Source organism: Planctomycetota bacterium, from assembly GCA_016872555.1.
Classification (GTDB): Bacteria; Planctomycetota; Planctomycetia; order Pirellulales; family UBA1268; genus F1-20-MAGs016.
In genome coordinates, this window is the sequence record VGZO01000004.1 from 1 (window position 1) to 57,671 (window position 57,671).

Annotated in this window: 37 protein-coding genes (1 of these 37 running past the window's edge); 15 read left to right on the top strand and 22 right to left on the bottom strand. The window is 72.5% G+C overall.

The window, feature by feature from the left end; genetic code table 11:
- Positions 1-223: 223 nt before the first annotated feature.
- Both FJ309_02140 and FJ309_02145 read right to left on the bottom strand, forming a co-directional pair.
- Positions 224-1,549, bottom strand: a complete 1,326-nt coding sequence (locus tag FJ309_02140; GenBank protein ID MBM3953416.1) for a thymidine phosphorylase — start codon at positions 1,547-1,549, stop codon at positions 224-226.
- A gap of 30 nt (positions 1,550-1,579) precedes the next feature.
- The gene (locus tag FJ309_02145) at positions 1,580-2,218 is read right to left on the bottom strand and encodes a uracil phosphoribosyltransferase (GenBank protein ID MBM3953417.1); all 639 of its coding nucleotides are present in this window, start codon (positions 2,216-2,218) and stop codon (positions 1,580-1,582) included.
- A 169-nt stretch (positions 2,219-2,387) separates the two neighbouring features.
- Here FJ309_02145 and FJ309_02150 point away from each other — a divergent pair, with 169 nt between their 5' ends.
- From FJ309_02150 to FJ309_02165, 4 genes are read left to right on the top strand one after another with little or no spacing between them, the layout of a single operon-like run.
- Positions 2,388-2,798: a cytidine deaminase gene (locus FJ309_02150; GenBank protein ID MBM3953418.1), complete on the top strand. Its 411-nt coding sequence runs from the start codon at positions 2,388-2,390 to the stop codon at positions 2,796-2,798.
- Positions 2,770-4,542, top strand: coding sequence for a hypothetical protein (locus FJ309_02155; protein ID MBM3953419.1), 1,773 nt, complete (start codon positions 2,770-2,772; stop codon positions 4,540-4,542). The genes FJ309_02150 and FJ309_02155 overlap by 29 nt, the downstream gene beginning before the upstream one ends.
- Positions 4,543-4,600: 58 nt before the next feature.
- Positions 4,601-5,863, top strand: coding sequence for an MFS transporter (locus tag FJ309_02160; GenBank protein ID MBM3953420.1), 1,263 nt, complete (start codon positions 4,601-4,603; stop codon positions 5,861-5,863).
- A gap of 17 nt (positions 5,864-5,880) precedes the next feature.
- A complete protein-coding gene (locus FJ309_02165) occupies positions 5,881-7,116 on the top strand; it encodes a DUF2330 domain-containing protein (protein MBM3953421.1) in 1,236 nt (411 codons plus the stop codon).
- A gap of 22 nt (positions 7,117-7,138) precedes the next feature.
- On the opposite strand, the gene FJ309_02170 is transcribed toward FJ309_02165, so the two are convergent.
- The 3 genes from FJ309_02170 to FJ309_02180 all read right to left on the bottom strand — a co-directional run bounded on the left by FJ309_02170 (position 7,139) and on the right by FJ309_02180 (position 12,527).
- On the bottom strand, positions 7,139-8,611 hold the full coding sequence (locus FJ309_02170; protein ID MBM3953422.1) for an aldehyde dehydrogenase family protein: 1,473 nt from the start codon (positions 8,609-8,611) through the stop codon (positions 7,139-7,141).
- Between the two features lie 28 nt (positions 8,612-8,639).
- Complete coding sequence (locus tag FJ309_02175) at positions 8,640-9,800, bottom strand: iron-containing alcohol dehydrogenase (GenBank protein MBM3953423.1); 1,161 nt, start codon at positions 9,798-9,800, stop codon at positions 8,640-8,642.
- 72 nt (positions 9,801-9,872) lie between these two features.
- Positions 9,873-12,527, bottom strand: a complete 2,655-nt coding sequence (locus FJ309_02180; GenBank protein MBM3953424.1) for an AMP-binding protein — start codon at positions 12,525-12,527, stop codon at positions 9,873-9,875.
- A gap of 317 nt (positions 12,528-12,844) precedes the next feature.
- Here FJ309_02180 and FJ309_02185 point away from each other — a divergent pair, with 317 nt between their 5' ends.
- Both FJ309_02185 and FJ309_02190 read left to right on the top strand, forming a co-directional pair.
- Positions 12,845-13,810 carry an ABC transporter ATP-binding protein gene (locus FJ309_02185; protein MBM3953425.1) on the top strand — a complete coding sequence of 322 codons (966 nt, stop codon included), beginning with the start codon at positions 12,845-12,847 and terminating at the stop codon, positions 13,808-13,810.
- On the top strand, positions 13,807-17,481 hold the full coding sequence (locus FJ309_02190; protein ID MBM3953426.1) for a hypothetical protein: 3,675 nt from the start codon (positions 13,807-13,809) through the stop codon (positions 17,479-17,481). The genes FJ309_02185 and FJ309_02190 overlap by 4 nt, the downstream gene beginning before the upstream one ends.
- 12 nt (positions 17,482-17,493) lie before the next feature.
- Here FJ309_02190 and FJ309_02195 read toward each other — a convergent pair whose 3' ends face one another.
- The 6 genes from FJ309_02195 to FJ309_02220 form a co-directional block, all read right to left on the bottom strand.
- A complete protein-coding gene (locus FJ309_02195) occupies positions 17,494-20,757 on the bottom strand; it encodes a YncE family protein (GenBank protein MBM3953427.1) in 3,264 nt (1,087 codons plus the stop codon).
- 117 nt (positions 20,758-20,874) lie between these two features.
- Positions 20,875-22,599: an MBL fold metallo-hydrolase gene (locus FJ309_02200; protein ID MBM3953428.1), complete on the bottom strand. Its 1,725-nt coding sequence runs from the start codon at positions 22,597-22,599 to the stop codon at positions 20,875-20,877.
- A 134-nt stretch (positions 22,600-22,733) separates the two neighbouring features.
- Positions 22,734-24,233: a sulfatase gene (locus tag FJ309_02205; GenBank protein ID MBM3953429.1), complete on the bottom strand. Its 1,500-nt coding sequence runs from the start codon at positions 24,231-24,233 to the stop codon at positions 22,734-22,736.
- A gap of 2 nt (positions 24,234-24,235) precedes the next feature.
- On the bottom strand, positions 24,236-25,702 hold the full coding sequence (locus FJ309_02210; GenBank protein ID MBM3953430.1) for a sulfatase: 1,467 nt from the start codon (positions 25,700-25,702) through the stop codon (positions 24,236-24,238).
- Complete coding sequence (locus FJ309_02215; protein ID MBM3953431.1) at positions 25,699-27,747, bottom strand: sulfatase; 2,049 nt, start codon at positions 27,745-27,747, stop codon at positions 25,699-25,701. Before FJ309_02215 ends, FJ309_02210 begins: the two co-directional genes overlap by 4 nt.
- Positions 27,234-28,988 (bottom strand): sulfatase, encoded by a 1,755-nt coding sequence (locus FJ309_02220; GenBank protein ID MBM3953432.1) that lies wholly within the window; start codon positions 28,986-28,988, stop codon positions 27,234-27,236. The genes FJ309_02215 and FJ309_02220 overlap by 514 nt, the downstream gene beginning before the upstream one ends.
- 483 nt (positions 28,989-29,471) lie before the next feature.
- On the opposite strand from FJ309_02220, the gene FJ309_02225 reads away from it, so the two are divergent.
- Positions 29,472-30,608: a hypothetical protein gene (locus tag FJ309_02225; protein ID MBM3953433.1), complete on the top strand. Its 1,137-nt coding sequence runs from the start codon at positions 29,472-29,474 to the stop codon at positions 30,606-30,608.
- A 17-nt stretch (positions 30,609-30,625) separates the two neighbouring features.
- Positions 30,626-31,261: a hypothetical protein gene (locus tag FJ309_02230; GenBank protein MBM3953434.1), complete on the top strand. Its 636-nt coding sequence runs from the start codon at positions 30,626-30,628 to the stop codon at positions 31,259-31,261.
- Between the two features lie 36 nt (positions 31,262-31,297).
- Here the strand turns inward: FJ309_02230 and FJ309_02235 are convergent, their stop codons facing one another.
- Both FJ309_02235 and FJ309_02240 read right to left on the bottom strand, forming a co-directional pair.
- Positions 31,298-33,460 carry a trypsin-like serine protease gene (locus FJ309_02235; GenBank protein MBM3953435.1) on the bottom strand — a complete coding sequence of 721 codons (2,163 nt, stop codon included), beginning with the start codon at positions 33,458-33,460 and terminating at the stop codon, positions 31,298-31,300.
- A gap of 138 nt (positions 33,461-33,598) precedes the next feature.
- Complete coding sequence (locus FJ309_02240) at positions 33,599-34,954, bottom strand: DUF3472 domain-containing protein (GenBank protein ID MBM3953436.1); 1,356 nt, start codon at positions 34,952-34,954, stop codon at positions 33,599-33,601.
- Between the two features lie 82 nt (positions 34,955-35,036).
- Between FJ309_02240 and FJ309_02245 the strand changes: the two genes are divergently transcribed.
- The 3 genes from FJ309_02245 (at position 35,037) to FJ309_02255 (ending at position 40,127) form a co-directional block, all read left to right on the top strand.
- A complete protein-coding gene (locus tag FJ309_02245; protein ID MBM3953437.1) occupies positions 35,037-35,993 on the top strand; it encodes a TIM barrel protein in 957 nt (318 codons plus the stop codon).
- 332 nt (positions 35,994-36,325) lie between these two features.
- The gene (locus tag FJ309_02250) at positions 36,326-38,278 is read left to right on the top strand and encodes a redoxin domain-containing protein (GenBank protein ID MBM3953438.1); all 1,953 of its coding nucleotides are present in this window, start codon (positions 36,326-36,328) and stop codon (positions 38,276-38,278) included.
- Between the two features lie 91 nt (positions 38,279-38,369).
- A complete protein-coding gene (locus FJ309_02255) occupies positions 38,370-40,127 on the top strand; it encodes an ATP-binding cassette domain-containing protein (GenBank protein ID MBM3953439.1) in 1,758 nt (585 codons plus the stop codon).
- Between the two features lie 93 nt (positions 40,128-40,220).
- Here FJ309_02255 and FJ309_02260 read toward each other — a convergent pair whose 3' ends face one another.
- The 8 genes from FJ309_02260 to FJ309_02295 form a co-directional block, all read right to left on the bottom strand.
- A complete protein-coding gene (locus tag FJ309_02260) occupies positions 40,221-40,898 on the bottom strand; it encodes a nucleotidyl transferase AbiEii/AbiGii toxin family protein (GenBank protein MBM3953440.1) in 678 nt (225 codons plus the stop codon).
- The gene (locus FJ309_02265) at positions 40,850-41,173 is read right to left on the bottom strand and encodes a hypothetical protein (protein MBM3953441.1); all 324 of its coding nucleotides are present in this window, start codon (positions 41,171-41,173) and stop codon (positions 40,850-40,852) included. The genes FJ309_02260 and FJ309_02265 overlap by 49 nt, the downstream gene beginning before the upstream one ends.
- An 87-nt stretch (positions 41,174-41,260) precedes the next feature.
- Positions 41,261-42,238 carry a chitin deacetylase gene (locus FJ309_02270; GenBank protein ID MBM3953442.1) on the bottom strand — a complete coding sequence of 326 codons (978 nt, stop codon included), beginning with the start codon at positions 42,236-42,238 and terminating at the stop codon, positions 41,261-41,263.
- The gene (locus FJ309_02275) at positions 42,235-43,296 is read right to left on the bottom strand and encodes an isochorismatase family protein (GenBank protein ID MBM3953443.1); all 1,062 of its coding nucleotides are present in this window, start codon (positions 43,294-43,296) and stop codon (positions 42,235-42,237) included. Before FJ309_02275 ends, FJ309_02270 begins: the two co-directional genes overlap by 4 nt.
- A 4-nt stretch (positions 43,297-43,300) precedes the next feature.
- Positions 43,301-46,330: a c-type cytochrome gene (locus FJ309_02280; GenBank protein ID MBM3953444.1), complete on the bottom strand. Its 3,030-nt coding sequence runs from the start codon at positions 46,328-46,330 to the stop codon at positions 43,301-43,303.
- Positions 46,327-47,232: an N-formylglutamate amidohydrolase gene (locus FJ309_02285; GenBank protein ID MBM3953445.1), complete on the bottom strand. Its 906-nt coding sequence runs from the start codon at positions 47,230-47,232 to the stop codon at positions 46,327-46,329. The genes FJ309_02280 and FJ309_02285 overlap by 4 nt, the downstream gene beginning before the upstream one ends.
- Complete coding sequence (locus tag FJ309_02290; GenBank protein MBM3953446.1) at positions 47,211-48,365, bottom strand: cytochrome P450; 1,155 nt, start codon at positions 48,363-48,365, stop codon at positions 47,211-47,213. Before FJ309_02290 ends, FJ309_02285 begins: the two co-directional genes overlap by 22 nt.
- A gap of 85 nt (positions 48,366-48,450) precedes the next feature.
- Positions 48,451-49,929 carry a hypothetical protein gene (locus tag FJ309_02295; GenBank protein ID MBM3953447.1) on the bottom strand — a complete coding sequence of 493 codons (1,479 nt, stop codon included), beginning with the start codon at positions 49,927-49,929 and terminating at the stop codon, positions 48,451-48,453.
- A gap of 174 nt (positions 49,930-50,103) precedes the next feature.
- Here FJ309_02295 and FJ309_02300 point away from each other — a divergent pair, with 174 nt between their 5' ends.
- From FJ309_02300 to FJ309_02315, 4 genes are all read left to right on the top strand, one after another.
- Positions 50,104-51,180, top strand: coding sequence for a Gfo/Idh/MocA family oxidoreductase (locus FJ309_02300; protein ID MBM3953448.1), 1,077 nt, complete (start codon positions 50,104-50,106; stop codon positions 51,178-51,180).
- 36 nt (positions 51,181-51,216) lie between these two features.
- Entirely contained in the window at positions 51,217-53,445 is a 2,229-nt protein-coding gene (locus FJ309_02305; GenBank protein ID MBM3953449.1) for a DUF1553 domain-containing protein, read from the top strand.
- A gap of 96 nt (positions 53,446-53,541) precedes the next feature.
- Complete coding sequence (locus FJ309_02310; protein ID MBM3953450.1) at positions 53,542-55,599, top strand: serine protease; 2,058 nt, start codon at positions 53,542-53,544, stop codon at positions 55,597-55,599.
- Positions 55,596-57,011 carry a DUF1501 domain-containing protein gene (locus FJ309_02315; GenBank protein ID MBM3953451.1) on the top strand — a complete coding sequence of 472 codons (1,416 nt, stop codon included), beginning with the start codon at positions 55,596-55,598 and terminating at the stop codon, positions 57,009-57,011. The genes FJ309_02310 and FJ309_02315 overlap by 4 nt, the downstream gene beginning before the upstream one ends.
- Before the next feature lie 7 nt (positions 57,012-57,018).
- On the opposite strand, the gene FJ309_02320 is transcribed toward FJ309_02315, so the two are convergent.
- Positions 57,019-57,671, bottom strand: the 3' end of a protein-coding gene (locus FJ309_02320) for a hypothetical protein (GenBank protein ID MBM3953452.1). The gene runs 4,441 nt beyond the window's last position; the window shows 653 of its 5,094 coding nt (coding positions 4,442-5,094); its start codon lies beyond the right edge, outside the window; the stop codon is at positions 57,019-57,021.

Sequence of the window (57,671 nt, forward strand, 5' to 3'; positions counted from 1 at the left end):
ACATCCGAGCGAGCGGAGGCATGGCCGAGGGAGCCAGGCTTCGCCTGGCGACCGCAAGCCGGAGCCGACGCCGGGACGGCGGCGACGGCGCGAAAGCCTCGGGCCGACGCGAGCGTCCGGCGACGGGGCGTGGGCAGCCCCGACCTGCGGCCGGCACGCGTTGTATGACCCGGCGACCGTAAGCCGTCGCCGTCGCCGGGACGGCGGCGACGGCGCGAAAGCCTCAGCCAGCGCCGAAGCGGGCGAGGATCCGAGGGGTCGATTCGACCGGTTCGTCGGCGGCCCCGATCTCGATCGCCGCGGCGAGCTGGGCCACCGCCGCCGGCAGCGCTATGGCATGCTGCGGATTGACGTGCAGCCGCGCCAGCGGCTCACCCGCCTCGACGACATCACCCACGCGGCGCAGGACCTCGATGCCCGCCGCCGGGTCGATCGCCGACGCGGCGGTCGCCCGCCCCGCCCCGAGGAGCATCGACGCCTGACCGACCGGCCAGGCGGAAAACCGGCGCAGACGCCCCGACCGCGGAGCCGGAAACGTCTCCGTCCGCTCCGCGCGCGGGAGGGTCGCCGCAGGATCGTCGCAGACCCGCGGGTCGCCCCCCTGCCACGCCACCACACGGCGGAAGCGTTCGAGCGCCGAGCCATCGGCGATCGCCCCACGGCAGCGGGCCAGCGCCGTCGCGCGGTCGGTCTCCACGCCGCCGAGGAGCAGCATCTCGGCCGCCAACTCGAGCGACAGGTCGGCCATCGGATCGTGGCGTTCGCCGCGGAGGACCTCGACCGCAGCCCGGGCCTCGAGGGCGTTGCCGACGGCCCCGCACAGCGCCTCGTCCATCGTCGTCAGCAACACGCGCACCGGCTTGCCCAGCGCGCCGCCGATCTCCACCATGCTCCGCGCCAGCGCCTCGGCATCTTCGCGCCGGCGCATGAAGGCCCCGGCGCCGGTCTTGACGTCGAGGACGAGGCCGTCGATCCCCTCGGCGAGCTTCTTGGAGAGGATCGAGGCCGTGATCAACGGGATCGACTCGACCGTCGCGGTCGCGTCGCGGAGCGCGTAGAGGAAGCGGTCGGCCGGGGCGATCTCGTCGGTCTGACCCACGAGCACGAGCCCACACTCGGCCACCACGCGACGGTACTCGCCGAGCGACAGGTCGACGCGGAAGCCGGGAATGCTCTCGAGCTTGTCGAGCGTGCCGCCGGTGTGCCCCAGGCCGCGTCCCGAGACCATCGGCACGGTCACGCCACAGGCGGCGACGACCGGCGCCAGCACGAGACTCGTCGTGTCGCCGACGCCTCCGGTGGAGTGCTTGTCGATCTTCGGGCCAGGGATGTCGGACAGGTCGACGACGCTGCCGGAATTGAGCATCGACTCGACGAGGGCCCGCGTCTCGGCCGGGTCCATCCCGCGCCACACGATCGCCATCGCCAACGCCGCCCACTGGTAGTCGGTGACGGTGAAGTCGGCGATGCCGTCGATCAGAAACTCGATCTCCTCGGGCGTGAGCGTGCCGCCGTCACGCTTGCGGCGGATCAGGTCGACGGCGCGCATCGGTGGTTCCTCGGGGGCGGAGGGTGCCGGTCAGGCATGGCCCCCCTGGGTGCCGAACTGGCGGTCGCCGGCGTCGCCGAGGCCGGGAACGATGAAGCCGACGCCGTTGAGGCCGGCGTCGAGCGCGGCGACGTGGATCGCGACGTCGGGCATGCCGAGGTGGAGCCGCTCGATCCCCTCGGGCGCCGCGATCAGCGCGAGGTAGACGATCCGCGGGATGCCGGCGGCCCGGAGGATCTCGCAGGTGCGCACGGCCGATCCCCCGGTGGCGAGCATCGGATCGACGACGATCGCCAGCGTCGCCGCGCAGCGGTCGGGGAGGCGGTTGTAGTACTCGAGCGGTTCGAGCGTCGTCTCGTCGCGCGACAGCCCGATGTGCCAGACCTCGGCGTCGGGAATCAAGTCGAGGAGGCCGTCGGCCATCCCCAGGCCGGCGCGGAGGATCGGCACGATGGCGATCCGGTCGGCGAGCCGGCGGCCGGGCGCCGTCGCCAGCGGAGTCGTCACCTCGACGGCCCGTGTCGGCAGGGCGGCCGTGGCCTCGTGCGCGAGCAGCGCGGTCAGCTGTCGCACGAGGCGGCGGAACCCGTCGGGACGGGTCGCCGGATCGCGGAGCGCCGCGACATGGTGGGCGACGAGCGGGTGACTCGACACCGAAACTCCCTGCATGGCATGCTCCTCACGGTCGGGCGGGCCGGCGATCGCGGATGATACCCGGCGCCGGAAGCTGGCCTCCAACCACTTTTTGCCGGCAGCCCTGGTCACGGCTCGCGCTGGACACCGCGATCGACTTGCCAACCGGGCGCCGCGGCCCTGCTCACCGTCAGGAGGTCCCCCGATGGCCGCCGCCGATCTCCTCGCCATCGCCCGCCGGGCCGCGGACCATGCCCACTCCCCCTACTCCGGCTGGCGCGTCGGGGCGGCGGTCGAATTCGCCGACGGTGGAGTCTTTCCCGGGGCCAACGTCGAGAACGGTTCCTACGGTCTGACGATCTGTGCCGAGCGGGTCGCCGTCTGCACGGGGGTGGTGGCAGGCAAGCGCCGCGTGGCCCGGGTCGCTCTCACCTGCCGCGACCGAGAGGGAGCGCTCGTCGCCGGGATCGTGCCCTGCGGAGCGTGCCTGCAGGTGATCCAGGAGTTCGGCGGACCCGACACGGAGATCGTCATCGACGGCGCCGGGGCATTTCGCCTCGCCGACTTCCTTCCCCGCCCCTTCGGCCATGGCGTCGACGTGCCCCGGCAGGGCTGAGATGCAGGGCGGAAGGCCGGCGGAGATGGGCTGCTTTTGGGTAGCATTCCGCCAGGGGCCGGTCGGTAGCGCGAGCGATGGGGGCGAGGGGATGGGAGCGAGCGAACGACCGGTCCGACAGGTGTGGGCGGCGGCCGGTGCGATCGGGATGGCGCTGCTGCTTGGCAGCGTGGCTGCCACGGCTGACGACGGCCTGTTCGGCGACCGCGTGCCCGCGCTCCGCCTCCGGATCGAGCCGGAGGCGGAACAGCGCCTCCGCGACGAGCCCCGGCGCTACGCCCCCGCCGCGCTCGTCGAAGAAGGTGGACAAGCCGTCGATGACGTGGCCGTGAAGCTCAAGGGAGCCGTCGGCAGCTACCGCGACTACGACGACCGCCCTGGGCTGACCGTGCACGTCGCCCGGCGCGAACCCGACCGGCGCTTCCACGGCCTCGAGAAGTTCCACCTCAACAACGCGGTCCAGGACGAGTCGTTCGCCAACGAATGGCTGTTCGCCCAGCTGGCGGCCGCGGCCGGGCTGCCGGCGCCGCGCGTCGGGCATGTCCGCCTCTGGATCAACGAGCGCGACCTGGGGATCTACGTCCTCCGCGAGGGGTTCGACCGACCGTTCCTCGAGCGCCACTTCAGGTCCGCGGCCGGCAACCTCTACGACGGCGGCTTCTGCCAGGACGTCGATGCCGAGCTGGAGAAGGATTCGGGCGACGGTGTCGACGACCGCAGCGACATCGCGGCGCTGGTCGACGCCTGCCGGACCGAGGACAGCGCGGCGCGGCGCGACGCCCTGGCCGCGCGGCTCGACGTCGATCGGTTCTTGACGTTCGTGGCGCTCGAGGCGATGGCCGGCCACTGGGACGGCTATACCGCCAACGTCAACAACTACCGGCTGCTGTTTCCCGGCGACGACGGCCCGGCCGTGTTCCTCCCGCACGGCGCTGACCAACTGTTCGGCGATCCGGCGGCGCCGATCCTCGACCCGCCCAACGGCCTCGTGGCCCGGGCCGTGATGGCCGATCCGACGTGGCGGGAGGCGTGGCGCGAACGGGTTCGGGAGCTGCTGCCGCTGTTCGATCCGCCCGACGCGCTCGTCTCCCGCGTTGAGGATCTCCGCGGCCGGCTCGGTCCCGTGTTCACGAGCATCGATCCGGAGCTGGCGGCAACGCACGCGGAGCGCTGTGCGGACTTGATCGAGCGCCTCCAGGCCCGTGCCGAGTCGCTCCGCTCCCAGGCCGAGGCGCCCGAGCCGCAGCCGGTGGTATTCGACGAGACGGGTCGGACGCGCCCTGCCGGGTGGTATCCGGGCACGGTTTCCGATGGCGTGGAGCTGACGATGGCCGACGCCGACGGGGGGCCTCGGCTGACGATCCGCGCCGACACGGGCACGCCCTGCACCGCGTCATGGCGCTGCCGGATGCGGCTGCCACGCGGCACGTACCGGCTACGGATGCCGGCGGGCACCGCGGCGGTGGCGGCAGTGGCCGACGAAAAGGGGCGCGGTGCCGGGGTGCGGATCTCCGGCGAGCCGCGCGACCAAGGTCTCGACGGCGACTCCCGAGCGATCCTCGAGCACGAGTTCACGGTGGCGGCGGATTCGGCCGAGGTCGAGCTGGTCGCCGAGCTGCGGGCGACGGGTGGAACCGCGACGTTCGACGCCTTCGCCTGTGAGCTCGTCCGCCTCGGTGATCCGGAGGACCCACCCGCGGTCCCGGCCGACCAGCCTGGGGCCGATAGTCCTGAACCGAACTGAGCAGCCGCGCGTTCGTCCCTCCTGCCCTGACCATGATCCTGCCTTCGGGAGCTTCGCGATGACGGAACGGTCCACCCGTCGCTCGGCACTCGGCACCGCGTGGTTGGTCGTGGCCCTGCTGTGGCCGGTCGCGCTGCTCAACTACCTCGACCGGCAGTTGATGGCGAGCATGAAGACGTCGGTGATGGAATCGATCCCGTCGATCGGAACCGACGAGAACTGGGGCTACATGCTCGGCCAGTTCAAATGGGTGTACGCGGCGGTCAGCCCGCTCGGGGGCCTCCTCGCCGACCGCCTCGGACGCCGGTGGGTGATCTGCGGGAGCCTGTTCGTCTGGTCGGCGATCACGTGGTGGACCGGTCACGTGACCAGCTACCAGGAGTTGCTCTGGGCCCGGTCGGCGATGGGGATCAGCGAGGCCTGCTACATCCCCGCCGCGCTGGCACTGATCGCCGATCACCACACCGGCGCCACGCGTTCCCGCGCCGTCGGCCTCCACCAGATGGCGATCTACTGCGGCGTGATCCTCGGCGGCTTCGGCGGCTACGTCGCCGACGATCCCCGGCTCGGGTGGCGCAGTGCCTTCGACGCCTGCGGGATCGTCGGCATGGCCTACGCGCTGCCCCTGGCGCTGCTGCTGCGCGGCGGCGTGCGCACCAGCGCGGAGCGCGACGACAGCGGGACGGGAGTCTTCAGCACCCTCGCCGCGCTCCTCGCCAATCCATCGTTCATCCTCCTCGTCCTGTATTTCACGCTGCCGGCGCTGGCGGGCTGGGTCGTGCGCGACTGGATGCCGGCGATCCTCAAGGAGCGGTTCGCGATCGGCCAGGGCCAGGCGGGAGTGTCGGCGACCCTCTACTGGCAACTCGCCGCGATCGTCGGCGCCGCCGGCGGCGGCTGGCTCGCCGACCGCTGGATGGAGCGGAGCCAGCGCGGGCGGATCAACACTAGCGCCCTGGGAATGACGCTGATCGTCGTCGCGCTGTTCGGCACGGCGCTGGCGTTCGGCGACGGCGGTGGGGGAAGCCTCGGGGCGGCGATCGCGGCGCTGGTGGTGTTCGGTCTCGGCTGGGGGCTGTTCGACATCAACAACATGCCCATCCTCTGCCAGATCGCCCCGCCGCGGCAGCGCGCCACCGGCTACGGCCTGATGAACATGGTGAGTATCGCCTGTGGAGGGCTCGCCGATTGGGGGTTCGGCAGGCTGCGTGACCGCGGCGTGCCGCTGGCGGTGATCTTCTCGGGATTCGCGACCTGCGCGATCGTGTCGGTGATCCTCGTGCTGCTGATCCGCCCGCGGCACGCCGCCGCCGGTGACTGACGGCAAGCCCCGCCGGGATGACTGCACCGGAGAGCCCACCCGCCAGGAGGGATTCCGGGGCCTCCTGCCGGGATAGAATCGAGAGGTGGTCAATCCGGGGAGGTTGGCCCTTCACGACGAGGCAACGAGCGATGGGCCACGGGTTTCGGCAGACCGCCGCGACGGTGTCGCTGGCCTGGATCGTGGCGATCGGCGGGGTAGCCCAAGCCTGCTGCCCGGCGTGGAAGATCGGCAGCCCGATCAGGATCGCCGACCAAAAGATCCTCGTCATCTGGGATCCCGACACCAAGACCGAGCACTTCATCCGCGCGGCCGGGTTCCGCGGGTCGCCGCGGCGCGACGAAGGTCAGGCCAACGACGCCGCGGGGTTCGGCTTTCTCGTCCCCTCGCCGGCGCAGCCGGAGGTGGCGGCGGCCGACGCGGAGGTGTTCACCGCCCTCGACGACGCGATCCGGCCGAAGGTGGTCGTCGTCGACCGGTGGCGGGCCGACCCGATGCCGCTGCTGTTCAAGCCCTTCCTTCTCAGCCAGAAAGTCGCCTCGCGGGCCGCTCCCACCAACGCCGCGCCGATGAGCGAGGTTCGCGTCCTCGAGCGGAAGCAGGTAGGCCAGTACGACGTCGCCGTTCTCCAGGCCGACGACGCGCGTGCGCTGACCGAGTGGCTCGCGGCCAACGGCTTCGATTCGCGCCCCGCCCTCGAGGAGTGGGCCCGGCCCTATGTCGACAAGGGCTGGATCATCACCGCCTTCCGCTACGCCGAGCATGCGAGCCGGGTCGAGACCGGCGCGGTGCGGATGAGCTTCAAGACGGAAGTTCCGATGTTCGCCTACCGCGTCCCGACCGACAACATCGCCAACGCCGACGAGGGCCAGCCGCCGAGCCTGTTGCGCGCGTTCGTCGTCCTGCCCGGCCGAGCCAACGGCACGCTCGGCGAGGGGGAACAGGCGCGCGGCTGGGAGCAAGCGCTGTGCCGCTACTCGCGGCCGCTGGCCGACGAAGGGCTCCGCGGCCTGCTCGGTCGGACCGTCGGCCCCGACGCGACCGTCCCCGCCACGGCCTGGCTGACGGCGTTCGACGACCGCACCTGGCCGTCGGGAACCGAGGATCTGCGGTTCACCTACCAGCCCGACGGCTCGGAGTACCAGGAGGTGGACCGTCGGTTCCGCGACCGCTCGATCCCGCTCCCGCTGGATGTCATCGGCGTGGCGATCGCCGCGGCCGCGTGGGGCGTGAAGCGGCGGCTCGCCACCTGACCGACCGGCGACCCCTGCCCCGTCAGGCAGGCAGTGGCGGCCGCGGCATCGACACGACGCGCGTGTCGAGGAACTCGGCGATCCCCTCTTCGCCCCCCTCGGCGCCGATCCCGCTCTCCTTGACGCCGCCGAACGGAATCTCCGCCTTCAGCGGCCGCCACTCGTTGACGCCGACGATCCCCACCTCGAGCGCCGAGGCCACCGCGCGGCACGCCGCGAGGTCGGTGCCGTAGACGTAGCCGGCGAGTCCGGCGGGCGTGGCGTTGGCCCGGGCGACCGCATCGCCGACACGGTCGTAGCGCGACAGCGCGATCACCGGACCGAAGATCTCCTCGCGCGCCAGGCGCATCGAGTCGCCGACGCCGCGGACGAGCGAGGGGGGGAAGAAGCTGCCGCCGTGGAGCCGCCCGTCGGCCTCGTAGCCGCGGTTGGCACAGACGACTTCGGCCCCGTCGGCGACGGCGGAGGCAACGCGCGCGCCGACGTCGGCACAGGCGCGGGCGTGGATCAGCGGCCCGGCGTCGACGCCGTCGGCCATCCCGTCGCCGACCCGGGCCGCCATCAGCCGGTCGGCCAGTTCCGCCACGAGCCGTTCCTCGAGCGCCGCGGGGACGAACACCCGGTTGGCCGTCACGCACACCTGCCCCGAGACGAACAGCTTGAGGCGCACGAGCTGCTCGGCGACGAACGCGGTGTCGGCGTCGGGGAGGACGATGAACGGGGCGTTGCCGCCGAGCTCGAGCGACACGCGCTTGATCCCCGCCGCCGCCGCCGCCATCAGGCTCCGGCCTGTCTCCGTGGAGCCGGTGAGGCTGAGGACGCGCACTGCCGGGTGGGCGGCGAGCACCCCGCCGACCTCGCTGCCGCGGCCGGGCACGACCTGGAGGACGTCGCCGGGAAGCCCCGCCTCGAGGAGCAGCGGGACGAGGCCGAGGGCCACCAGCGGCGTCGCCTCGGCCGGCTTCCACACCGCCGTGCAGCCGGCGGCCAGCGCCGCGGCGATCTTCTTGGCGGCTTGGGCGAGCGGAAAGTTCCACGGCGTGACGAGCCCGGCCACGCCGGCCGGACGGCGCTCGACGAGAAACTCCCGGTCGGCCTGCGGGTGGGGCACGATCCGCCCCTTCACGCGCCGTGCCTCCTCGCCGAACCACTGGAAGAAGCTCGCCGCATAGTCGACCTCGGCGGCGGCGTGGGCATAGGGTTTGCCCTGCTCGGCGGTGATCAGCCGCGCGATTTCGTCGCGCCGCGCGGCGAGCAGCGCCGCGGTCCGGGTCAGCACCAGCCCGCGGTCGGCCGCGGAGGAGCGCGACCAGCCGTGGAACGCGGCCGCCGCGGAGTCGCACGCCGCGCCGGCGAGCGCGGCGTCGGCGCGCCCGACCGTCGCGATCGTGCGCCCGGTGGCCGGTTCGGTGACGTCGAAGGCATCGCTCGACGAGCGCCACTCCCCGCCGACCCAGGGCCGGGTCTCGAACCACAACGGCGGAATCGTCCGCATCGGGGGGCCTCCTCGGGAGCGACGGCGGTCAGGACCTGACCGCGAGGACCTCGCGGTAGATCGCGGCCGCGGCGTCGGCCGGCATCGGCCGCGGGTTGGGATCCATCAGCCGGCGATTGGCGGCGGCGGCGGCGGCCAGCGCCGGGATCGCGGCGGCCGGCACGGCGACCGACCGGAGCACCGTGGTGAGGCCGATCGAGCCGGCGAGGGCGTCGAGCCGGGCGGCGAACTCGGCCGGCTCGAGCGGTCCCCAGCCGATCGCCTCCGCCATCCGCCGGTAGCCGGCGGCGGCGACGGGGCCGTTGTAGCGGACGACGGCGCCGACGAACGTGCCGGTGATCACGCCGTGGGGGAGGTGGAACCGGCCGCCGAGCGGCAGCGCCAGCGCGTGCACGGCGCAGCACGAGGAATTGCTGAACGCCATCCCCGCCAGGTGCGCTCCCTCCGCCAGGCTGTCGCGCGCGGCGGCGTCGGTCGGATCGCGGCAGACGCGCTCGAGCGCCCCGCCGATCGCCCGGGCCGCCTCCAGCGCCAGGCCACGGGAAAACGGCGTCGCGACCCGCGCGCCGTGGGCCTCGATGGCGTGGACGAGGGCATCCATCCCGGCGGCCGCGGTGACCGCCGGCGGGAGTCGGTCGGTGAGCGCCGCGTCGACGACGGCGATGTCGGGGAGCAGCGCCGGATCGACGACGCCGACCTTGTCGCCGGTGCCGGGGTCGGTGAGGATCGCGACTCGCGTCGCCTCGGAGCCGGTGCCGGCGGTCGTCGGCACGAGCACGGTCGGCAGTCCCCGGCCCCCGACGCGGCCGATCCCGACCCGGTCGGCCGCCGTGCCCCCGTGGGCGGCGACCAGCGCCGCGACTTTCACGGCATCCATCACGCTCCCGCCGCCGAGACCGATCACCGCGTCGGCACCGGCGGCGACGATCGTGGCCGCGAGGGCGTCGACGGCCGCGAGCGGCGGCTCGGCCGGCACCGCCGTCGACGTCCCGGCGAGCATGCCGGCGGTGGCGAGCGGCTCGGCGACGCAAGCGACGAGGCCCCCCGCGGCGACGCCGTCGTCAGACACGAGAAACACGCGCCGCCAACCGGCCGCCCGGCACAGTGCCGGGAGCCCTGCGGCCGCGCCGCGGCCGATGACGACCCGGCGCGGCAGGTGGTATTCGACGACGGCACTCATCGGCGGCATCTCCCCCGGCCGCGTTCACGGCCGCGGAGGAGAGTCTGCCAGAACGCCCCGCGCACCGCGACCGTACGAGCGTCAGCCCGCCGCGAGGCTGTCGGTCACCAGGCGCCTCAGGGAGTTGTAGTCGGTCTTGCCGGTGCCGAGGACGGGGATCCGCTCGATCCGCCGCACCTCGTCGAGGCGCATCACGCCGCGGAACCCGTCCTCGAGGAGCATCGCCGCCGCGTCGCGGAGCGACAGGTCGAACGTCGTAAACAGCACGACGTGCCGGCCGTCGTGGGTCTCGATCCCCTCGACGGCGACGCGCGGGCCGGCGTCATCGGGGGGAAAGCGCTTCTGGAACGGCTCCTCGAGCGCCGGCAGTGAAATCATCTCGCCCCCCGCCTTGAGGAAGCGCTTGAGGCGCCCCCGGAAAAACAGGTAGCCGTCGGGATCGGCGGCGACGAGGTCGCCGGTCCGGTACCAGGTCCGCCCCTGCGACTCGACGAACGGCGACGGACCGTCGTGGCGATGGTAGCCGGGAAACACCGACGGGCCGCGCACCAGCAGCATCCCGCCAGCGGCCGCGTCGACCGGCTCGTGGGTCTCCGGATCGACGATCGTCACCTCGACGTTCCGCACCGGGCGGCCGATGCTCCCCGGCTTGGTGAGATCGAGGCGGTTGGCGGCGACGACCGGCGCACACTCGGTGATCCCGTAACCCTCGAGGATCACCGCCTCCGGGGCCCGCGTGCGGCAGGCGGCAAACGTGGCCTCAGGGCATTTCTCGGCGCCGGTGATGATCCGCCGCAGGCTCGTCATCTCGTCGCCACGGCAGGCGGCGAGCATGTAGCCGAGGAACGTGGGCGTCGTGAACAGCAGCGACGGCTTCCAGGCGTCGATCAGGCGGACCAGGGCGTGGGCGTCGGTCGGGTCGGCGTGGCGGACGCTGCGGATGCCTGTCAGGTGCGGCATGACGACGTTGCCGGTGAGGCCAAACGAGTGGAACGGCGGCAGGAAGCCGAGCAGCGAATCGTCGGGTGTCGGCTGGAGGACGTCGAGGCTGTCGGCGACGTTGGTCAGCAGGTTGCGGTGGGTGAGCGGCACCGTCTTGGGGGCGCTCTCGGAACCGCTGGTGAACAGGTACACCGCCGGGTCGTCACGATCCTGGCGCGGCAGGGCGCGGAGGAACGATCCGCCGGCGAACTTCGCCCGGGCCAGCATGCCCAGTGCCTCGGCCTTGCCGATGCCCCCCTTGATGTCCTCGAGGAACTCGTACCCCGCCCCCTCGACGGCGATCCCGAGCCGGTCGACGAGCTTCCGCGAGGTGACGATCCGCCGGGTGTCGGTGACGGCGATCCCGTGGGCGAGGTTCGCCGGGCCGGTCGTCCAGTTCATCATCACCGGCACCTTGCCGGACATGTGGAGCGCGTAGAAGACGATGTCGGCCGCGGCGCTCGCCGGCAGCATCACGCCGACGTGCTCCTCGGGCCAGGCCGCGAAGCGCTTCGCCATCAGCGCCGCTCCCACGAGCACGCGCTGCCTCGTGAGCAGCCCCGAGACCGCGTCGGCGACGGCCACGCGCCCCGGATCGGCGGCGACGCGCCGCACGAACGCCTCGGCGATCGTGTCGGCCAGCAGCCGCGTGTCGCCGCGCGGCGCCGGGGCGAACCAGGCGGGCGGCACCGCGGCGGGCTTGGCGGCCGTGCCCGACGATCCGAGCCGTCCGTCGGCCAGCGCCCACAGTTGCCCGACCGTGTCGACCACCGCGTCGCTGTGGAACCCGAACTGCTGCTCGATCGCCAGCGCCACGTCCATCCGGTCGAGGCTGTCGAGGCCGAGCGACTCGAGCGTCGTCGTCGCCCCGAGCTCGTCGGGGGCGAACTCGCGCTTCAGGTGCGTGGCCAGCAGGCTGTTGACGAGGCGCGCCGTCTTCGGGGAGATCGTCGCCGCGTCGACGGAACAGGCCCCCGCCACCCGGCCATATTCGCAGCCGCTGGGGCCGAACAGCGCGTTGTAGCGCACGAAGGAGGGGGCCTCGCCGCCGTCGGCGTCGTACCAGCGTTCGAGGAAGGTGTTGAACGCCTCCCGTGACTCGAGCGGCAATTCCCCGCGCGGCACCACCTCGGCGTGCATGTGCACGCGCCGGCGCGGGAGGAAGAACACCAGGCTCGCCAGCACCCAACCGAGCGACCGGGCGATCGCGCCGCCGAGGTTCGGCAGCTGGCCGTCGCGGGCGCAGCTGTACATGCTGCCGAACACGCCGCGCGTGCGGAGGAGCACGACCTGCGCCTGCGGGCAACGGGAGACGAGCTCGTGGACGAGCCGCGCCGACCCGACCACCTCACGGTCGCCGCGCCGGAGCCGCCCCGACGGGTAAATGAGGAAGCTGTCGCCGGCATCGACTCGGGCCACGACCGCGTCGATCAGCTCCTTGGTGCGCGCGGCCGCGTCGCGGCTCTGCGCCGTGAGGTCGGGCACCTCGAAGGCGTCGATCAGCGCCATCAGCGGCCGCAGCGGCGCGAGGCGGAACACGCCCGAAAAGACGAGCGGCCGCAGCGATTGGCGCACCGTGACGTGCGACAGCACCAGCGACGGATCGACGTAGGCAGGATGGTTGGGGAGAACGATCACCGGACCGGGCAGGTCGCGAAGCGCCTCCATCCCATCTGTCGTCACGCGGTACCGGAGGTGGTGCACCGGCCGCGCCAGCGCCCAGATCCACTTGTCGAGGTGCCAACCCATCGTCACGACCCTCCCTTCCGGTACGGCATCTTCCCCCAATACCCCGCGGCACGGCCAGACGGATTCCCAGGGTCGATGCCCCGGCGAAAGCCACAGTTCGAGGCGGGCAAGGGGAGCGAATGTCACGCGATCGGCGAAAACCGTCGGCCGTCAGGCTGGCGGTACCGTATTGTTGTCGGACCGAGTGCCGCCCTGGCACGGCCACGCGAATGGCCCCGGAGCCACCACAAGCCGCGACTGCCGGGATCGCTCAGTTCGACCACCCCTCCCCTGTTTTGATGCCTCTCCTCATGAGTCCGTTCGTTACCGCACCCTCATCCACCATGCCCCGCGGCACGTCCGCCTCTCCGTGCGGCCTGTCGATCCAGGGTCTCGTCAAGATCCACCCCGGACCGGTCTGCGCCCTCAAGGGTGTCGATCTCGAGATCCCGGGCGGGATGTTCGGCCTCCTCGGCCCCAACGGCGCCGGCAAGAGCACGCTGATGAGCATCGTCGCCGGTCTTGTGGAGCCCACCGCCGGCACCGTGCTCCTCGACGGCGTCGACATCGTCGAGCGGCCGGCCTACGTGCGCGAGCGGCTCGGCTTCCTGCCGCAGGACTTCGGCTTCTATCCCGAGCTGTCGGGGCGCGCGATGCTCGAGTTCCTGCTGCGCCTCAAGGGGATCTCCGGGCCGAGCGGCCGGCGGGAGATTGCCGACGCGCTGCTCGAGCGGGTGAACCTCGCCGATGCCGCAAAGCGCAAGGTCGGGGGGTATTCCGGCGGCATGCGCCAGCGCCTCGGACTGGCGCAGGCGATCGCCGGCGACCCGCGAATTCTCATCGTCGACGAGCCGACGGCCGGCCTTGATCCCGAGGAACGGCAGCGGTTCTATCGCCTGCTCGCCGAATTGGCCGTGGGGCGCGTCGTCCTCCTCTCGACCCACATCGTCGACGACGTCGCCACGCTCTGCCCGCGCCTGGCGGTGATCAGGAGCGGCCAGGTGGTCGCCGACACGACCCCCACCGCGGCCCGTGACAGCGTCGACGGCCTCGTCCACGAGGGGTTCGTCGCCGACGCCGACCTGGCCGGGTTCGCCAAGCAGCATCGGCTGCTGTCGGCCGTCCTCGTCGAGGGGCGCACCAACCGCGTGCGCGTCTTCGTGCCGCCGGGCGCCGTGGCCCCGGCCGGATTCGCCCGGAGCCCTGGCACGCTCGAAGACGCCTACCTCGTCCTGATGCGCGTCCCCGACCACGAGGTGCCGCCGGCCCTGGCCCGCTCGGCTCCTGTTTCGACGGAGGCCGCCCGATGATCGCCCGGATCCTGTCGTTCGTCCGCCTCGAGCTCGCCGGCGCGTGGAAGCGGCCGATGCCGATCTTCATGTTCGCGATCCTCGCGCTGCTCACGATCGGGCTGCTGGCCGGCGGCGTGCAGATCTCGTCGGGGTCGACCGACGTCGGCGGCGCCAAGCTCGCCATCAACGGCTCGTTCAACCTCGCGTTCTTCGACGTCGTGATCCTCGCGATCGTGCTGCCCTTCTTCGCAGCGGTGGCCTGCGGGATGCCACTGCTGGTCGATTCCGACCGGAAGATCGCCAAGCTCCTCCTCGCCACCCCGCTGTCCCACGGCGAGTACGCGCTGGCGCGGTTCCTCGCCGCCGCCGCGGTCCTCGCCGCTGTGCTCGCCGGCTGGCTGGTGGTCCAGATCCTCGCCTTCCAACTCTGGCCGCTCGACCCGTCGCGGTCGGTCCGCACCGACTTTTCACTCGGCAACTATCTGCTGCCGATGCTGCTGTTCGGAGTGCCGCTGCTGGTCTTCACCGGAGGCGTGTCGATGTGGGCCGGGGTGCGCACGCGACAGCCGGTGCTGGTCTACGCGCTGCCCGTCGTGATCTTCCTGGGCGGGGCGTTCTTCCTCTGGGACTTCAACCCCGAATGGCTGCCGCGCTGGGTCGACCGGCTGATGCAGGCGGTCGACCCGGCCGGGTACCGATGGTTCACGCGCACGTTCGTGAGCGAGAAGCGCGGGGTGGCCTTCTACAACGCGGCGAAGGTGGTGCCCGACGCGCTGTTTCTCGCGAGCCGCGGGCTGATCCTCGCGCTAGGACTGCTCGGCGTGTGGGCCGCGGGGCGCCGGCTGCGCCTCGAGGAGCGACGTGACCGGCGCGTCGGCGACCCGGCGGCGCTCGTCTCCATGGCACAGGCTCGCCTCGTCACCGAGCCGGCGGCGGTGGCCGCGCGCGGAGCGCTGCCTGCTGCGACCATCACCCCACCCGGTCTGCTCGCCACCGTCTGGATGGTGCTCTCCCGAGAGACGGCGGCGTTGCTTCGTTCCCCCGGCGTCTGGCTGTTCGGACCGCTGATCATCCTCCAAACATGGGGCAGCACGTTTTTCCGCCCCGGCACGCTCGACACCGAATTGCTCATCACCGGCGGCGGGGCTGCGGCGCGGATGTTCGTCGTGGTGTCGGTGTTCCTCGCGCTGTTGACGCTCTTCTACACCGTCGAGAGCCTGTTCCGCGAGCAGCGCGTCGGGCTCGACGGGATCGCGCGGGCCGCCCCGGTGCCGACGGCCGGGTGGCTCGCCGGCAAGGCGCTGGCCAACGCCACGATGTCGCTGGTCATCATCGGCGGGGCGGCGGTCACGATCCTCGCCACGCTCCTCTGGCAGCGATTCACGACCGGGATCGCCCTGCCCCTCGACCTCCCCGCGATGCTTCTGATCCTCGGCCTGCTCACGCTCCCCACGCTCGTCGTCTGGACGGCGTTCATCGCCTTCCTGGCGGCGCTGGTCCGCAACCGCTTCGCCGTCTACGGGCTGGCGATCGCGGCGCTGGTGCTCACCGGCCTGGCCAACACCTTCGGCGGGCTCAATTGGCTCACCAGCTGGTACCTCGGCGGCCAGGCGCTCAACTGGAGCGAGCTCGACCGGCTCGCGGCGATGTGGCCGGCGATCGTCGCCAACCGGATGGTGATGCTCGCCTTGGGCGCCACGCTGATCGCGCTGACGCTCGTGATCTGGCCGCGGCGGATTCCAGACCTGCGGGCGATCGCCGATCGCTTCCGTCCCGCGTCGTTCTGGCGCACCGCACGGGTGCCGCTCCTGGTCGCGCTGCCGCTGGTGGCGCTGGGCATCGGCACGGGGCGCATGATCCGCGCCGGCTACGAAGGCAAGCCGGCCCGCGACGCCGGCAAGGCCTACTGGCGGCGCAACAGCCAGACCTGGGAAAACGCCCCCGCCCCCGCGCTCGACCGCGTCGAGGCGGAGGTCAAGCTCTATCCCGACACGCGCGCCCTGCTCGTCAGCGGCACCTACGTCCTTCGCAATCCCCACCGCGAGCCGGTCGCCGAGATTCCGCTGACCGTCGGCGACCATCTCACCTCGCGCGACTGGACGGTCGACGGCCACGCCGCCGACCCGAAGCAATCCGATCCCCCGCCACCGTCGGTCGAGAACCGCAGCGGGCTGTACGTTGTCCGGCCGCCGAAGCCGCTGGCCACCGGCGAGACGGTCACCGTCGGCTTCACGCTCGAGGGCTCGTTCCCGAAGGGCTGGTCGCGGCTCTCCGGCGGGATGGGCGAGTTCGTCCTCCCCTCGGGCGTCGTCCTCACGAGTTTTTCGCCGAGCTTTCTCCCCGTGCCGGGATTCGTCGACGGGATCGGCATCGATCGGCGCAACCGCCGTGACGCCAAGGAATACCCCCCCGACCACTGGAAAAAACGGGTCGACCCCGGCTTCGGCCCCGCTTGGTCGACGACCGTGCGCCTGGCGATCGAGGGCCCGGAGAGCTGGGTCCTCAACGGTTGCGGCGTGGAGGAATCGCGGGTGAGCATCGGCGACGGCCGGCAGCGCGTGGTGTGGAGCACCGAGCACCCGGTGCGGTTCTTCAACATCGTCGGCGGCCCGCTCGAGGCGGCGGCCGGGCGCCGCGCGACGATCTACTACGACAAGCGCACCCCCCACAACGTGCCGACGATGGTCCGCGCGCTCGACGCCGCCCGCGACCGCTACTCGGCCTGGTTCGCAGAGTATCCGTGGACCAATCTGCGCGTCACCGAGTTCCCTGGCCTGGCCGGCTACGCCCAGGGCTTCCCCGGCAACATCTCGTTCTCCGAGGAGATCGGCTACCTTGCCAAGCCGCTCGGGAAGGACGAGCCGACGGCCGATGCCGCCGACACGCTCGACGCTGCCTTCTACATCGTCGCCCACGAGGCGGGGCACCAGTGGTGGGGCAACATCGTCACGCCGGGGAAGGGCCCAGGGGGCAACATCATCTCCGAGGGGCTCGCCGAGTTCTCGGCCTGCATGCTGCTCCACCATGAGCTCTCCCCCGCGCAGGCGAAGGTCCTGCGGCGCCGCTGGGAGAAGCAGTACGTCGAAGGACGGCAGCCCGACAACGAGCGGGCCATCAACCGGATCGACGGCTCGCGCCCCGGCGACCAAGTCGTGACCTACCAGCGCGCTGGCTGGGCATTTTGGATGCTCCGCACCCTGATGGGGGAGGAGGCGATGCTCGCCGGCCTCCGTGACTTCATCGCCACGTGGCGCGCGGGTGTCGAAACCCCCGAGGGGCTCGACTTCCCCCTCATCGAGGATCTCCTCGAGAGCCTCCGCCCCCACGCCCCCGACGCGGCGGCGTTCGACGCCTTCGTCGGCGGCTGGATTCTCGGCAAGGGACTCCCCGATCTCGAGGTCCGCGACGAGAAGGTGGAGGAGAGAGCCGAGGGCTACCGGGTGACCGGGACGCTCGCCAACATCGGCACCGGTAGGGCCGACGTGCTCGTGCGCGTCGAGGGGAAGAAACCCGACGACAAGACAGCTGCTCGTCCGGCGGCCGACATGGTGGTCGCGGTCTCGGCCGACGCTCCGGGCGCGTTTTCGATCGACACCGCCTTCGCGCCGGAGCGGATCGTCGTCGATCCCGACGTCGATCTCCTGTTCGCCGGCCGCAAGCGCACCGAGACGGCGCTCACCGTGCCGTGAGAACTCCGCCCGTCACCCGGGCAGGCGGATCATCTCGATCGTGATCGGTTCGGGAAGTTCGATCGTGATCGTCATCGTGTCGGCACCCGTCTTCACATGCCGGAACGACAGGTCGAAGCGGGTGCCGTCCGCCGCGGTGATCGACACCCGCGACACCAGCACGCCGCCGTCTTCGATCCAGGTGCCGACGAACGTGCCGCCCTGGGAGTCGCCACCTGCCGTGAACACGGTGCCGTCGGCGGCGTTGACCGCGATCAATCCGGTGGAGGGGTTGTCGCCACCGCTGTTGACGACCTCGATGACGCGGTCGCGAATCTTCCACGCGTATGTTGTGCGCACCGCCTTGCCGCGAGTCGCCTTGTCGACCCAGGTGCCGACGAGATGCTCCCAGCGGCAGGCACGGAGGATCTCGGCGAGCGACCTGCCCCGCGCGTCGAACGCGGGATCGGCGTCGTCGCCGACGAAGAACAGGAAGTCGTTGCTGGCGAGGCCGTCCGGATTCTGCACTTGGAGGAGGTGCATACCGTCGGCTGGCGTTTCGGCCAGCTCGACGACGACCAAGTCGCCGTCGGCGCGCACGCTGCCTTGCACCCGGCGGCCGTTCACGACCGGGAAAGCCCCGGGAAGGATGTGCCGCCCGCTCGCCGTCAGCAGGCGCTCGCCGACGGAAAGTCGGGGAAAATGCTGGTGGCCGCGCTGCGCGTGGATCTCCCCCTGCGTCCAGATCGCCGGCTGGGGTGCCGATGCCTGCGGGCCACCCCGGGCGGTGAAGATGGCCGAGAACGTGCCGTCGGCCGCAGCGCCGCGCAGGTCGTCGCGCGAGAACCGCCGGCCGTCGGCAGCGACGAACGGGGGCGTGATGGCATCGTACCGCAGCTCGACGGCGGCCTCGGCACTCCCGGCCAGCGTGCCGTACCCCTCGGCGTAGAGGGTGACCGCGCCGTCGGCGGCAGCAGCCTCGAGGGCATCGAGCATCGCGGCGGTGGTCCGATCGTCCGCGGTCCTCCGGTCGAGGAACACCTGCCGCGCGAACGCGCCGGAAAAACCCGTGCTCGCCTCGAGCACCATGTCCCACACCGGGTCAAAGCGTTCGCGGCCCCCCCACGACATGCGCCACACATCGCGTTCCGGCGTGCCGCGCAGCGCGATCTCGCGAAAGAAGGGGAACTCGACCATGTTGAGGCGGCCCTGCGGAAGGATCAGCCAGCGATCCTGCGCGCCGCGCCAGGTGGGGGCGTCCATCCCGGAACCCGGGGTATTGGTGCTGACGAGGTGCGGGAGGCGGTGGCAATCGCCGCACACGTTGGCAGTTGGCTTCGCCGGATCGATATCGCCGTCGACGTGAAACAGGCGAAACCCCGTCCGCGCGCGGTCGGAGACGACATTGGTAGCCGGGCGGCCCGGCGCCGGCGGATAGGGGATGTCGACGAGAAACGCCGCCATCGCGGCACGGTCGGCGGCGTCGAGCGCCCCGCCCTGGCCCGCGTCGTTGACCATTGCGTCGCCCACCATCCGCATCGTGCTCGCAAGGCCGCCATCGATCAGGTGGCGCACGGCGCTCGTCGGATCGGCGTTGGCCGGCACGGCGGCGTGCACGCTCGCCGAGTTGATCCCGCCGTAGGGGTCGCCGGGAATGCCGTCCCAGTGGAACGGCGCGGTGTCGCGCAGGCCGCGACAGGGCATCGTCGAGCGCGGCATGATCTGTTCGCCACCGCTGACCACCGGCGTGGCCAACACCCACAGCAACTGATCGGTGTGGCCGTCGGGATGGCAGCTCGCGCAGGAGAAGGTCTTGGTCGTCGAGGCGGCGGCGGTGTGGAAGGCGATCCGGCCGCGGCGAATCGGCTCCGGCGTCGGATCGGCGAGCGCCACCGTCGCGATCACACGTGGCGCGGCACGATCGGCAAGATCGACCAGGGTCACTTCGGCCGAGAACGCCGCGAGCACCCAGGCCCGTGCGGGGGCACCGTCGGGAGCGCATTCCAGCCACACACCGTCGGGCCAGGCGCCCACTGCCGCGCGGCCGAGGATGGCACCACTCTCGGCATCGAGCGTGAACAACGTATCCGACCCGGCCGCGGTGGCCACGATCGTGCACCCGTCGTCGCTGACCGCGATCGCGAACGGCGTGGCCAGCGCCGTGCCGTCGGACGGCTGCGCGGGAGGCAGGGGCTCGAGGTCGTGGAACACCGGTGCGGATCCCGGCATCACGGCGGTGATCCGGTTGAGGAACGGTCGGTTGGCCAGTTCCGCGAGGCCGTGGCGCTTCGAGCCGGCCCGGCCGTTGGCGTCGTTGCGGGCGTCGGTCTGGGCGACGAACACCCTACCCGTGCCGTCGACATCGAGGCCGTAGAGCAGCGTGCCGAGTCCGTCGATCGTCTCGACGAGCGTGTCGGTAGCGGTGTCGAAGATGAACAGGTCGCGATCGGGCACGTCGGGATGTTTGACGATGTCGACGACGTGGCCGAGCGACAGGACGTTGTTGTGTCGGATCGAGTGCTCCCAGGCATCGAAGGTGACGAGGTCGCCGTCGGGCTCGCCATGGCCGCCGGAGAGCTGCGTGCGGTTGTGCGACTCGAATGGGGCGACGTACAGGCGCCCACCGCGGACCACGATCGCCCGAGGATCCTGGGCGGGAATCGGCAGCGTTCGCACCACGGCACGGCTCGCCACGTCGACGACGGCGATCTCGTCGCGTGACGACAGTGCGACGTAGGCCTTGGCATCGTCGGCGAAGGCAATGCCGACCGGTTCGTCGAAGCGCGTGGCGAGCGACAGCGGGTCGATCTCCTGGATCACAGCCACGACGCGAAACCGCGTCGGACTGCCCGGATCGGTGTCGATCACGCTCACCGAATCGGAGACGTGGTTGGCCACCCACACCTCCCGGCCGTCGGGCCGGGGAACGACCGCGACCGGTTGGATCCCGACCGGGATGCGCCGGACCACCGTCCGCGCGGTGACGTCGATCACATCGACCGTGTCGGCGGGCGTGTTGGCGACGAACAGGTGATCGCCGACCCGCGCCAGAGGCCGAACGTGCGGCGCGAGGAAGGTGGGCCGGCCGACTCCCGGGAGCGGATCGGGAACAGGATCCGCCGCGGAATGGCCGCCTGGCAAGAGCGCCGTCACGATCACGAGCGCCGCCAGGGCCGCCCGACGGATCAGCCGGTGATGGCACGACATCGGCAGGGTTCCTCGCGGGCGGGGACCGGGGTCACGCGGAGCGTCATCCGTCACCCTGAAGGCTATCAGTCCGTGGAAAAAGTCATCCATGACCTTGTTCCACTTCGGACACCCCGAGAAAAGCCGGGGCTTTTTCGGGATGTCTGCCGCCGCATCCAGCGGCGGATCACTTTGGCCACGGTCTGCGATCCCCGCGGAAGTCGCCCGTCAGTGCCACTCCGGTGGTCCGGCGCGCCGTGCCGTGGCCAGCAGCGCCTCCGGTGAGCGCCCGCGGACCGTGTCGAACAGTGGCCGGTTCTCGGGCGGCACGTGGTTCTGGATCGCACGGAAGAACGGATCGGCCTCGATCCCGGCGCGAAGCGCCGCATGGCGCACCAGTTCGAGCCGCTCGACGGCCGCCGCGGCGTCACCCCGGCCCCCCTCGATCGCCGCCACGGCCAGTGCCCGGCGGAGCTGGAGCGTGTCCTCAGGAGAGCCGATCCGTGCCGCCGCCCGGCGGACGTAACAGGCCATCTCGCCGAGCGCCGCGCGATCGTCGCCGAAGCGGCGGCGGAGCAGCGCCTGCCGCGTCGTATCGCTGCCGAGAAACAGGTCGGCCAGCGCGTCGATGCGCCGATCGGCGTCGGTCTCGCCGACCGCCTCCCAGGGGCCGAGCGCCGCATAGCCGCCGGCTCCGGGCAGCGCCTGCCAGCGGAGGAAGCGCCGCTGTTCGTCGAGCGGCTTGGCGGGCGAGGACAGCTCCTTGAACACGTGCTCGATGTTCTCGGTGCGGCTCCGCGCCTCCTGCCCGGTCCACTCCTTGTAAAACGGAATCTCGAGCGATTCCTTGACCGTGTCCACGGTGTCGCCACGGCCGATTCCTTCCTTCACACGGGCTCGTAGCTCCGTGAACCAGCGCTTCTGGTTGGCGACCACCTCCGGGCCTCCGGCTTCGCCGTGGCCGGGGCAGACCGTCGCGGGCCCGAGGTCCTCCATCGCGACGAGGACCGCGATCCAACTCTCGGTGTTGGAATCGCCTGTGTAATTGAAGGCCCCGTTCACGCAGGCGTCGCCGGTGAACAGGATCCGGTGCTTCGGCAGCCAGGCCACCGCGTCGCTGGCGGTGTGGGCGTGGCCGAAAAACACCAGCTCGACGCGCTGCTGGCCGTCGTCGAACACCAGCTTGTGCGAAAAATAGAGCGACGGGATCTCGTACGACAGCCCGCCATATTCGGCGGCCCGGCTCTTCTTCGCCCCGTCGAAACCGTCGATCCCCTTGGTTTGAAACAGCGGCTGGCTCCGCTCCTGGGCGACGATCGTCGCCCCGAGCTTGACGTACTGCATGTTCCCGTCGGCATGGTCACCGTGGTAGTGCGTGTCGAACACGAACCGGATCGGCTTGTCGGTCCGCTCGCGGATCGAAGCGATGACGTTCTCCGCCTGACCGGGGAAGTTGGCGTCGATCACCAGGACGTAGTCGCGGAACACGACGAACCCCTGGTTACAGCCGGTGAACACCGGCTCGGTCTGCGCCTTGCGGAAGTAGACGCCGGGGGCGACCTCCGTGATCGTGGTCTCGTCGGGCGCGGCGACCGCGACGGCAGCGGCCAGCAACGACACCAGAGCGGCGAACCAGCGGCACTTTGCCATGGACGGTCTCCTCGGATCGGTCGCGAAACTGCGGCGATGGCGGGTCGAGCGACAACATACGGCCGCCACCCGACCCGCGGGAAGACAGGGCCCCGTAACGCCCGGGATGAGGTTGACGCGAAGGGAGCGATTGGTCTGACGGCACCGGATGATTCGCAGCGGCAAGTATTTCGTGCAGCTCAATAACGGGCCATTCGATCTCGACCTCGTCTTTGCCCCCGACGGTATCGAACGTTTCGAAGATGCCTGGCAGCGCCGGGTGGTCATCGAGGGTTTCCCCGTTTGCCATATCGACGACATCATCGCCAGCAAGGCCGCCACGAATCGGCAGAAAGACCGCGACAGCCTGCAGCGGCTCGAGTCGTTCCGCCTTTATCTGCGCCACCACGGCCGCGCCTGACGACCGTGGGGCCCTCGCTGTCGGACGCCGAGCGAGCCTAGTCGTCGTCGCTCCCCTTGCCGCGCGAGCGCGGGCGGGGCGGAAGTGGCGCTCCGACACGCGTCGCGAGCATGGTGTCGAGCGCTTCCCGGAGGCGTTCACGCACCGGAGCCGCGGCCGCGTCGGCAATCAGATTGCGCTCCTCGACGAACGGTTGCCCCGGCGGCGGCGTCGGGTAGGCATACAACTCCTCGGTGATCGTCCGGCGCGACGGCCACTCGACCCAGCGGGTGTAGCGGTGCGCCGGGCTGCGGAGCGAGTACCCCATCACCTCCGGATCGGCGTTCCTGAATGGCCGGGCGAACTGGCTGAGGGCGACGTCGCGCCCCGGCGCGAGCGGGTCGGCCAATTGCGGCATGAGACTCCGGCCGGCGAGATCGGCCGGGGCCGGCACGCCGGCCGCCTCGGCGAGCGTCGGGTAGACGTCGACCAGCTCGACCAAGGCTTCCGTCGCCAGGCCGGGGTGTGCCATCCCCGGCGCACGGATCACCAGCGGCACGCGCGTGTCGCGCTCGAAATTGGTCGCCTTGCACCAGTGGTCCCCCTCGCCGAGCGAATAGCCGTGGTCGCCCCAGAGGACGACGATCGTCCGCTCCGCCAGGCCGAGCCGGTCGAGCGCGTCGAGCACCCGCCCCACCTGGGCGTCGACGTAGCTCACGCAGGCGTAGTAGCCGTGGCGCAGGTCCCGCGCCGTCCCCACATCGACGCGTTCGTCGGCCGGGATCCCCCTGTAGCCGGCCAGCTCGCGATGGTCGGGCCAGGCAATGTCGGGAGCGCTGGCAGGACGGTCCGGGGAGGGCACCGGGCCGAGGGCCGCCGGGTCGTGGAGGTCCCAGTAGCGTGCCGGGGCGTTGAACGGGAGATGGGGCTTGAAGAACCCGACGGCGAGGAAGAACGGCGCGTCGCCGGCGGCTGCCGCGCCGAGGGCGGCGATCGCCGCGTCGGCGAGCCGGCCGTCGGCGAAGCCGTCGTCGGCGACGTCGACGCGCTCCCAGGGGAGCCCCTTTCCGCGCCCCGCCGATTCCGGGAGCAGCGCCGTCTTCCACCCCTTCTCGCGGAGGAGCGGCGGCACCGACCAGCCCGCCGGATCCTCCTCGCGCGTGTCGCCGCTGGCCACCTTGCCGAGCGACCGGGTCGTCCAGCCGGCGCGGAGAAACGCCTGCGGCAGCGTGACGGCGTCGGGGAGCGTGTCGCGGAAGCGGTGGCGGTTGTGCCACACCCGGGTCTGGTCGGGGAGCCGCCCGGTGAGCAGCGCCGTCCGCGACGGCCCGCAGACGGCCTGCGCGCAGTAGGCGCTGAGGAACGTGCGCCCGCCGCCGGCGAGCCGGTCGATGTGGGGGGTGCGTGCCAGCCGATCGCCGTAGCAGCCGAGCGCTGGTCGGAGGTCGTCGATCGCGATGAACAGCACGTTCGGCCGGGCGGCCGCCGCGGGCACCGCCCCGGCGGCACACACCACCAGCCAGGCTCCCCACCACGCCGCCGTCCGGGCGAACGCCATCGCTAGTCCTCCACCTGCCCGCGCTTCTTCTTCCCGCGCCCTGTCTGCGCCTCACGGGCGAGCTGCGCCGGATCGTGGTCGGGATTGGGGCGCATCATCTCGGCCCCCACCTCGCGCCGCCAGGCCGCCAGATCGCCGGCGAGCGACGCGACGAGGTCGGGCCGCTCGGCGGCGCGGTTCAGCGACTCGCCGGGATCGGTGGCGAGGTCATAGAGCTCGATCCCCTCCGGGTCGAACGACTCGACGAGTTTCCAGTCGCCGCGCCGGATCGCCCCCCCCGGCGCCGTGGCGGGGTGGTCGCTGTAGTGCGGGTAGTGCCAGTGGAGCACGGCGCGCGGCGAAGCGGCGCCATCGACGAGCGGCACCAGATCGATCCCGTCGAGGTGCTGGTGCGGCCGCGGGGGAAGGCCGGCCACCGCGAGGCAGGTGGGGGCGAGGTCCATCGTCGTCACCGGCGCGGCGACCTCCCGCCCCGCGGCGCGGCCCCCCGGCAGCCTGATGACCAGCGGCACGCGAATTCCCCCCTCGTGCAGCGCCCCCTTGTGGCCGCGGAGCGGCGCGTTGCTCGTGGCGCCGGAGAACCCGCCGTTGTCGGAGGTGAAGATCACGAGCGTGTCGTCGGCCACCCCGGCCCCGTCGAGGGCATCGAGCACCCGGCCGACGCTGTCGTCGATCGACTCGACCATCGCGGCGTAGACCGGCTTCCCCTGGCGCTCCGCTTCCGGCACCGCCGCGTAGCGCGCGGTCACGTCGGCCTTCGCCTGGAGCGGCGTGTGGACGCCGTAGTGGGCGAGGTGGAGGAAGAACGGGCGCGTGCGCGGGCGACGGATGAAGGCCACCGCCTCGTCGGTGAGCCGGTCGGCGAGATACTCGCCGTCGTGGCCGTCGGGGAGGACATTCCAAGTGGCGCGGAGCGGTGTCGTCGGGATCTTCCAGTTGCCGGCGTAGGGGAAGAAGTGGCTGCCCGGGGCGCCGTGCGCGTTGCCGCCGACGTTGACGTCGAAGCCGTGGTGCTCGGGCAGCGAAAACGGCTCCCCGCCGAGGTGCCACTTGCCGACATGGACGGTCTCGTAGCCGGCAACGCGAAAAACCTCTGCGAGCGTGATCTCCTCGGGGGGCAGGGCGCGCACGAAGCGGGCCTCGCGGAGCCGGGCGGCGGGGTTCCAGCGGCCACTCGGCAGCCAGTCGGTGAGCAGCAGCCGCGCGGGCGCCTTGCCGGTGAACAGCGCCGCGCGGGTCGGCGAGCAGACCGGGCAGGCGGCGTAGGCGGTGGTGAACCGCACGCCAGAGGCGGCGAGCCGGTCGATGTGCGGCGTCTTGTAGAAGCTGCTGCCTGCGTAGCCGACGTCGCGCCAGCCGAGATCGTCGATCACGATCACGACGACGTTGGGGGCGGCGTGCAGGAGGTGCCCACCCCACAGCACACTCACCGCGAGGACAGTCGCCGCGAAGGCACGCGCCCGACTCATGATCCCTCCTCTGGCGTGCCCGCGGCCGCGGCCCGTCGCTTCTTCTTCGCCCCCTTCGCCGAGCGGTCGGGCGCGTCGTTGGCCGGCAGCCTGGCCGCCAGCGCCGCCTCCACGGCGGCATGCTCGGGGCGGCCGGCGAGGTTCGTCCACTCGTGGGGATCGGCGGCGTGGTCGTAGAGCTCGACGCCGCCGTCGGCGTAGCGGATCAGCCGCCAGCGCTCGTCGCGCAGCGCGTGGTTGCCGCGGCCGTGCGTGGTCAGCGCGGGATGGTCCCACGCACGGTCGGGGCGCTCGAGCAGGGGCCGGAGGCTGCGCCCGTCGAGTGCCGGCGGCGTGTCGAGGCCGCAGAGATCGACGATGGTCGGAAACAGGTCGACGAGCCCCACCGGCCGGGAACAGCGCCCGCCGGGGACCGTCACGCCCGGCGCGATCACGACCAGGGGCACGCGCGTCGAGCGCTCCCAGAGCGTGAACTTGTGGAGATGGTCCTTCTCGCCGAGGTGCCAGCCATGGTCGCTCCACAGGACGACGATCGTCCGCTCCCGCGCCGGCGAGGCGTCGAGGGCGTCGACGAGCCGGCCGACGAGCGCGTCGCAGAACGAGATCGACGCCAGGTAGGCCTGGAGCAGCTCGTGTTCCTTCCCTGCGGCACGGACGAGCTCGAGGTCGCCGCGCCGCGCGGCCGCCATCCGCTGGCCGGCCGCGGGGAGGTCGGCGCAGTCGTCGGCCTTCACCGGCGGGGGCACGATCGCGTCGGGCGGATAGGCGTCGAAATACCTCCGCGGCGCGTACCAGGGGAGGTGCGGTCGGTAGATCCCCGCGGCGAGGAAAAACGGCTCGCGCGGCGGCGCGCGGAGGATCCGCTCCGCCCAGGCGACCATCCGGCCGTCGCCGGAGTCGGCGTCGTCGGCATCGAGCGGGCCCCAGTCGAACTCACGCGCGTTGTCGGGGGGCCGGGCCAGGTCGCGGACCGAGGCGAGCCCGTTGCGCGGAAATCCCTCCGGCCAGCGGAACGCCTCCGGATCGAGGCCGGCGGCGAGCGCCTGCTGGTAGGGACCGTCGAAGACCTGCGGAAACCACTCGTCCCAGTCGGCAACGCGGTTGAAGCCTGGCATGTGATGGTTGATCTTGCCGCCACCGGCGACGAACGCGCCATGGCGGCGAAACCAGCCGGGAATCGTCGCCACGTCGCCGAGCGCCTCGTGCCAGACGACCGAGTTGTCGTGGATCCCGGTGGCATGCGGCGCGCGGCCGGTGAGGACGGCGACGCGCGACGGGTTGCAGACCGGCGCAGGGCAATGGGCGTTGGTGAACAGCATCCCGCGGGCCGCGAGCCGATCGAGGTGCGGCGTGTGCACCTGCGGATGGCCGCCGAGGCAGCCGACCCAGTCGTTGAGATCGTCGACGACGACGAACAGGACGTTGGCCGTCGGCGGCGCTGCGGCGGCGGCGCCACGGGCGGGCCCGCACGCCGCCGCGCTCGCCACGAGCCCGGCGACGATCGCAACGGCGGCCCGACGCGACCCGCCGTTCATGCCGCCTTCCCCGGGGCGGGCGCGGCGGCCGGCGGCTCGCGGCCGAAGAAGTAGTCGGGATACCCCCAGCGGTGCTTCGCTGCCTCCTTCTTCTTCGGCTGCCCCCGCACCTCCTCGGTGAAGCGGCGCACGAGGGCCGGATCGAGGAGCGGATCGGCCGACTCCCGCCGCCAGGCTTCCAGCGCCACCGCGAGCCGGTCGCGGACCGCGGCATGGACGGGGTCGGCGGCGAGGTTGGTGAACTCGTGGGGGTCGGCGGCGAGGTCGTAGAGTTCGAAGCGCGGCGGGCGGCGCATCGTCGCGTAGCCGGCCCGGACCGTGGCCGGCGCCGTCGCGAGCGCCTCGATCGCCGACGGAAACTGCTCGATCGTGAAGTCGTGGCCCGGATTGACCTCGTCGGGGAGGAGGTTTTCGATCAGCTTCCAGCGCCCGTCGCGCACGCTCCGCTGCGGGTAGACGTTGCGCTTCGTGGCCTGCGTGTGGTATTCGGCGAACAGGTGCTCGCGCCATGCCGGCGTGCCGGGGGCGAACAGCGCCACGAGCGACCGGCCGGGGAGCGCGTGATCGGCCGGCTGCCCGGCCACCTCGAGAAACGTCGGCAGGAGGTCGATCGACGAGACGAGCTCGCGCCGCACCTGCCCCGGGGCGATCTTCCCCGGCCAGCGCGCGATCAGCGGGATCCGCAGCCCCCCTTCGTAGCAGGTCCGCTTGCCGCGGAGCATGTCGGCCCCGTGGTCTCCCATGGCGATCACCAGGGTGTCGCGTGCCTTCCCCGAGGCCTCGAGCGCCGAAAGCAGGTCGCCGACGAGCGCGTCGAGCCGCATCAGGCAGTTGTAATAGTCGGCGACGTGGCCGCGCAACTCGGGCGTGTCGACGCCGAAGCCGGGCAGCGCGCGGACGTCGTCGGCACCGAGCGGCACTGCGGGCAGGCCGTCGACCTGCCGGAGGCGCGGATCGTGGGCGTCGGGATAGTTGATCGAGAGGAAGAACGGCGCGTCGCCGGCGGCGAAGAACTCGGCAGCGTGGCGGGCGTAGGCGGCGAGGTCCTTGCGGTCGAAGTTCGAGATCCCGAGCCGCATGAAGTCGAACGGAAACGCCCCCTCGGGGTTGACGTGGAGCTTGCCGATCAGGCCGGTCCGGTAGCCGGCCGCCGCGAGCCGGCGCGGGAGGGTGGGGATGTCGTCGCGGTAGAGGCGGAAGCCCCACGTCGCCAGGCCGACCTGGCCGTGCTGGTGTGGGTAGAGCCCGGTGAGGAAGCTGGCCCGCGACGAGCTGCAGCCGGCCTGCGTGACGAACGCCCGGTCGAAGCGGATGCCGTCGGCGGCGAGCCGGTCGAGCACCGGCGTGCGCACGAACGGATCGCCGTAGCAGCCGAGCTCGGGGCCGTGGTCCTCGGAGACGATGAGGAGGATGTTGGGGCGGTCGGCCGCGCGTGCGGTCGGCGACACGAGGGCGACCGCCACGGCGCCGCTCGCGATCACCAACCACATCCGCCGTTCACCGTGGCGACGGCGCTGGGTTCGGCTGCCCGTCCGCCGCAGCCTCGGCTCGGGCTCGACAGAGGGGGACGCCCCTCGCGCGTCTGCCCTCGCATCGACCCGCAGCCAGTCGGTGACGGGCCGATGCGAGGGCGACGGCGGAGGGGCTCCGCGGGTCCCTGGGAAAAAAGGACCGCAGTGGCCGGCGGCCTCATCGCTCGCCTGCGGCGGCGCGGTTGGCCCTTCGACTCCCGAATAGATCGCCGTGGACATACCCCCTCCCGTTTCCTGCCACCACCGCGCCCGGCCGGAATGGTATCACGGTGCCTGACGACTCGGGCATCGGCAGACGCCCGATGGCGGCATCGGCAGGAGCATGGATCGCCGCAGTAACACTGGCAGCGGTAGCGGCACGGCACGGCTCAGAGCAACGGCAACGGCAACGGTCGCAGCGGTAGCAGAAGCCCTGGTAGCTCAGGGGCGGGTCTCCACCTTCATCCCGTCGTTCTCCATCGAGTCGGGATCGACGAGACGGGCGCTCTGCGAATCGGGACCAGCAATGATCCGGCATGCCCGCCCCCCAGGGACCCGCGAAGCCCCTCCGCCATCGCCGTCGCATCGGCCCGTCACCCCTGGCTGCGGGTCGATGCGACGGCGAGGCGCGAGGGGCGTCCCCTCTGTCGAGCCCGAGCCGAGGCTCCGTCGTTCAAGAAGCCACCTGATCTTCCACAAGGTCCATGATTGTCGCACCTGCGCATGCCCTTCTCCTTCCGTCCCATGATCTCGGCCTGCCTACCCCTGGCGATCGCCCTCGCCGCGGCCGCCGCGCACGCCGCCGAGCCGCTCCGCTGGCAACCGCTCCCGCCGCTCCCCGACGCTCTGGGCGTCGCCGGGCCGTTCGTCGGCATCCACGGCGGGGCGGTGATCGTCGCCGGTGGAGCGAACTTCCCGGTCGCCCCTGGCGAAGACCGTTGGACGGTGCCGAAGCGCTGGCAGCAGGGCGTTTGGGTCCTGCCGCGCGACGGCTCCGGCTGGCTCGCCGCGGCACCCCTCCCCCGGCCGCGCGCCGGCGGCGCCGTCGCGTCGATCCCCGCCGGCGTGGTCTGCATCGGTGGCGACGACGGCGCGACGGCAGTGGCGACCGTCACGCTCCTCCGCTGGGATCCGGGCACCGGTCAGGTCGTCGCGCGTGAGCTTCCGCCGTTGCCGCACCCGCTCACCGCCTGCGCCGCCGCCGCGCTCGGCAGCGTCGTCTACGTCGCCGGGGGACAGCGGGGCACCGCCCCCGACGGCGCGACGGCCGCGTTCCTCCGGCTCGACTGCCGCCCCCTCGACCGCGGCTCTCCCGCCGGGGAGCTCCACTGGGAGGCGCTTCCCGACGTTCCCGGCGGACCGCGGGCGCTGCCGGTGGTCGTCGCCCGGGGCTCGGGCGCGGTCCACGTCATCAGCGGGCGGCGTTCGATGGCGGGTGGAGCGGCCGCCGCGATCGAGGCCCTCGTCGACCACTGGGAGTTCGACGCCGCGCGGGTCGCCGCCGATCCGGGGTCGGGCTGGATCCGGCGCGCCCCCCTGCCGCAGCCGGCGATGGCGGGAAGCGCGGTGGCGGCCGGCGCGGCGCACATCGTCGTCGTCTCCGGCGACGATGGCGCGCTGTGGCAGCGGACCGCGATCCTCCGCGACGCGCATCCCGGTTTCGCCCCGCGGGCACTGGCCTACGGCGCCGCGGCCGACCGCTGGACGGCGCTCGCTCCTCCCCCGGTCAACCAACTGGCGACGCCTGCCGTGCCGGTCACCGACGGGTTCATCCTCGTCAGCGGCGAGGTGAAACCGCGCCACCGCTCACCGGCGGCGTGGCGTGTGTCGATCGACACGGATGCCCTCCCTGTTCCCTGACGGTCGTTCTCCTCACCATGCACCCCCACGCCGGACAGCCGCCGCTGGTTCCCTGCCGCGCCCAGGGCCCGGGCACGGAACTGTTCATCGTCGAGGGGGAGTCGGCCGCCGGCGCCGTGGCGCGGGTCCGCGACGAGGCGTTCCAGGCGGTGCTGGCGCTGCGCGGCAAACCGCTCAACGCCCTCCGCGCCCCGCGCGGCCGCGTCGCCGGCCATGCCTTCTTCGCCGCCCTCTCCGCGGCCCTCGGCGTGCCGCTCGGCGGCGATGGCGCGGCCTCCCCGGCGCGCTACGAACGCCTCCTGTTGCTGATGGATCCCGATGCCGACGGGATCCACTGCGGCGCCCTGGTCGTCGCCTTCCTCCACCGCTGGATGCCGTTCCTGCTCGACCGGCGTTGCGTCGAGATCGTCAGGCCGCCCTGGGGAGAAGTCGTGCCGACCGACGGCAGCGAGCCGGCGCTGGCCTGGTCCGACGGCGAACTGAAAGCCCTGGCCGCGGCGCGGGCCGCCGGGGCTGTCGCGCGGCGCTTCCGCGGCCTGGCCGCGCTCGACGCCGCGCTGCTCGCGCGGACGTGCGTCGCTCCCGCGACGCGGCGCGCGGACGCCGTCACGCAGGCCGACGCCGCCGAGATCATCGTCCTGCTGGGCGAGTGAGCGGCGCCGCGACAGCCGGGCGCCGGGAGGCATGCGTCAGCCGGAAGGCGACGCTCCCGGCGGAGACGAACCGGCCGGCGGCAACGTGCCCACACCGGGGCGAGCCGGACCGCGCGGCGGACCGGACGGCGCTCCGGGACCTCCCGGATACGGAGTCCCCGGGCTACCGGGGATCGTTCCCGGCGGAACTGAACCCGGCGGAGCCGAGCCCGGCGGAAGGGAACCGGGGGGCAGCGCACCCGGAGGCAAGGACCCAGGAGGCAAGGACCCCGGAGGCAGCGATCCGGGGGGCAGCGCCCCCGGCGGCGTCGCGCCCGGCGGTGTCGTCCCCGGGGGATTCTGCCCGGCGAACTGGTCGGGGGAGTTGCGCTTCTTCTTTCCCTCGCGCTTGTTCTTGCACAGGATCATCACCGTGCTCGGCCCGGACTGCTCCTGGACATCGGGCCATTCGAGCTTCGGTCGCCCGCTGGCCGGCTCGATATCCTCGACATGCTCGCGGATGAACGGCCATACGCGCTCGATCGGGATGCCGACGTTGTAGGCGTTGCCGACATTGCTCGTGCGGACGATTGCCACGACCACGCCGATGACGGCCCCCGTGTCGTCGATCAGCGGACCGCCGCTGTTGCCGGGATTGGTCTGTGCGCCATGGAGGAAATTGCCGCCGTCGAGCTGGGGGTCGGCGGCCGACATCACGTCGCCCTGCGAGCCCTTCACTTCCATCCCCAGCGCCGTTCCGGCTGGGTAGCCAAGGGCCATGATGCGGCTTCCGCTGCGCGGCATCTTCGGCGCCAGCGGGAGTGGGTCGGCCGACAGATCTTCGCATCGCAACAGCGCGACGTCGGGGTTGTCGATCGACGCGACGAGCGTAGCCACGACTTGCCGCTCCTTGTCGGCAGGGTCGAAGACGACGAACTCGTTGCCGTCCTCGATGACGTGCTTGTTGGTGAGGATATAGCCCGGGGCGATCACGAATCCGGTGCCGCTCGAGATCCGGACGACGGTGTCCTCCTCCGGTTCGTCGAGCAGCGCGTTGCCGTCGGTCCGGTTGCGGGTGTCCCAGCGGCGACCGTTTGGAAGCAGGACGGTGAAGGCGAGGATCCCGCGGCCGTTCCCGCCGGCTTCACCCCCCGGCCCCTGCCCCGCCGCGCCCGGGCCGCCACGCCCGCCGGGACCGCCACGACCTCCCGGGCCGGGGCCACCTCCTCCCGGCGGAGCGCCAGGGATGCCTCCCGGGGGCCCGCCTGGCGACGCACCGCCGGCGAGGCCGTCACCGTCGCCGGGCGCGCCACCGGGCGCCGCCCCGCCCCCGTCACCACCGGGGCCGCCACCACCGCGGCTGAACTTGCCGGGGTCGTAGGGACTCAGCCCGAGATCGTGGATCGCCCAGCGGTACAGTTCGTTGATCTCCTGGGCGTTCTTCTCCGGGATGCGCAGCCGCATCGTGTTGGCACCGGCGCCGATCGTGACCCCGAGGTTGTCACAGACGTCCTGGAGGTCGGGCATGATGTCGAGCGCCTTCTTGAAGTGGCGGGCAGCGGCGCCATACCGCTTCAGGAAGACCTCGCTGACGGCGAGGTTGTTGTAGGCGAAGGCGTTGCCCGGCTCGCGCTTGATCACTTCGGAGAAGTGCTCGGCGGCCTTGAGGTCGTTGTCGGCGACGAGCGAGTAGATCAGCCCCATGATGAAGTCGGCCTTGCCGCTCTCGGGATGGAGCCGGCTGGCCCGCGTCAACTCGTCCTTACACAGTTCGCGGTCGTTGAGGCGCCACAGCTCGAAGGAGTGCGTGATCAAGCGCTCGGTCTGCTGTTCGATCTCCTCGTACTCCTGCTGCGTGACCCAGCGCTTGCCGAGCCGGCGCCGCTTCTCGTCGGCATACTTCAGCCAGTCCTTCAACCGCGCTTCGGCGGCCTTCCGCTCGATCGTCGGCAGTTTCTTGTCGGCGAGGTAGATCTTGTAGACCTGCACCGCCTCGGCCGCGGTCCGGCAGGCGAGGGCGTCGGCCTCGATCGCTTTGATCTCCTCGGGCACCGGTCCCGGATCGATGCCGTGGACGCCGACCTGGGGCGTGCTCGGCTGCGACTTCTTGCCCGAGCCCGGCTTCGCTCCCGGCGACTGGGCACCGGCCGGCGCGGCCACCAGCACCAGCGCGAGAGAGGCGACGAGCACCGTGAACGTCCGAAACGCGAAGCGCGGCATGGATCTCACACTCGGCGAAGACGGGGATACCGGGCACCGGCAGATGGGCGCCGACGCACGCTCCGGCGGCGTCGTCCCCACCCCACGAGGGCGATTCTACCACGGCCCCCTCGAAACCAGCCCGCCGTGCCCGGCGCGTCAGGGGAGGCGCTCGAGGTCGATCCGGGGAAACTCGGCCGGCGTCGCGGGGCGTTCGAACCGGCCGTCGAGCGCGACGCGCTCGGCGAAGAACCCGCAATTCCTCAAAAAAAAAGCCTCGCCGGCGACGCCACCGGCGTAGTCGAGCCGGTGGCCGCCGCCGGCGGTGGCATCGCCGGTGAAGCGGGCCCCCGTGACCGGATGCCAGGTCCCGGCGGTGTCGCGCACCCACTGGTTGCCGTACCGGGCCCGGCGGCCGATCCAACCTGCCGAATCATCGAAGTTCTCCAGAAACGAGTGGAACCCCGTCAGGTGCGTGTCGGTGCGCGGCCGGCGAAAGCGGGCGACCAACTGCCATTCCCCATCGGCTCCCTCCGCCGCCGGCGCGAACCATGCCGTGTAGACGGTGCTCCCCGCGCCGTCGGGGGTGACGCGGGTCAGGAACCGGTAGGTGATCCCGGCACGCCACGGATGGACGAGGAAGCTCTGGCCCCCCGAGCCCTCGCCGCCGAACGCCCCGACACGCACCCCGGGGCCGCTGGCGAGCGTCTCCACGCGGTCGGCTGCCGGGATCGCCGCGGGATCGTCGGTGGAAAACGGACTCCACACCGAGAACAGCACGCGCCGTTCGGTCGGTGAGTTGACCTGCATTCCGAAGTAGCCCTGCGCGAACCCGTTGGCCATGAAGAACGACCCCTGGGCATCCTCCCCCTCGGGCACCGTGACCTCGCAGTAGGCGTATTCGACGTCCACGCCCGAGGGGACGCGATACGACAGGTGGACACTCGGTCCCCGGCGCCCCCAGTAGTACATGCCGCCGGCGGCGTCGCGCACCGCGGAGAGCGTGAGATCGGCCGTGTCCGAGTCCACGACCAGCGTGGGCGCCGGGCCGACCGCATCGGCAGCCGCACCGGCGGGGCGGCCGAGGTCGACACGCACGTAGCCGGGACCGGCGACGTCGAAGCTCCCGAACTCCGCCCGTTCCCCCGCGACACGCGCCGTGGCGGCCCGCCCGCCGACCGTCGCCGTCAGCGTCGCCCCGGGCTTCACCCCCGCCAGCGTCAACGAAACCCGCGCGGGGCGGTCGACATGGAAGAAGACGGCGAACACCGTCGTCGGATCGCGCCAGCGCACCACGTTGCCGCCGCGCTGGAGGCCGTCGCCGGAGCCCGCCGGCGTCGCGACGACGAACGCGTTCCCGCCGAGCGGCACGGTCCACTCGGCACCGTCGGCGCCGGCGGCGCACGCTGCGGCCAGCGCGGCCGCCAGCCCCCACCGCCACCGCTGGGGCGCGCCGGTCGGCCACCAGCGGGTGGAAAACCGTTCCTTTCGCCGTTTCGTCGCCGGGGTGTCCATGGCACGATCGTAGCCGACGGGGAAGCCGCGCGACACGGTGCCAGACGCTGCCGCCGCCCCGCCCTCCACCGGAGCTTCCGCGATGCGCCTCTCGATGGTCGTCCAGCCGCCGACCGACCGGCACCTCGCCTGGGCGGCACAGGTCGGCGTCAGCGATCTGGTCGTCCCCTATCCGGGCGACGACCTCGGCGCCCTCGCCGCCACCTGCCGCCGCGCCGCGACGTTCGGCCTGAACTGTACGCACGTCGAGCGCAAGCTTCCCCACCTGGCGATCGTCCACGGGCTCCCCGAGCGCGGTCGGCAGGTCCGCGCGATCCGCGACCTCCTCGCGGCGATGGGGGACTGCGGCATGGAGGTGCTCTGTTACAATTGGATGCCCGACGAGGATTGGCAGCGGACCACCGCCACGGCTCCGGCGCGCGGCGGAGCGCTGGCGACGGCGTTCGACGTCGACGCCGTCACCGCCAACGTCACCGACGCCGACGGCCTGCCGCCGGTGCGCACGCCCGCGGAGCGGCTCTGGGAGCACCTCGAGCGGTTCCTCGACGAGATCGTGCCGGTCGCCGAGCGCCACGGGATCCGCCTCGCCCTCCACCCCGACGACCCGCCGTTGGGCGCGCTCCGCGGCCAGGCGCGGATCATCCACTCCGTCGCCGCGCTCGAGCGGGCGGTGGCGCTGGTCCCCTCCCGGGCCAATGGCGTCTGCTACTGCGTCGGGTCGCTGTTTCCCGCCGGCGAGGACGTGGTGGCGGGGATCGGCCGGCTCGGCGACGCGATCGCCTTCGTCCATGCCCGCAACGTCCGCGGCACCGCGGAGCGCTTCACCGAGACCTGGCACGACGACGGGGCGATCGACATCCCGGCGGTGATCCGCGCCCTCGCCGCGATCGGCTATTCCGGCACGCTCCGCCCCGACCACGCCCCGAGCATGGCCGGCGAGCCGAACGACACGCCCGGCTACGAGATGCTCGGCCGGCTGTTCGCGGCGGGCTACCTCCGCGGGGTGATGCAGGCCGTCGGAGCGGGCCAGCGGCAGTGATCCCCGGCCGGCCAGCGCGACTTCGACCCCGTGCGCGTCGGACTGATGACGGTCGGCATCGCCGCCCCGATGTTCATGTTCGACACGACCGTCTCAGGAAACCACGCCACCGGCCACGACTACGGCACCGGCCTGTCGGCCGACGAGCGACACGACCTTATCGAGTACATGAAGACGCTCTGACACGTTTCTCACGATCCCGTCATCCGCGGATTGTCGTTTGCCTCACCCCCGTCCGGCCGGCATCGACCGCCCCGCGGCCACCGCCTATCATGGGGACTCCGGCCAGCGGACAGTCCTGTCAGTCCTTCGCCATCGCTTTGGGGGTTTTCATGGCGGCGTCACGAATCGGTCGGTTTCTCATCGTCTCGGCCCTGGTCGTGTCGGTGGCGGCCGCGGTCGCCCCGGCCGGGGAATCGACGGCGCTCCCCGTCGACCGGCTCGTCGGCCGCCGCGCCGGCGACTTCCGGCTGATCGACGTGAAGACCGGCTCCGAGACGTGGCTCTACGGCCTGCGGATGAACAACGGCGGCATCGGCCGGATGCTCGGCTTCAAGCCGGTGCAAGGGGCGGTGCTGGTGTTCGTGTCCCCCGGCTGCCCGCTGGGCGACAAATACCTGCCGCGCCTCGACGAGCTCGCCGCCGAATACGGCCCCAAGGGAATCCGGTTCTTCGCCGTCGCCAGCGGGGCCGGCGAGACGCGCGAGAGCCTCGCCGCTTGGGCCGCCGAACGGAAGCTTTCGATCCCGCTGCTCCACGACACGGGCAGCGTCCAGGCCGACGCCCTGATGGTGGAGCGGTCCAACGAGGCGATCCTCGTGGATGGCCGGGCGAGCATCCGCTACCGCGGCCGGATCGACGACCAGTACGGCTACGACTTCTCGCGCGACGCACCGCGCGAGACGCCGCTGCGCGACGCGATCGACGCCGTCCTCGCCGGCAACGCCGTCGCGGTCAAGGCGACGCCCGTCGCCGGCTGCCTGATCACGAAGGCCGAGCCGGCGAAGTCGAAGCTCGACGGCCTCGACCGCGTCCGCCCGCCGAATTCCGACATCGCCGCCTGGCGCGACGAGCACGAACCGGCACCCGAGATCGGCCCGGTCACCTACCACCGCGACGTCGCCCCGATCGTCCAGCAGCGCTGCCAGAGCTGCCACCGTCCCGGGCAGGTCGGCGGCTTCGACCTGGTGTCGTACGACGACGCCTTCCGCCACTCGGCGATGATGGCCGAGGTGGTCGAGCAGCGCCGGATGCCTCCCTGGCACGCCGACCCGCGCCACGGCGCGTTTGCCAACGACCGCCACCTCTCCGCCCGCGACCGGGCCACGCTCCTGGCCTGGGTGAAGCAGGGCTGCCCGGAGGGCAATCCCGCCGACGCCCCGGCCCCCAAGTCGTGGCCCGAGGGGTGGACGATCGGCACGCCGGACGTGGTCTTCGAGATCCCCGAGATCACCACCGTCCCCGCCCAGGGCACGATGCCCTACGTCCACGTCTCGGTGCCGACCAACTTTACCGAAGACACCTGGATCCAGGCCGCCGAGGCCCGTCCCGGCGATGCCGGCGTGGTCCACCACATCATCGTGTTCGTCGTCCCCCCCGGGGGAGACCGCGGCCGGGCGCTGTTCGGCGGCGGTCACCTCTGCGGCTACGCGCCGGGCGACATGCCGAGCATCTTCCCGCCGGGGACGGCGAAGAAGATCGCCGCCGGCAGCGAGCTGATCTTCCAGCTCCACTACACGCCCAACGGCAAGGCGACGACCGACCGCTCGAAGGTCGGCTTCATCCTCGCCAAGGAGCCGCCGACCCGCGAGGCGCTGACGATCGGGATCGCCAATCCCGGGTTCGTGATCCCGCCGGGGGCCCCCGAGCATCCGGTGCGTTCGCAGCAGCTGTTCCGCCAGGACGTGCGCCTGCTGTCGTTCATGCCCCACATGCATCTCCGCGGCCGCTCGTTCCGCTACACGCTGACGCCTCCAGGCGACGGCGCGGCGCCGGAGGTGCTCCTCGACGTGCCGGCGTTCGACTTCGGCTGGCAGAGCTACTACGTCCTCTCCGAGCCGCGGATCCTGCCGAAGGGGGCGCTACTCGTCTGCGACGCGACGTTCGACAATTCATCGGGGAATCCGGCCAATCCCGATCCCACGAGCGTCGTCAGTTGGGGCGAGCAGACGTGGGAAGAGATGATGATCGGCTACATCGACATCGACGTGCCGGTGGGCACGTGGAAGTCGGACGGCCCGGGCGGCGGTGGCCAACGCCGCCGCCGCGCCGAAGGGGGCGAGTGACGTCGCGCGGCGGAACGAACGTTACACCAACACGCCGCACCGCTCGTCCCCCCAATCGCCAACGGCCCCTGCAAACGGCTGTTCCCTGCCGATGCTGACATCTTCCGCGGAGCCGGCCAGCCGGCGCGGTGAATTCGCGTGGCTCGCGCGGCTCGCCGCCCCCGAGCGCGGCCGGTTGGTGATCGCGTTTTTCTCGATGCTCCTCACCGGTGCCGCCGGCCTGGTCGTGCCGCGGTTCGCCGGCCGGGCCGTCGATGCGGTGCTCGTCGAGCGCAGCGTCTCGGGACTGCGGACCTGGATCGGGGCACTGGTCGGGCTGTACGTCGTCGTCGCGGCGTTCGACTATCTCGAGGCCTACCTGCTGCGTTCGGCGGCCGCGCGCGTGCTCCGCGATCTCCGCCAGCGGCTCCATGCGCACCTGCTCTCGCTGTCGCCGGCGTTTTACGAGCGCGAACGGGTCGGCGAGCTCGTGTCGCGATTGTCCGCCGACATCGGCACGATCGGCGAGGCGCTCACCGGCAGCGTCGTCAGCGCGGCGCAGCAGGGATTCGTCCTCGTCGGGGCGCTCGGGCTGATGATCTCGATCCATCCCCGGCTGACCGGCGTGATGCTCCTGGCGATCCCGCCGATCGCCGTCGCCGCCGTGCTGTTCGGGACGCGCTTCGCGCGGCTCTCCAAGGAACGTCAGGATCTCGTCGCGCGGAGCACCGTGGCCGCCGAGGAGTCGCTCGCCGGGATCCGCACCGTGCAGGCCTTCGGCCGCGAGGGGCTCGAGCGCGAGCGCTACTCGCGCGCGATCGACGCGGTGCTCGCGCTGTCGCTGCGCCTGGCGCACCTCTGGGGGGCGTACCAGGCGCTGGTCTCGATGCTCGCCTTCACCGCCGTCACGCTCGTGATCTGGTACGGCGCGTCGCTGCTGTTGGCCGACGAGCTGACTCCCGGAGACCTGATGAGCTTCATGCTCTACACGGGCAGTGCCGGCGCGGCGATCGCGTCGCTGACGCACGTCTGGGGGAGCCTCGAGAGCGCGGCCGGGTCGTCGCGCCGCGTGCGCGAGCTGCTCGCCACGGCGCCGCTGGTGGCCGATCCGCCGGCGCCGCGCGAGCTGGCCGACCCGCGGCGGTTCGCGCTGGAGGGAGTATCGTTCGCCTATGCGTCCAACCCCGGCACGCCGGCCCTGGCGGGAATCACGCTCCGCGCCGCCCCGGGCGACGTGATCGCGCTGGTCGGACCGAGCGGCGGCGGGAAGACGACGCTGGCGAGCCTGCTGGTGCGGTTTTACGACCCGCAGGCGGGGCGCGTGCTCGTGGGCGGGATCGACGTGCGCGAGCTGCGCCTCGCCGACCTCCGCGCGGCGATCGGCTACGTGACCCAAGACGTGTTCCTGTTCGGCGGGACCGTCGCCGAGAACCTCCGCTACGGCAAGCCCGACGCCACGCTCGACGAGCTCCGCGCCGCCACCGCGGCGGCCCACGCGCTGGAGTTCGTCGAGGCGCTCCCCGACGGGTTCGAGACGCTGCTCGGCGAGCGCGGCGTGCGCCTCTCGGCTGGCCAGCGCCAGCGGCTCTCGATCGCGCGCGTGTTTCTCGAAAACCCGACCATCGTCGTCCTCGACGAGGCGACCAGCGCCCTCGACGCCGAGTCGGAGCACGCCGTCGGCCGGGCGTTCGAACGCCTCCTCGAGGGACGGACGACGCTCGTCATCGCCCACCGGCTGGCCACCGTCCGCCGCGCGACGGCGGTCGTGGTCCTCGACGCCGGCCGGATCGTCGAGCAGGGCACGCACGACGAGCTTCTCGCCGCCAGCGGCACCTACCGGCGCCTGTGCGAGCTGCAGTTGCTCGTGTGACCGACCATCACCCGGGCGTGCCCGGGGCTGACCGCCACCCGCCAAGGGCGCGGTTGGTGGTGGAAGGCCGGCCCGCTCGGCGCGCGAGATCGATCACGACGGACGGGCGATGCGGCGAACCATCTCCCTGATGTCGTATCTGATCCGATCCCAATCGAGTGGTCGCAGCATCACCGGCATCAGGTCCGTTTCCGCACTGTCGAAGTAACTGAGGCCCGCCAGCACCCGGGCGGTATCGGTCACGCGGAACCGCCGGCAATAGCAATCGAGCATTGCCTCGAGCGGGAGCGATCGGCTCAAGGCATGGACATCGACGAAGTCCTTCTTCGTGCCTCGCTGTGCGACGGCGAGCAGTTTCATCGCCGCCAGATCGGGGCACGAGGCGAGACGGCACCCGTATTCGGGCCAATCAACCGTGGGCTCGAGCAGCGGCGGACGAAACTCGAGGAAACTCACGCGCACTCCCGCGACCCGCCCATGCACCGTGCCTCCCGCGAGGGAGATCGTTTCCAGGTCCACTCCGAGGTGTCGCAGCGAATCGGAAACGTCGACGGCGGCAACCGGGAATCGGCCCGTGAACCAGTCGAAGTCGATCGACCTGCGGTGCCCGAGGTGGAGGGCGACCGCGGTTCCGCCCGCCAGATGGAAGCCGAGCGCGGTCGCCGCCGGGCCCACGGTGCGGAGGCACACGCGCTGCTCCTCGGGGAGCACCTCGACGTGGATCACGACACCGCATCCTCCCACAACCTTCGCTCCGGCGCGGCCAGCCACCGGTCGACTTGATCGTCAGGCAAGCCGATCACCGTCTGCCAAAACCGCAGCTGCGGTCCGGACAGCTGCCGCCCTTCGTGCCGTGAGATCCATTCGCGGATGCAGTCGTCGCCATACCGCGACCGCGCCCAGCGGAGCGCGTCCAGCGTCCCCGCGGAGAGAACGCGTCCGATGACGAAGTCGCTGCACCGCGCCGCGTCGATATCGGCGGCGTCCACGTCCCAGAGCAGAGACGCCACGTATGCCGGGAGCGGTGCCGTGGTCGGGTGAGTCATGCTCGGATTCTACCTTCGGTCGGCTGTTCCCATTCCACCGTCACCCCGCCGATCCCGCGGGGTGCGGTCTGCCGAGCTTCGCGAGGCTCAACCGGCCGGCAGCCGGTGGTCCGCCGCGATCGTGCCCAGATCGGCGAACTCAACGCGCTCGCCGGCCGCGGCGACGGCATCGCAGATCACGTCGAGCGTGCGGAACCGCGGATCGACGACGTTCAGGCAGGCCGGGTGGCCGAGGAAGTCGAACACGCCCCCGTCGGCGATCACCCGCTCGACGCACCGCTTCGTCACCGCCACGAAGGCGTCGAGCGACCAGCGGCCGTTGCGGAAGGCGCCGATGTCACTCACCGGGCTCATCGGGATCTCGACCAGACCGCTGGGATAGGCGAACGGCTGGGCGCGGGCCTGCGCGGCGACGATGTCGGCGATCACCGCCTCGGTGGGATCGGTGCCGGGCGTCGAGTTGGGATGGGCCGGGTAGAGGCTGCTCACCCAGGGAAAGCCGAGGTCGAGGAGCATCCGCTGGAGGTCGTCGCGGCCGCGGAGGCCGTCGGCGAATCCCCCCGGCGTGCGGAACCCCGCCGGCGCGATCCCGAGCCGGTCGCGCAGCGCCGCGGTCGCGAGCGAAATGTTCTCGCGGATCACGTCGGCCGGCGCCCGCCCCGCGACGAGCCACGGGGCGCGCTGGAAGCGGTATTGCAGGTCGGTGGCGCTCGCCGCCAGGAGGGCGACATGGTCGTAGGTGTGGTTGCCGATCGGGTGGCCGGCGCGGTGGATCTGCTCGAGCCACGAGACGTCGGCCTGCTCGAGCGCCCGGCCGACGAGGAAGAAGTGGATCCGGCCCCCGCGCGCCGCGACGCGCTCGGCCGCGGCGACGGCGTAGTCCTTCGTGGCGGTGTCGAGATTCCCCTTCTCGTAGTCCCAGTGGGTGTCTTCCCAGCGCGGGAAGTTGCGCGCCATCTCGAGGTCGAGCGTGATCGCGATCCGCGCCTTCCGCGGCGGCGCGGCGGCAACCGGCGCCGCGGCGAGGGCGCCGGCCGCGAGGAGGTGGCGGCGGGACAGGGTCACGGACGCGCCTCCGTGAGCGGGCGGATCCAGGAGACTTGGGTGACGAGCTGCTTGAGCGACGCCAGCGCCAGCGCCGCCGTAACCGCCTCGCGCGGCGAGCGGTTGGCGGGAAAGGTCGCCAGCGTCGCGTCGCCGACGAGAAACACGTTGAAGTCGCGCGACAGGTTCTCGTAGCCGGCGGTGGTCTTGCAGTAGCACATGTCGGTCGCGTAGCCGACGAGGAGGACGTGCCGCACGCCGCGGGCGCGGAGGAAGTCGCGGAGCGGCTCGTAGCCCTCGTCGTCGTAGGCGACGACGTCGTCGGGATCGACGTCGAGGTCGGCGGTGACGGGGATCGGCAGCTTCCAGAAGCCGGCCGGGTCGAACCGGTCGCCGGCATCGAGGCCGGGAAACTGCCGGAAGTAATCGCGCACCGGGTGCTCCGCCGAGAGCACGAGCGCGTCGGGGAGCGCCCCGCCGCGGTAGTCGAATGCCGCCAGCGCCGCCTTCAGTTCCGCCTGCCCCGCGGCGCGCTGGTCGGCATCGGGGCGGTGGTCGAACGACCGGTAGCAGCGCGCGCGAATCGGGTCGCGCTTGCCCGGCAGGCTGTAGACGACGCTGTCGACGAGGCCCCGGAGGCGGTTGACCAGCGGCCGCACCACCTCGTGGGTGTGGCGGCCGGCGAGGGCGTTTTTCCGCGGCGTGCAGAAGTCGGCGACGCCGGCCGGCTCCGGCGTCCGCCAGCCCTGCCCGTCGTCGATCCCCCAGGGGTGGACGACGACCAGCGCCGTCGCCGCGGCGCGAAGCGTGTTGGGGATCTCGACGATCCCCCGGGCGTTGTAGGAGAAGCGCCAGGCGCGGACGGCGAGGTCGCCCCCGTCGTCGGTCACGAGCGGAGGCGCCTCGAAGTGCCGCTCCTCGACGAGCGGCGCGCACCACTCGGGATGGTCGGCGAGGAGCGGCTGCGGCTGCCCGATCGGCACGAGCCGGTTGGCATAGTGGCGGACGGCGTCCGGCTCGGCAGCGGCGGCAGTGCACGCCAGCAGGATCGCGCCGAGAAACGGCATCACACGCGGCATCGGGTCACTCCTTCCGTTCGAGGTAGGCGAACAGGTCGCGGAGCTCCTGTGGCGAGAGCGGCAGGAGGATGCCGGCGGGCATCAGCGACAGGGGCGATTCGTGGATCGCGGCGATCGTACGTTCCGGCAGGTCGGTCACGGCGCCCTTGGCGTCGGTCAGGCGCAGGCCCCCCTCCGGGCGCGCCTGGGGGATCCCGGTGAGGACGCGGCCATCGGCCGTCTCGACCGTGACGGCGGCGTATTCGCGCCGGATCGTCGCCGACGGATCGACGAGCGCGACGAGCAGCGCCTGCCGGTCGCCGCGGTTGGCCCCGGTGAGGTCGGGGCCGACCGTGCCCCCTTTTCCAAACAGGCGGTGGCAGGTGCCGCAGTGCCGCGCGAACAGCGCCTCCCCCGCCACGGCATCGCCGGGGGCGGCGCGGAGGTCGTTGGACAGCCGGCGGACAACGGCGAGCGCTTCCTCCGGCGTCGCCTGACGCAGCCGCCCCCAGTGGCGGCCGACGAGGGCGTCGAGCGCCGGATCGGCGAACCGGGCGACGCCGCGCACCTCCTCGAGGTCGATCGTCGCCGCCGGGATTTCTCCCCGCTCGACGCTCGCGAGCAACTCCCGCGCGCCGTCGGCCCGCGAGAGGAGCGCCCGGCGCAGCACCGCGGCGATGCTCCCGTCGGCCTCGGTCCGAAGCCGGGCGACGAACGCCTCCGTCACGCGCGGGTCGGCGACGGAGCCGAGCAGCGCGACGAGCGCGGTGGCGACGGCCGGGTCGGTGCAGACGGGCAGGTCGCCGCGCGCACGCGCCAGCGACTCCTCGTCGCCGGTGCCGACGAGCGTCCCGAGCGCGGCGACGCGCCTCGCCACCGGTTCGGCCGCCCCGAACGCGGTGGCGCGCACCGCGGCCAGGGCCGGCGGATGGCGGCAGGCGACCGCGAGGCGCGTGAGGACGTCGTCGTGGGGCGTGCCCTCCCAGGCGGCGACGATCGCGCGGCCAAGCGCGCCGCCGGCCAGCGCCACGCCGTCGGCGGGCCGCTCGGCGATCCCCGTGGCGGCATGCCCCCAGGCGGCGAGCCGGTCGGCGGCGGTCGGGGCGGCGGCGAGCAGCGCGAGGGCAGCCTCGTCGCCGGCGCTCGAGCCGGTCGCCGCAGAGCGCCTGATGAGCCGGGGCAGGAGTGCGTGGCGACCGAGTGGCGAGGCCCACGCCGTCGGCCGCACGAACCGGCGCAGGACCTCGCCGGCCCCGGCATCGGCGTGGGCCTCGACCGCCCACCACCACAGCAGCTCCATCCGCGGGTCGCCGGCGTCGATTCCGCGGATGGCGTTGGCATTGACCAGCGGCAGGGCGACGGCCGCGGGGAGCCGGGCGGCGGTCGCTGCCAGTTGGCGGCGGACGGTGACGTCGGGCTCTTCCTCGGCAAACCGGTCGAGCCGGTGGGCGGCGGTCTGCGACACCGTCCCGGCGTCGCCGAGGAGGCGCACCGCCCAGGCGCGGACCGCCGCGTGCGGGCTGTCGAGCAGCCGCAGGAGGAGGGCCTCTTCGCAGGCGTCGAGGCTGGCGAGCGTCCACAGCGCCGCGAGCGCCGTCGCCTCGGTGGCGGCGGTGGTGGCGCGCCTCTCGAGCGCCGGGAGGAGCATCGCGGTGGCGGCAGGATCGATGCAGTGGCGGCGGACCAGCTCGCGGCGGGCGCGGCGCGTGAACCACTGCGATGGGTGGTCGTGGTCGGCGAGGAGCTCGTCGAGCGTGAGCGCCGCCGGGTCGCCGACGGCCACGGGGGGCGTGTCGGTGCCGGCGATCCGGTAGATCCGGCCGTTGGAGCGGTCCCACTCGGCGTCGGGGTCGGGGTGGGCGGTGCGGCCGTCGCACCAATCGGTCACCCAGATCGACCCGTCGGGGGCGGCGGCGAGGTCGGTGGGGGCGAACCACGGATCGGTCGATTCAAGGAGTACGCCGCCGTTGCGGGTCCGGATCCCGGAGCCGTCGGCGACGAGGTCGTGCCAGCGCACGGCGTGGCCGAGGAGGTCGCCGGCGACGTATCGGCCGCGGAGCCATGCCGGCAGCGTCGTGCCCCGTTCCACGATCCCGCCGACGGTCACGTGGCCCCCCTGAAAATTCTCGTGGGGGGCGTGGTCGAGCCAGCCGTAGGCGAAGCGGTTGCGGAGCGGGCCGTGCTTGGCGAACGCCTTCACGAACGACGCCCCCTGGAGACCGTGGACGAGGACATGCCCGCCCCAATTGGTCGCGTAGAACAGGTCGCCGTGCGGGTCGAAGTCGAGCCCCCAGGAGTTGCCGCCCCCCTCGCAGAACAGCTCGAAGCGCCGCGACGGCGGGTGGTAGCGCCACACCCCCTGCTGGAACTCGATCCCGCGGATCCGCGCCGTGACGGTGCTTCCCTGGCAGCCATACAGCCAGCCGTCGGGGCCGAACACGAGCGAGTTGGCGACGCTGTGGGCGTCTTGCATCCCGAATCCCGACAGCAGCACCTCGGGGTCGCCGTCGGGGCGGTCGTCGCGGTCGCGGTCGGGATAGAACAGCAGATAGGGGACATTGAGGACGTAGATACCGCCGTGGCCGAAGGCGATCCCGGTGGCGAGGTTGAGGCCGTCGACGAAGTCGGTGCCTGTCTCGTAGACCCCGTCGCCGTCGCGGTCGGCGAGGATCGTGATCCGGTCGGCGCCGCGCGGGCCGTGGGGGGGCGGTTCGGGGACGCGGTCGTACTCGGTGCGCGAGTAGCGATCGACGGCGACGCGCTCGAGCCCGGCGGGGTTGGGGTACTGGAGGTACTGGATCACCCACGGCCGGCCGCGGTCGTCGAACTCGACGGCGACGGGCTGGCGGATGACCGGCTCGTGGGCGACGAGGCCGACGGTGCATCCCTCCGCCACGCGCATCGCGGCGAGCGCCTCCTCGGGCGTCGGCCCGGCGGCGGGGGCGATCGACGGCAGCAGGATCATGACCACGCACCCGGCCAGACCAGCTCCCGCTGCCGCGCCGGGCCGACGCCTGAAGAGTGTCGCGCGGGATCGCGTGGCTGGGTCGGTCATCGCCTCCCTCCGGCGGCGCCGTGCCGCACACCGTTTTCTCGAGGCCGACGGACGCCGAGGAACGTCACGGCGTGGGCGACCAGCGCGTCGGCGACCACCTCGGCCATACCCTCGCGCGCCTCCGCGGCGCGGTACTCGGCACCGAACTCGAGCTGCACCGCGGCGACGTCGAAACCGCCGGCGGCGCCGTAGTGCCGCGTGATGTAGCCGCCGGTGTAGCCGGGCTGCTCCGGGCCGTCGAGTGGACCGGGGTGGACGAGCACGCCGCGGCGCTTCAGCTCGCCACACAGGCTCTCGGCACCGAACACCGCGCGCGGCCCGTGGCGGCGCAGCAGGAGCTCCGTCGAGACGCCGTTGCCCGTGCCGCGAAACACGGTCCCCGCCGCCGACCCCTGGCCGTGGAAGTCGACGACCAGCCCCGTGCCGTGGAGCCGCCGCATCGTCGTGCACGCGGTGACGAGCGCCCCGTGATACCGGGCGTAGACCGCCTCGGCGGCGGCGTCTTCGTAGGCCTCGTCGGGACGGCGGTTGGGATCCATGTAGCGCCGGTGGGCGCGGTTGACGACCAGCCACGGCCGCTTGCCGAGCCTCCGCTCGATGCAGTCGGCGACCAGCCCCGCCAGTTCCTCGGTGCCGCCGTCACGGGCGACGACGAAGCCCCCCGGCTTGCGCTCGAGGCCCGCCCCCTGGCGCGGCGTGCTGCCGGGAATGTCGTGCGTGCCGCCGTGCGGTGCCGAGATCGCGATCGGCAACTCGCCGCGCTCGATCCGGACGAGCTCCGTCGGTTCCTGGGCCACCGTCCGTGGCGCGACGACCGTCGCCACCAACACCGCCGTCCGCGCCGCGACGACCGCCGCTCTCGCCACCCGCCCACGCATGGTCACGCCCTGCCGTTGGTCCATGGTTGCATCCGGACGACCAGCTCGTCGTAGCCGAGGCGCCGCTCGTAGGCCGCCGTCCGCTCGACCCGGTCGCGCTTCGAGACCAGGTCGATCCGCCCCACGCGGGTCACCAGCGCCCCGAGCAGCGCCTTCATCACCGTCCGCGAATGGGCCGCGCCGAGGCACAGGTGCGGGCCGAACCCGAAGGCGACGTGGGGATTGGGGCGGCGGTCGAGCCGGATCGAGAGCGGCCCGTCGAACACGCGCTCGTCGAGGTTCGCCGATGCCCAGCCGAGCGACACGCGCCCGCCGGCGGCGACCGGCACGCCGTGGATCTCGGCCCCCGCGGGGCAGACCCGGCCGATATGTGACAGCGGCATGAACACGCGAAACAGCTCCTCGGCGGCGTGGACGATCCGCTCGGGATCGGCTCGGAGCCATTCCAGGTCGGCCGGCACCGCGGCGAGGTGGCCGATCGCACAGGCCACCGAGTGGATGATCGTGTCGCGGCCGCCGGCGAAGGCGAGGTTCGCGAACCCGAGCATCTCGGCGCGCGACAGGGCGCGGCCGCGGTAGCGGGCCTGGACCAGGAGCGAGAAGAAGTCGTCCCCCGGGCTCGCCTCGGCGCGGTCGAACCGGTCGGCGAGGTAGGCCTCGAGCTGGCGTGCCTTCGCGAGGCCGTCGGCGCCGTGGAACACGTGCACGCCCCAGCCGATCCAGGTCTCGGCCTCGGCGGCGGGCACGTCGAGGAGCACGGCCAGGGCGCGCGACTGGAGCGGCAGCGCGAACCCCTCGACCACCTCGACCGGCGCCCCTGCCAACGCCCCGTCGAGAAGGTCGGCGACGATCCGCTCGACGCGGGCGATGAACTCGGGCTGCCGCGCGCGGAGGAAAAACGGCTCGACGAGCCGGCGGTAGTCGCCGTGGTCGGGGGGATCGACCTCGATCGGCAACTGGCGGACGCTGCGCAGCTCCTCCTCCGACGGGATCGGCACGCGGAACGGCGCGTCGGAGCTGAACGACTGCCAGTCCTTCGCCGCGCGGCGGACCTCGTCGTGGCGGAGGAGCATCGGGATCTCCTCCCCCTGGAACGGGCAGCGGAGCACGCCGCTGTCGCGCCGTGCCGCGCCGAACGGGTCGTCGATATCGTGCATCTGCCGTGGCCACCGGTGGAGTCGCCGCGGCGTCGCCCACGGCCGCCCGATGATAGCCGAGGCGCTACCGACCCGGGCCGGCTGCTCAGCTTTGCCGGGCGAGGCCACCGCGCCCCACGGCCTGCTCGAGTGCCGTGACGACGTCGCCGAGGCTTCCCGCTTGGGCTGCCAACTCCTCGGCCGCCGCCGATCCCTGCTCGGCGGTGGCCGCAGTGGTCTGCGTGACCGATTCGATGCGCGCTAGCGCCGCCGCCATCCGCTCGACGGCCGCCTGCTGCTCACGGCTCGAGGCACGGACCTCGGTGACGAGTGTGCGCTCCTCGTCGGACCGGGCCGCGAGCCCGCGGATCGCGGCGGCGACCGCGTCCATCCTTTCGCGCCCCGCGCGGGTCCGCTGGATCGAGGCCTCGATCAGCGCCGCCGTCTCGCCGGCCGCCGCGGCGCTGCGCTGGGCGAGGGAACGGACCTCGTCGGCGACGATCGCGAACCCTTGCCCGGCCTCACCGGCGCGGGCCGCTTCGACGGCGGCGTTGAGGGCGAGGATGTTGGTCTGCAGCGCGATCTCGTCGATCGTGCGGTTGACCGTCGAGATCCGCTCGGCGGCGGTGCTGATCTCCTCCATCGCCACGACCAGACCCGACAACTGCTCGACCGCCGCGGCGAACTCCCCCTGCTCGCGGTCAACGAGCTCGGCGACGGCGGTGCTGTGGCGGACGTTGGCGGCGGCCTGCGACGACAGTCCGCGGGCCGCGGTCGTGATCTCGTTGACGGCGTTCACTTGCTCGCTGGCCCCGTCGGCGAGCGACCGGCTCGACGACGCGACCTGCATCGCGCCGGCCCCGACCCCGTCGCTGACGGCGGAGACCTCGGTGATCGCCCCGCGCAGCGACGCGGCGTGGCGCCACAGCGCCAGCGCCGCCGACGCGGCGGCGATCACCACCAGCCCGATCCCCGCCGACAGCGCCCGCTCCGCCCAACGCCTCGCGGCGGCGACGGCGGCGGCGGTGCGCGTGTCGAGCAGCTTCTCGAACCGGGCGATCGGTGCCATGATCCGCTGCTTGTCGGCGTGGTAGGTGGCGTCGTGCATCAGCCGCACCGCGAGGTCGCGGTCGGGGGGCCCGGAGCGCGTGTAGCCGCCGCTCCCGTCGTCGAACCGCCCCTTGACGGCGTTCATCGCGATCGTCTCGGTGTTCACCAGCGCGTTGGATTCGTCCTCGGAGCGCTTCAGTTCGGCGAACTCCCCGGCGCTGAACCCCTGCTCCTCCATCAACCGCCGCAGCGCCACGGTCCGGCCGTCGGGGCGCGGTGTGGTGCCGTTGCGCACGGCCAGCACGCGCCAATACTCCGCCTCGTAGCGCTCGTCGCCGGTCACGCAGTACGTCCGCGCGAGGCGCGTCAGCTCGTCCGAGCTGGTGCGGAGCTCCTCGGCGAGGGCCAGCGAGCGGAAACGCGTCTCCTGGGTGCGCGTGATCGCCCGGAGCGTGGCGTAGGACACGAGGGCCAGCACGCCGAGGACGACGATCGGCCCGAGCGTGGCGAGTTGGAGGCGGCGGATCGTGTTCATGGGCGACCGGAACGGGCGGACAGGATGGCGAACCGAGTCTAGTTCGCGAACTGATGGCCGGGGCGGCCGCCGGGGGCGCTGGGTCGATTGCCCCTCCCCACCGTCCGCGATAGGCTTTTTCGGGGCGAAAGTGGGGATCCCCCCCTGTCGCCCCCACCGCAGGGGGTCGTCTCGATGTCCGCTCCGATCCGCGTTCTGGTCGTCGGCTGCGGCCACATGGGCACCTCGCACGCCCGGGCCTACGAGAAGCTCGACGGCTTCGAGCTGGCCGGCGTGGTGTCGCGCGGCGCGGCCTCGCGGCAGAAGCTGCTCGCCGACCTCGGCGTCGACCGGCCGCAGTTCGACGACTTCGGCACGGCGCTCGCCGCGGTCCGCCCCGACGCGGTGTCGATCAACACCTACCCCGACACGCACTACGACTACGCCAGCCGGGCGCTGGCCGCCGGCTGCCACGTGTTTCTCGAGAAGCCGATGGCCGAGACGGTCGAGCAGGCCCGGGCGCTGGCCGCGGCCGCCCGGGCCGCCCGGAAGAAGCTCGTCATCGGCTACATCCTCCGCGTCCACCCGACCTGGGCCCGGTTCGTCGAGATCGCCTCCGGCCTCGGCCGGCCGCTGGTGATGCGGATGAACCTCAACCAGCAGTCGAGCGGCCCGCAGTGGCAGACCCACAAGATGCTGATGCAGTCGATGTCGCCGATCGTCGACTGCGGCGTCCACTACGTCGACGTGATGTGCAAGATGACGCGCTCGCGCCCCGTGCGCGTGTCGGCGATCGGCGCCCGGCTGACCGACGACCTGCCGCCGGGGATGTACAACTACGGCCAGCTCCAGGTCTCGTTCGCCGACGGCTCGGTCGGCTGGTATGAGGCCGGCTGGGGCCCGATGATGAGCGAGACGGCCTACTTCGTGAAGGACGTCGTCGGGCCGAAGGGATGCGTGAGCATCACCGGCGTGCGCGAGGGGGACGCCGCCAGCGACGACGTCAACGCCCACTCCAAGGCCGCGCTCCTCAAGGTCCACCACGCCGACCTCGACGCCACCGGCGCCTTCGCGCGGAAGGACGAGTGGATCGGCTTCGCCGACGAGCCCGACCACGACGGCCTCTGCGAGCTCGAGCAGCGCTCGTTCCTCGACGCCATCCGCCGCGACGTGGATCTGTCCGACCACCACGAGGACGGTGTCAACAGCCTGAGGATCGTCCTCGCGGCCGACGAGTCGTTCCGCACCGGTAGGACCGTGGACCTGGACTGAACCCGCGGCCCGGCCGTGGGGGCGAAAGGGCGCGCGATGCGATCCACCACCGCTGCACCGCGCCGCCGCACCGAAGCCGTGATCGTGGCGCTGCTGGCGGCGTGCATGGGCGCGGAAACGCACGCCGAGGGCCCGGCCGAGCCGGTGCCGAGCTTCGCCAACGACGTCGTCCCGCTGCTCACCAAGGCCGGCTGCAACGCCGGCGCCTGCCACGCCAAGGCGGGAACCGGCCAAAACGGCTTCCGCCTCTCGCTGCTGGGGTTCGAGCCGGCCGAGGACCACGAGCAGATCGTGATCGCCGCGCGCGGCCGGCGGATCGACCGCGCCGCTCCGGCGGAAAGCCTCCTGGTGCGCAAGGCGACGGCGGCGGTCCCGCACCGCGGCGGCCAGCGCGTCGCGCCCGGCTCCCCCGGCCACGACCTCCTCGTGCGCTGGATCGCGGCCGGCGCCCCGCCGCCGCGGGCCGACGAGCCGCGCCTCGAGCGGCTCGAGGTGGCACCCCGTGAGGCCCTCCTCGGCCCCGGCGCGACGGTCGGGCTTTCGGTCGCTGCCGTCTACGGCGACGGCACGCGGCGCGACGTGGCAGCGCTTGCCCTCTACGAGTCGGCCGACCCCGGACGGGTGGCCGTCGACGACTCGGGGGTCGTCCGCGCCCTCGGTCCGGTGGGGCGGACGGCGGTGATGGTCCGCTACGGCGGCCTGGTGGCCGTCGCCGCGGTCCTCGTGCCGCGCGACGGGCCGGCGCCGCGGTATCCCGAGCCGCGCTCGTTCGTCGACCGCCACGTCTTCGCCACGCTCGGCCGGCTCGGGATCCCCACCGCCGCCGAGTGCGACGACGCCACGTTTCTGCGCCGGGCCAGCCTCGACCTCACCGGCAGCCTGCCCCCGGTCGAGCGGACGCGCGATTACCTCGCCGACACCTCCCCCGACAAGCGCGACCGGCTCGTCGACGAGCTGCTCGCCAGCGGCGACCATGCCGATTTCTTCGCCGGCAAGTGGACGGCGCTGCTCAAAAACCGCCGCGACGAGACGAGTGACATCGCCGGCACGTTCGCGTTCCACGCCTGGGTGCGCGACTCGTTCCTCGCCAACAAGCCGTTCGACCGGTTCGTGCGCGAGCTGCTCGCGGCGACCGGCAGCGTCGTCGGCAACCCGCCGGTGGCGTGGTACAAGCGCGTCCGCGACCCGGTCACCCAGGCCGAGGACGTCGCGCAGCTGTTCCTCGGCGTGCGCCTCCAGTGCGCCCAGTGCCACCACCATCCGTTCGAGCGCTGGAGCCAGACCGACCACCTGGCGTTCACGGCGTTCTTCACACAGGTCGGGCGGCGCCCCTCCGGGATCCGCGGCGAGGACCTGATCTTCCACCGCCGCGGCGCCGCCGTCGCCCGCCATCCGCGCGGCGGGGCGACGGTCGCGCCGGCGGCGCTGGCAACTCCGGCGCCGGCGCTGGCGCCGGACGACGACCCGCGCCTGGCGCTCGCCGACTGGCTCACCGCCCCCGACAACCCCTGGTTCGCGCGGGCCCTGGTCAACCGGACCTGGAAGCACTTCCTCGGCCGCGGCCTCGTCGAGCCGGAGGACGACCTCCGCGAGACCAACCCGCCGACCGACCCGGAGCTCCTCGACGCCCTCGCCGCCGACTTCGTCGCCGGCGGCTTCGACCTGCGCCGCCTCCACCGCACGATCGTCACGTCGCGCGTCTACCGCTCGAGCGCGCTGTCGGCCGACGGCTCGGCCAGCGCCGTCGACGGCCTGGCGGCATTTCGGCCGCGGCGTCTGTCGGCCGAGGTCCTGCTCGACGCGATCGACTGCGTCGCCGGCACGCGGACCAGTTTCGCCAACCTCCCCGCCGGGACCCGCGCCATCGCGCTGCCCGACAACGCCTACACCCAGGCGACGCCGTTCCTGCGGATCTTCGGCCGCCCCGACAACTCGAGCGCCTGCGAGTGCGAGCGCGTCGATACGCCGAGCTTCGCCCAGAGCCTCCACCTCCTCAATGCCGCGGCGCTCCGCGCCAAGTTCGCCGCCGACGACGCCTGGCCGGCGCGCACGGCGGCCGACCCGCGGCCGACGTCGGCGCTCGTCCACGAGCTCACGCTCGCCGCGCTGTGCCGCGAGCCGCGGCCCGAGGAGGTGCTGCTGGCGTGCGCGTTCGTCGATGCGGCGCCGCCTTCAGGAGCCGACGCCGCGCGGGTCCGCCGGGAGCGGTTCGAGGACCTCCTCCGCGCCCTGCTCGACACCAAGGAATTCCTGTTCAACCACTGAGTGCCCCCGTGTCCCGTGGCCGCAGCCCCGCTGCCCTCGTCCGTCCGGGTGGCGGTTGACCTGGCCGACCGCCCCACAAGTCGCCGGAGCGTGCCGATGAACCTTCGTGCCGCCGCCTTGTCGTTCCTCACGGCGCTCGCCGCCGCCCCGGCGGCGGCGCAGAGCGTCTGCCTGCCGCTGCCGCGCCTGCTCACGATCGTGCCGCCGGGGGGGCAGGCGGGGACGACGGTGGACGTGACGATCGGCGGCGAGGGGCTCGAGGAGGTGGAGCGGCTGGTGTTCTCGTCGCCCGGGATCGGCGCCGAAGCGCGCCACGATGCCGAGGGCAAACCGATCCCCGGCGGATACCGGGTCACGATCGGCGCCGACGTGGCCGAGGGGGTCTATGAGGCGGCGGCGCTGGCCGGCCTCGGGATCTCTTCGTCGCGCGTGTTTTCCGTCGGCACGCTTCCGGAGCAGACGGCCACCGCGCCAGTCACCGATCCGGCGACGGCGCTGCCGATCGCGCTCGGGAGCGTCACCAACGGCCAGGTCACGGCCCAGGCGGTCGACCACTACTCGTTCTCGGCCCCGGCCGGCACGCGGATCGTCGTCGAGTGCGCGGCGCGGTGGATCGACTCGCGGCTCACGCCGGTCGTCGTGGTCGCCGATGCGGGCGGCCGCGACCTCGCCGCCGACCGGCGCGGCGAGCCGCTGGCGTTCACCGTTCCCGCCGACGGCCGCTACCTGGTCAAGGTCCACGACCTGTCGTTCCAGGGGGGGCCGGCGTTCTTCTACCGGCTCGTCCTCCGCACCGTCGCCGCCGACGCCGTGCCGCCGCGGCACCCGGGCACGCGCGCCGTGCTCGCCGCCTCGTGGCCTCCGCCCGGCATCCCGGAGTCCGCGACCGCCGACGAGAGCGAGCCCAACGATCCGGCCCATCCACGGGCGATCGCGCTTCCCTGCGACCTCCACGGGCAGTTCGCCACCGCCGCCGACGTCGAGGCGTTCGAGTTCGACGCCACGGCCGGCGACGAATGGTGGGTCGAGGTCGCCTCGGAGCGCCTCGGCCGACCGACCGACCCCGCGGTGGTCGTCCAGCGCCGCGTCGACGACCCCGCCGGCGTTCGCTGGGAGGACGTCGCCGAGCCAGCCGACATCGCCAGCCCGATCAAGCCGTCGAGCAACGGCTATTCCTACGACGGTCCCCCCTACGATGGCGGCAGCGCCGACGTCCTCGGCAAGGTGGCGATCACCACGACGGGGCGTCATCGGCTTCTCCTCCGCGACCTGTTCGGCGGCACGCGGGCCGATCCTGCCAACGCCTGGCGGCTGATCGTGCGCCGGCCGGCCCCCGACTTCGCCCTGGTCGCCTGGGGGCTGCACATGGAGCTGCGCAACGGCGACCGCGCCGCGCTCTCCAAGCCGCTGGCGCTGCGCCGCGGCGGGAGCGTGGCCCTCGAGGTCGCGGCGCTGCGGCGCGACGGCTTCACCGGGCCGATCGATCTGGCGCTCGAGGGGCTGCCCGCAGGGGTCGAAGCCACGGGCCTGCGGATCCCGGAGGGAGCGTCACGCGGCCTGGTGGTCGTCAGCGCGACGGCCGACGCCCCGCGCGGGATGGCGACGGCGACGCTCGTCGGCCGGGCGGCGATCGGCGGCGCGGTCGTCGAGCGGCGCGGGGCGGTGGCGTCGATGGCCTGGCCGGTGCGCGACGCCTCCCAGGAGATCCCGCTGCCGCGCCTCCTGGCCACGCTGCCGGTGTCGGTCGGCGGCGTTGAGACGTTTCCGATCACCGTCACCGCGGAGCCGGTGGCCGTCGTCGCCGGGACCAGCGTGGAAGTGCCTCTGGCGGTCGAGCGGCGCGGGCCGTTTTCGGGGGCCACGACCCGCCTCAGGGTCGTGGGAGCGCCGTTCGACCGGGCCGCGGATGTCGAGCTCCCGCTGGCCGAGGGGGGGGCCAAGCTCGCGCTCGACCTGAAAAAACTGGCCGTGCCCCCCGGCGACTACACGATCTGCCTTGTCGGGGGCGGGGTGACGTCGTATCGGCCGGCGACGCCGGTCGCGAAGGGCCCCGGCAGCGCCGCTCCGCCCCCGCAGGACATCGCCGAGATCATCGTGTCGCGACCGATCCGCATCCAGGTCGCCGCACCCCCTCCGGAGGGTTCCACGCCATGAGCGATCCCGCCCAGCGCCCCTGCCCCGGGCCACTTGCCCGGCGCGGCTTCCTCTCGATCGGTCTGGCCGGCGGCTGCGGCATCGCCGGCAGCCTCGCGCTCCCCGACCTGCTGCGCCTCCGCGCCGAGCAGCCGCTGCCGGCGGCGAAGCGGACGAAAGTGATCATGGTCTGGCTGCCGGGGGGCTGCTCGCACGTCGACACCTACGACCCCAAGCCCGACGCCGCGGCCGAGTATCGCGGACCGTTCAGCCCGATCGCCACCAGGCTTCCCGGCGTGTCGTTCACCGAGCTGCTCCCGCTGCAGGCGGCGTTGGCCGACCGGGTGGCGATCGTGCGCTCGATGCAGCAGACCGCCGGCGGCCATCCGGCCGGCTCGATGCAGATGCTCTCCGGCGACCCCGACACGCGCGACAAGCCGAAGCCGAAGCTCCCCGACTGGATGTGCGTCACCAATTACCTCCGGAGCCGCTCCGGGCCACCGGCCGGGGCGCTGCCGCGCTACGTCGGCGTCAATCCGCCGCTGGAATACAACGGCCCGGCTTACCTCGGCGACGCCTGGCAGCCGTTCGTGGTCAGCGGCGATCCCAACGCCCCGTCGTTCGCCGTCCCCGACCTCGGGCTGCCTCCGGACGGAGACCGGCGCCTCGGCGCGCAGCTCCGCCTCCGCCGCCAGTTCGACGCCTTCCGCCGCGAGTTCGACCGGCGCCTGGAGATGGACGCGATCGACGCCTTCGAGGCCCAGGCCGTCGGGCTGCTCACCGACCCGGCGGCGCGGCGTGCCTTCGACCTCACGCTCGAGGACGACGCCACCCGCGACCGCTACGGCCGCAACGCCTGGGGGCAGCAATTGCTCATGGCCCGCCGGCTGGTCGAGGCCGGGGTCGAGGTGGTGACGACGAGCCTCGCCGGCCCGCTCTGCGGCCGTGTCCACAATTGGGACGACCACGCCGTCAACCACCACGTGTTCGATGCCCTCCGCTTCCGCGCCGGCGCCTACGACCGCGCGGTCTCGGCGCTCGTCGAAGATATCTTCGCGCGCGGCCTCGACGACGAGGTGCTCGTGGTGGTGACGGGCGAGTTCGGCCGCACGCCGCGGATCGAGTATTCGCCGAGCACCGGGGCCGGCGACGCCAGCGCCCCGGCCGGCACCACGCAGCCCGGCCGCGACCACTGGCCGCGCGCCTATTCCAATCTCTGGGCCGGGGCCGGCGTGACGCCGGGGGTCGTGATCGGCGCCACCGACGCGCGCGGCGAGGACGTGACGGAGCGGCGGATCACCGCCGGCGACTTCCTCGCCACGATCTACCACCACCTCGGGATCGACGCGGCCCGGGTCACGATCGACGACTTCAACGGCCGGCCGACACCGCTGGTCGACCACGGCGCGCCGGTGCCCGAACTGGCCGGCTGAGCGCCCGTCAGGGGGCGATGATCCGGTGGTAGCGCGCGAGGTGGTAGGGGAGCAGGTACGACGTCCCGTCGGCCAGGCGCCGCCCCTCGCCGCCGCTGTCGAGCCGGTAGGGATCGTGGTTCCAGTGGAACACGGTCCGTTCGTCGACCGGCAGCACCTTGCCGTCACGGCGCACGCCGACCGCGCCGTGGGCATCGGGGCGCACGTGCCGCGGCAGGAGGGCGACGTCGTGGCGGTGGGCGTTCTCCAGCCGCCAGTCGACGAGGTCGAGCGGAAAGCGGCCCAGCGTGTCGAGCGTGTCGGGGAGCCAGTCGGCGGGATCGGGCTCGAGCGCGGTCGTCCCGTAGGGATCGGTGAACGAGGCGTCGCGCAGGCAGACGGCGGCGATCACGTTGAACAGCGGGTTGCGCTCCGGCTGCTCGAGCTGCCAATAGCCGGCGAGTGACCGCTGCCACGCCTGGCGGAGCCGCGGGTCGCGTTCCAGCCGGACGAGGTGGTAGTAGCCCATCAGCGCCATTTCGTCGTCCGATTGGTTGCCGCCGCCGACGCCGGGGGTGATCTTCGGCACGAGGACGTTGGTGGCGTAGCCGTGCTCGTCGACGAGCTGGCGGGCGAGCGTGCGGTAGCGCTCGTCGCCCGTGACGTGCGCGGCGACGGCGA

What these genes read in the sequence shown, in the direction of transcription:
- FJ309_02140 (MBM3953416.1), bottom strand. Translation starts at nt 1,549, where the DNA reads ATGCGCGCCGTCGACCTGATCCGCCGCAAGCGTGACGGCGGCACGCTC.
- FJ309_02145 (MBM3953417.1), bottom strand. Translation starts at nt 2,218, where the DNA reads ATGCAGGGAGTTTCGGTGTCGAGTCACCCGCTCGTCGCCCACCATGTC.
- FJ309_02150 (MBM3953418.1), top strand. Translation starts at nt 2,388, where the DNA reads ATGGCCGCCGCCGATCTCCTCGCCATCGCCCGCCGGGCCGCGGACCAT.
- FJ309_02155 (MBM3953419.1), top strand. Translation starts at nt 2,770, where the DNA reads ATGGCGTCGACGTGCCCCGGCAGGGCTGAGATGCAGGGCGGAAGGCCG.
- FJ309_02160 (MBM3953420.1), top strand. Translation starts at nt 4,601, where the DNA reads ATGACGGAACGGTCCACCCGTCGCTCGGCACTCGGCACCGCGTGGTTG.
- FJ309_02165 (MBM3953421.1), top strand. Translation starts at nt 5,881, where the DNA reads ATGACTGCACCGGAGAGCCCACCCGCCAGGAGGGATTCCGGGGCCTCC.
- FJ309_02170 (MBM3953422.1), bottom strand. Translation starts at nt 8,611, where the DNA reads ATGCGGACGATTCCGCCGTTGTGGTTCGAGACCCGGCCCTGGGTCGGC.
- FJ309_02175 (MBM3953423.1), bottom strand. Translation starts at nt 9,800, where the DNA reads ATGCCGCCGATGAGTGCCGTCGTCGAATACCACCTGCCGCGCCGGGTC.
- FJ309_02185 (MBM3953425.1), top strand. Translation starts at nt 12,845, where the DNA reads ATGCCCCGCGGCACGTCCGCCTCTCCGTGCGGCCTGTCGATCCAGGGT.
- FJ309_02190 (MBM3953426.1), top strand. Translation starts at nt 13,807, where the DNA reads ATGATCGCCCGGATCCTGTCGTTCGTCCGCCTCGAGCTCGCCGGCGCG.
- FJ309_02195 (MBM3953427.1), bottom strand. Translation starts at nt 20,757, where the DNA reads ATGGATGACTTTTTCCACGGACTGATAGCCTTCAGGGTGACGGATGAC.
- FJ309_02200 (MBM3953428.1), bottom strand. Translation starts at nt 22,599, where the DNA reads ATGATGTCGTCGATATGGCAAACGGGGAAACCCTCGATGACCACCCGG.
- FJ309_02205 (MBM3953429.1), bottom strand. Translation starts at nt 24,233, where the DNA reads ATGGCGTTCGCCCGGACGGCGGCGTGGTGGGGAGCCTGGCTGGTGGTG.
- FJ309_02210 (MBM3953430.1), bottom strand. Translation starts at nt 25,702, where the DNA reads ATGAGTCGGGCGCGTGCCTTCGCGGCGACTGTCCTCGCGGTGAGTGTG.
- FJ309_02215 (MBM3953431.1), bottom strand. Translation starts at nt 27,747, where the DNA reads ATGGCGCGAGCACCTGTTCGCCGAATACCACACGCAGGCCACGAAGCG.
- FJ309_02220 (MBM3953432.1), bottom strand. Translation starts at nt 28,988, where the DNA reads ATGTCCACGGCGATCTATTCGGGAGTCGAAGGGCCAACCGCGCCGCCG.
- FJ309_02225 (MBM3953433.1), top strand. Translation starts at nt 29,472, where the DNA reads ATGCCCTTCTCCTTCCGTCCCATGATCTCGGCCTGCCTACCCCTGGCG.
- FJ309_02230 (MBM3953434.1), top strand. Translation starts at nt 30,626, where the DNA reads ATGCACCCCCACGCCGGACAGCCGCCGCTGGTTCCCTGCCGCGCCCAG.
- FJ309_02235 (MBM3953435.1), bottom strand. Translation starts at nt 33,460, where the DNA reads ATGCCGCGCTTCGCGTTTCGGACGTTCACGGTGCTCGTCGCCTCTCTC.
- FJ309_02240 (MBM3953436.1), bottom strand. Translation starts at nt 34,954, where the DNA reads ATGGACACCCCGGCGACGAAACGGCGAAAGGAACGGTTTTCCACCCGC.
- FJ309_02245 (MBM3953437.1), top strand. Translation starts at nt 35,037, where the DNA reads ATGCGCCTCTCGATGGTCGTCCAGCCGCCGACCGACCGGCACCTCGCC.
- FJ309_02250 (MBM3953438.1), top strand. Translation starts at nt 36,326, where the DNA reads ATGGCGGCGTCACGAATCGGTCGGTTTCTCATCGTCTCGGCCCTGGTC.
- FJ309_02255 (MBM3953439.1), top strand. Translation starts at nt 38,370, where the DNA reads ATGCTGACATCTTCCGCGGAGCCGGCCAGCCGGCGCGGTGAATTCGCG.
- FJ309_02265 (MBM3953441.1), bottom strand. Translation starts at nt 41,173, where the DNA reads ATGACTCACCCGACCACGGCACCGCTCCCGGCATACGTGGCGTCTCTG.
- FJ309_02275 (MBM3953443.1), bottom strand. Translation starts at nt 43,296, where the DNA reads ATGCCGCGTGTGATGCCGTTTCTCGGCGCGATCCTGCTGGCGTGCACT.
- FJ309_02280 (MBM3953444.1), bottom strand. Translation starts at nt 46,330, where the DNA reads ATGACCGACCCAGCCACGCGATCCCGCGCGACACTCTTCAGGCGTCGG.
- FJ309_02285 (MBM3953445.1), bottom strand. Translation starts at nt 47,232, where the DNA reads ATGGACCAACGGCAGGGCGTGACCATGCGTGGGCGGGTGGCGAGAGCG.
- FJ309_02290 (MBM3953446.1), bottom strand. Translation starts at nt 48,365, where the DNA reads ATGCACGATATCGACGACCCGTTCGGCGCGGCACGGCGCGACAGCGGC.
- FJ309_02295 (MBM3953447.1), bottom strand. Translation starts at nt 49,929, where the DNA reads ATGAACACGATCCGCCGCCTCCAACTCGCCACGCTCGGGCCGATCGTC.
- FJ309_02300 (MBM3953448.1), top strand. Translation starts at nt 50,104, where the DNA reads ATGTCCGCTCCGATCCGCGTTCTGGTCGTCGGCTGCGGCCACATGGGC.
- FJ309_02305 (MBM3953449.1), top strand. Translation starts at nt 51,217, where the DNA reads ATGCGATCCACCACCGCTGCACCGCGCCGCCGCACCGAAGCCGTGATC.
- FJ309_02310 (MBM3953450.1), top strand. Translation starts at nt 53,542, where the DNA reads ATGAACCTTCGTGCCGCCGCCTTGTCGTTCCTCACGGCGCTCGCCGCC.
- FJ309_02315 (MBM3953451.1), top strand. Translation starts at nt 55,596, where the DNA reads ATGAGCGATCCCGCCCAGCGCCCCTGCCCCGGGCCACTTGCCCGGCGC.